General features: G+C 56.5%; 57 protein-coding genes, 2 tRNA genes and 1 pseudogene (2 of these 60 only partly in view). 32 read left to right on the forward strand and 28 right to left on the reverse strand.

Annotated elements, in window-relative coordinates; translation table 11 throughout:
• Together GC165_14690 and GC165_14695 are read right to left on the reverse strand one after the other, a co-directional pair.
• Window positions 1-187 carry the 5' portion of a sigma-70 family RNA polymerase sigma factor gene (locus tag GC165_14690; protein MBI1334117.1) on the reverse strand. 392 nt of this gene lie to the left of the window's left edge, so 187 of the gene's 579 nt are visible here — the first part of the coding sequence; the start codon lies at window positions 185-187; the stop codon falls past the left edge of the window.
• Window positions 188-190: 3 nt separating this feature from the next.
• Window positions 191-697 (reverse strand): hypothetical protein, encoded by a 507-nt coding sequence (locus tag GC165_14695; GenBank protein MBI1334118.1) that lies wholly within the window; start codon window positions 695-697, stop codon window positions 191-193.
• Window positions 698-775: 78 nt separating this feature from the next.
• On the opposite strand from GC165_14695, the gene proC reads away from it, so the two are divergent.
• Entirely contained in the window at window positions 776-1573 is a 798-nt protein-coding gene (gene proC, locus GC165_14700) for a pyrroline-5-carboxylate reductase (GenBank protein MBI1334119.1), read from the forward strand.
• Here the strand turns inward: proC and GC165_14705 are convergent.
• Genes GC165_14705 through GC165_14720 form a run of 4 tightly spaced genes read right to left on the reverse strand, consistent with a single transcriptional unit; the run spans window position 1570 to window position 4734 of the window.
• Entirely contained in the window at window positions 1570-2562 is a 993-nt protein-coding gene (locus GC165_14705) for an esterase family protein (protein MBI1334120.1), read from the reverse strand. The genes proC and GC165_14705 overlap by 4 nt on opposite strands.
• A 32-nt stretch (window positions 2563-2594) precedes the next feature.
• Complete coding sequence (locus GC165_14710) at window positions 2595-3722, reverse strand: beta-propeller fold lactonase family protein (GenBank protein MBI1334121.1); 1128 nt, start codon at window positions 3720-3722, stop codon at window positions 2595-2597.
• Window positions 3723-3765: 43 nt separating this feature from the next.
• Entirely contained in the window at window positions 3766-4407 is a 642-nt protein-coding gene (locus GC165_14715) for a vancomycin high temperature exclusion protein (GenBank protein ID MBI1334122.1), read from the reverse strand.
• Between the two features lie 45 nt (window positions 4408-4452).
• Window positions 4453-4734 carry a DUF3303 domain-containing protein gene (locus tag GC165_14720; protein ID MBI1334123.1) on the reverse strand — a complete coding sequence of 94 codons (282 nt, stop codon included), beginning with the start codon at window positions 4732-4734 and terminating at the stop codon, window positions 4453-4455.
• A gap of 48 nt (window positions 4735-4782) precedes the next feature.
• Between GC165_14720 and GC165_14725 the strand changes: the two genes are divergently transcribed.
• Window positions 4783-5745, forward strand: coding sequence for a hypothetical protein (locus tag GC165_14725; GenBank protein ID MBI1334124.1), 963 nt, complete (start codon window positions 4783-4785; stop codon window positions 5743-5745).
• 11 nt (window positions 5746-5756) lie between these two features.
• On the opposite strand, the gene GC165_14730 is transcribed toward GC165_14725, so the two are convergent.
• Both GC165_14730 and GC165_14735 read right to left on the reverse strand, forming a co-directional pair.
• Entirely contained in the window at window positions 5757-6188 is a 432-nt protein-coding gene (locus tag GC165_14730) for a hypothetical protein (protein ID MBI1334125.1), read from the reverse strand.
• Window positions 6189-6405: 217 nt separating this feature from the next.
• Window positions 6406-6867, reverse strand: coding sequence for a hypothetical protein (locus GC165_14735; GenBank protein ID MBI1334126.1), 462 nt, complete (start codon window positions 6865-6867; stop codon window positions 6406-6408).
• Window positions 6868-7328: 461 nt separating this feature from the next.
• On the opposite strand from GC165_14735, the gene GC165_14740 reads away from it, so the two are divergent.
• Genes GC165_14740 through GC165_14760 form a run of 5 tightly spaced genes read left to right on the forward strand, consistent with a single transcriptional unit; the run spans window position 7329 to window position 10314 of the window.
• On the forward strand, window positions 7329-8057 hold the full coding sequence (locus GC165_14740) for a DUF899 domain-containing protein (protein MBI1334127.1): 729 nt from the start codon (window positions 7329-7331) through the stop codon (window positions 8055-8057).
• Between the two features lie 2 nt (window positions 8058-8059).
• Window positions 8060-8401, forward strand: coding sequence for a metalloregulator ArsR/SmtB family transcription factor (locus tag GC165_14745; GenBank protein MBI1334128.1), 342 nt, complete (start codon window positions 8060-8062; stop codon window positions 8399-8401).
• A gap of 18 nt (window positions 8402-8419) precedes the next feature.
• Window positions 8420-9361, forward strand: a complete 942-nt coding sequence (locus tag GC165_14750) for a hypothetical protein (GenBank protein MBI1334129.1) — start codon at window positions 8420-8422, stop codon at window positions 9359-9361.
• Between the two features lie 20 nt (window positions 9362-9381).
• On the forward strand, window positions 9382-9810 hold the full coding sequence (locus GC165_14755; protein ID MBI1334130.1) for a DoxX family membrane protein: 429 nt from the start codon (window positions 9382-9384) through the stop codon (window positions 9808-9810).
• Between the two features lie 9 nt (window positions 9811-9819).
• Window positions 9820-10314 (forward strand): DUF664 domain-containing protein, encoded by a 495-nt coding sequence (locus GC165_14760; protein MBI1334131.1) that lies wholly within the window; start codon window positions 9820-9822, stop codon window positions 10312-10314.
• A gap of 46 nt (window positions 10315-10360) precedes the next feature.
• Here GC165_14760 and GC165_14765 read toward each other — a convergent pair whose 3' ends face one another.
• Window positions 10361-11317: a PEP-CTERM sorting domain-containing protein gene (locus GC165_14765; GenBank protein MBI1334132.1), complete on the reverse strand. Its 957-nt coding sequence runs from the start codon at window positions 11315-11317 to the stop codon at window positions 10361-10363.
• A gap of 115 nt (window positions 11318-11432) precedes the next feature.
• Between GC165_14765 and GC165_14770 the strand changes: the two genes are divergently transcribed.
• The 3 genes and pseudogenes from GC165_14770 to GC165_14780 all read left to right on the forward strand — a co-directional run bounded on the left by GC165_14770 (window position 11433) and on the right by GC165_14780 (window position 13175).
• On the forward strand, window positions 11433-11783 hold the full coding sequence (locus GC165_14770) for a metalloregulator ArsR/SmtB family transcription factor (GenBank protein MBI1334133.1): 351 nt from the start codon (window positions 11433-11435) through the stop codon (window positions 11781-11783).
• Window positions 11767-12225 (forward strand): annotated as a pseudogene (locus GC165_14775) (ATPase). Before GC165_14770 ends, GC165_14775 begins: the two are co-directional and overlap by 17 nt.
• Before the next feature lie 482 nt (window positions 12226-12707).
• Window positions 12708-13175: a VOC family protein gene (locus GC165_14780; GenBank protein ID MBI1334134.1), complete on the forward strand. Its 468-nt coding sequence runs from the start codon at window positions 12708-12710 to the stop codon at window positions 13173-13175.
• Here the strand turns inward: GC165_14780 and GC165_14785 are convergent.
• Window positions 13172-13675, reverse strand: a complete 504-nt coding sequence (locus GC165_14785; protein ID MBI1334135.1) for a hypothetical protein — start codon at window positions 13673-13675, stop codon at window positions 13172-13174. The genes GC165_14780 and GC165_14785 overlap by 4 nt on opposite strands.
• A 127-nt stretch (window positions 13676-13802) precedes the next feature.
• Between GC165_14785 and GC165_14790 the strand changes: the two genes are divergently transcribed.
• From GC165_14790 to GC165_14805, 4 genes are all read left to right on the forward strand, one after another.
• The gene (locus tag GC165_14790) at window positions 13803-15848 is read left to right on the forward strand and encodes a TonB-dependent receptor plug domain-containing protein (protein MBI1334136.1); all 2046 of its coding nucleotides are present in this window, start codon (window positions 13803-13805) and stop codon (window positions 15846-15848) included.
• A 4-nt stretch (window positions 15849-15852) separates the two neighbouring features.
• A complete protein-coding gene (locus GC165_14795; protein MBI1334137.1) occupies window positions 15853-16392 on the forward strand; it encodes a DUF4154 domain-containing protein in 540 nt (179 codons plus the stop codon).
• 8 nt (window positions 16393-16400) lie between these two features.
• Window positions 16401-18659, forward strand: coding sequence for a response regulator (locus GC165_14800; GenBank protein ID MBI1334138.1), 2259 nt, complete (start codon window positions 16401-16403; stop codon window positions 18657-18659).
• Window positions 18660-18741: 82 nt separating this feature from the next.
• Window positions 18742-20865, forward strand: coding sequence for a hypothetical protein (locus GC165_14805; GenBank protein MBI1334139.1), 2124 nt, complete (start codon window positions 18742-18744; stop codon window positions 20863-20865).
• A 216-nt stretch (window positions 20866-21081) separates the two neighbouring features.
• Here the strand turns inward: GC165_14805 and GC165_14810 are convergent, their stop codons facing one another.
• The gene (locus GC165_14810; GenBank protein MBI1334140.1) at window positions 21082-21774 is read right to left on the reverse strand and encodes a hypothetical protein; all 693 of its coding nucleotides are present in this window, start codon (window positions 21772-21774) and stop codon (window positions 21082-21084) included.
• A 711-nt stretch (window positions 21775-22485) separates the two neighbouring features.
• On the opposite strand from GC165_14810, the gene GC165_14815 reads away from it, so the two are divergent.
• Together GC165_14815 and GC165_14820 are read left to right on the forward strand one after the other, a co-directional pair.
• On the forward strand, window positions 22486-24165 hold the full coding sequence (locus GC165_14815; protein ID MBI1334141.1) for a DUF2961 domain-containing protein: 1680 nt from the start codon (window positions 22486-22488) through the stop codon (window positions 24163-24165).
• Window positions 24166-24192: 27 nt separating this feature from the next.
• Window positions 24193-25041, forward strand: a complete 849-nt coding sequence (locus GC165_14820) for a mechanosensitive ion channel (GenBank protein MBI1334142.1) — start codon at window positions 24193-24195, stop codon at window positions 25039-25041.
• On the opposite strand, the gene GC165_14825 is transcribed toward GC165_14820, so the two are convergent.
• Both GC165_14825 and GC165_14830 read right to left on the reverse strand, forming a co-directional pair.
• Window positions 25019-25582, reverse strand: a complete 564-nt coding sequence (locus GC165_14825; protein ID MBI1334143.1) for an AAA family ATPase — start codon at window positions 25580-25582, stop codon at window positions 25019-25021. The two genes, GC165_14820 and GC165_14825, sit on opposite strands and share 23 nt — an antisense overlap.
• 21 nt (window positions 25583-25603) lie before the next feature.
• Complete coding sequence (locus GC165_14830; protein ID MBI1334144.1) at window positions 25604-26647, reverse strand: hypothetical protein; 1044 nt, start codon at window positions 26645-26647, stop codon at window positions 25604-25606.
• Window positions 26648-26945: 298 nt separating this feature from the next.
• On the opposite strand from GC165_14830, the gene GC165_14835 reads away from it, so the two are divergent.
• From GC165_14835 to GC165_14845, 3 genes are all read left to right on the forward strand, one after another.
• Window positions 26946-27929, forward strand: coding sequence for a LacI family DNA-binding transcriptional regulator (locus GC165_14835; protein MBI1334145.1), 984 nt, complete (start codon window positions 26946-26948; stop codon window positions 27927-27929).
• A gap of 125 nt (window positions 27930-28054) precedes the next feature.
• Window positions 28055-28858 (forward strand): prepilin-type N-terminal cleavage/methylation domain-containing protein, encoded by an 804-nt coding sequence (locus GC165_14840; protein ID MBI1334146.1) that lies wholly within the window; start codon window positions 28055-28057, stop codon window positions 28856-28858.
• Window positions 28840-29079 carry a hypothetical protein gene (locus tag GC165_14845; GenBank protein ID MBI1334147.1) on the forward strand — a complete coding sequence of 80 codons (240 nt, stop codon included), beginning with the start codon at window positions 28840-28842 and terminating at the stop codon, window positions 29077-29079. Before GC165_14840 ends, GC165_14845 begins: the two co-directional genes overlap by 19 nt.
• Window positions 29080-29118: 39 nt before the next feature.
• On the opposite strand, the gene katG is transcribed toward GC165_14845, so the two are convergent.
• Together katG and GC165_14855 are read right to left on the reverse strand one after the other, a co-directional pair.
• Complete coding sequence (katG, locus tag GC165_14850; GenBank protein MBI1334148.1) at window positions 29119-31305, reverse strand: catalase/peroxidase HPI; 2187 nt, start codon at window positions 31303-31305, stop codon at window positions 29119-29121.
• A complete protein-coding gene (locus GC165_14855; protein MBI1334149.1) occupies window positions 31295-31747 on the reverse strand; it encodes a transcriptional repressor in 453 nt (150 codons plus the stop codon). Before GC165_14855 ends, katG begins: the two co-directional genes overlap by 11 nt.
• On the opposite strand from GC165_14855, the gene GC165_14860 reads away from it, so the two are divergent.
• The 5 genes from GC165_14860 to GC165_14880 are packed head-to-tail and all read left to right on the forward strand — an operon-like array spanning window position 31649 to window position 35861.
• Entirely contained in the window at window positions 31649-32845 is a 1197-nt protein-coding gene (locus GC165_14860; protein ID MBI1334150.1) for a hypothetical protein, read from the forward strand. The genes GC165_14855 and GC165_14860 overlap by 99 nt on opposite strands.
• Window positions 32838-33320 carry a hypothetical protein gene (locus tag GC165_14865; GenBank protein ID MBI1334151.1) on the forward strand — a complete coding sequence of 161 codons (483 nt, stop codon included), beginning with the start codon at window positions 32838-32840 and terminating at the stop codon, window positions 33318-33320. The genes GC165_14860 and GC165_14865 overlap by 8 nt, the downstream gene beginning before the upstream one ends.
• 39 nt (window positions 33321-33359) lie before the next feature.
• Complete coding sequence (gene uvsE / locus GC165_14870; GenBank protein ID MBI1334152.1) at window positions 33360-34274, forward strand: UV DNA damage repair endonuclease UvsE; 915 nt, start codon at window positions 33360-33362, stop codon at window positions 34272-34274.
• A gap of 56 nt (window positions 34275-34330) precedes the next feature.
• Window positions 34331-35164, forward strand: a complete 834-nt coding sequence (locus GC165_14875; protein MBI1334153.1) for a prolyl oligopeptidase family serine peptidase — start codon at window positions 34331-34333, stop codon at window positions 35162-35164.
• Window positions 35165-35189: 25 nt separating this feature from the next.
• Window positions 35190-35861: a peptidase E gene (locus GC165_14880; protein MBI1334154.1), complete on the forward strand. Its 672-nt coding sequence runs from the start codon at window positions 35190-35192 to the stop codon at window positions 35859-35861.
• A gap of 248 nt (window positions 35862-36109) precedes the next feature.
• On the opposite strand, the gene GC165_14885 is transcribed toward GC165_14880, so the two are convergent.
• A tRNA-Glu gene (locus GC165_14885) sits at window positions 36110-36185 on the reverse strand.
• A gap of 47 nt (window positions 36186-36232) precedes the next feature.
• Complete coding sequence (locus GC165_14890) at window positions 36233-37906, reverse strand: SH3 domain-containing protein (GenBank protein ID MBI1334155.1); 1674 nt, start codon at window positions 37904-37906, stop codon at window positions 36233-36235.
• 107 nt (window positions 37907-38013) lie between these two features.
• Between GC165_14890 and GC165_14895 the strand changes: the two genes are divergently transcribed.
• The 3 genes from GC165_14895 to GC165_14905 are packed head-to-tail and all read left to right on the forward strand — an operon-like array spanning window position 38014 to window position 41844.
• Entirely contained in the window at window positions 38014-38868 is an 855-nt protein-coding gene (locus tag GC165_14895; GenBank protein MBI1334156.1) for a glycosyltransferase, read from the forward strand.
• Complete coding sequence (locus tag GC165_14900; protein ID MBI1334157.1) at window positions 38849-39748, forward strand: glycosyltransferase; 900 nt, start codon at window positions 38849-38851, stop codon at window positions 39746-39748. Before GC165_14895 ends, GC165_14900 begins: the two co-directional genes overlap by 20 nt.
• The gene (locus GC165_14905; GenBank protein MBI1334158.1) at window positions 39745-41844 is read left to right on the forward strand and encodes a tetratricopeptide repeat protein; all 2100 of its coding nucleotides are present in this window, start codon (window positions 39745-39747) and stop codon (window positions 41842-41844) included. Before GC165_14900 ends, GC165_14905 begins: the two co-directional genes overlap by 4 nt.
• Here the strand turns inward: GC165_14905 and mrdA are convergent.
• The 7 genes from mrdA to GC165_14940 all read right to left on the reverse strand — a co-directional run bounded on the left by mrdA (window position 41781) and on the right by GC165_14940 (window position 49781).
• Window positions 41781-43589 carry a penicillin-binding protein 2 gene (mrdA, locus tag GC165_14910; protein MBI1334159.1) on the reverse strand — a complete coding sequence of 603 codons (1809 nt, stop codon included), beginning with the start codon at window positions 43587-43589 and terminating at the stop codon, window positions 41781-41783. The genes GC165_14905 and mrdA overlap by 64 nt on opposite strands.
• Complete coding sequence (locus GC165_14915; protein ID MBI1334160.1) at window positions 43586-45970, reverse strand: hypothetical protein; 2385 nt, start codon at window positions 45968-45970, stop codon at window positions 43586-43588. Before GC165_14915 ends, mrdA begins: the two co-directional genes overlap by 4 nt.
• 40 nt (window positions 45971-46010) lie before the next feature.
• Window positions 46011-46967, reverse strand: coding sequence for a hypothetical protein (locus GC165_14920; GenBank protein MBI1334161.1), 957 nt, complete (start codon window positions 46965-46967; stop codon window positions 46011-46013).
• Window positions 46964-47389 (reverse strand): hypothetical protein, encoded by a 426-nt coding sequence (locus GC165_14925; protein ID MBI1334162.1) that lies wholly within the window; start codon window positions 47387-47389, stop codon window positions 46964-46966. The genes GC165_14920 and GC165_14925 overlap by 4 nt, the downstream gene beginning before the upstream one ends.
• Window positions 47386-48000, reverse strand: a complete 615-nt coding sequence (locus GC165_14930) for a sigma-70 family RNA polymerase sigma factor (protein ID MBI1334163.1) — start codon at window positions 47998-48000, stop codon at window positions 47386-47388. Before GC165_14930 ends, GC165_14925 begins: the two co-directional genes overlap by 4 nt.
• Window positions 48001-48089: 89 nt before the next feature.
• On the reverse strand, window positions 48090-48590 hold the full coding sequence (locus tag GC165_14935) for a hypothetical protein (GenBank protein ID MBI1334164.1): 501 nt from the start codon (window positions 48588-48590) through the stop codon (window positions 48090-48092).
• A 54-nt stretch (window positions 48591-48644) separates the two neighbouring features.
• Window positions 48645-49781 (reverse strand): M20/M25/M40 family metallo-hydrolase, encoded by a 1137-nt coding sequence (locus GC165_14940; protein ID MBI1334165.1) that lies wholly within the window; start codon window positions 49779-49781, stop codon window positions 48645-48647.
• Window positions 49782-49842: 61 nt separating this feature from the next.
• Between GC165_14940 and GC165_14945 the strand changes: the two genes are divergently transcribed.
• From GC165_14945 to GC165_14955, 3 genes are all read left to right on the forward strand, one after another.
• Window positions 49843-50169, forward strand: a complete 327-nt coding sequence (locus GC165_14945; protein ID MBI1334166.1) for a 2Fe-2S iron-sulfur cluster binding domain-containing protein — start codon at window positions 49843-49845, stop codon at window positions 50167-50169.
• Window positions 50170-50298: 129 nt separating this feature from the next.
• On the forward strand, window positions 50299-50898 hold the full coding sequence (locus tag GC165_14950) for a hypothetical protein (protein ID MBI1334167.1): 600 nt from the start codon (window positions 50299-50301) through the stop codon (window positions 50896-50898).
• Window positions 50899-51101: 203 nt separating this feature from the next.
• Window positions 51102-51377 (forward strand): hypothetical protein, encoded by a 276-nt coding sequence (locus tag GC165_14955; protein MBI1334168.1) that lies wholly within the window; start codon window positions 51102-51104, stop codon window positions 51375-51377.
• Here the strand turns inward: GC165_14955 and GC165_14960 are convergent.
• A complete protein-coding gene (locus GC165_14960; GenBank protein ID MBI1334169.1) occupies window positions 51352-52557 on the reverse strand; it encodes a hypothetical protein in 1206 nt (401 codons plus the stop codon). The two genes, GC165_14955 and GC165_14960, sit on opposite strands and share 26 nt — an antisense overlap.
• A 164-nt stretch (window positions 52558-52721) precedes the next feature.
• Between GC165_14960 and GC165_14965 the strand changes: the two genes are divergently transcribed.
• A tRNA-Pro gene (locus GC165_14965) sits at window positions 52722-52797 on the forward strand.
• A 4-nt stretch (window positions 52798-52801) separates the two neighbouring features.
• Here GC165_14965 and GC165_14970 read toward each other — a convergent pair.
• The 3 genes from GC165_14970 to GC165_14980 are packed head-to-tail and all read right to left on the reverse strand — an operon-like array spanning window position 52802 to window position 55117.
• Window positions 52802-54205, reverse strand: a complete 1404-nt coding sequence (locus tag GC165_14970) for a HAMP domain-containing protein (GenBank protein MBI1334170.1) — start codon at window positions 54203-54205, stop codon at window positions 52802-52804.
• Window positions 54066-54749: a response regulator gene (locus GC165_14975; GenBank protein ID MBI1334171.1), complete on the reverse strand. Its 684-nt coding sequence runs from the start codon at window positions 54747-54749 to the stop codon at window positions 54066-54068. Before GC165_14975 ends, GC165_14970 begins: the two co-directional genes overlap by 140 nt.
• A gap of 11 nt (window positions 54750-54760) precedes the next feature.
• Complete coding sequence (locus tag GC165_14980) at window positions 54761-55117, reverse strand: hypothetical protein (protein ID MBI1334172.1); 357 nt, start codon at window positions 55115-55117, stop codon at window positions 54761-54763.
• A 177-nt stretch (window positions 55118-55294) separates the two neighbouring features.
• Here GC165_14980 and GC165_14985 point away from each other — a divergent pair, with 177 nt between their 5' ends.
• A protein-coding gene (locus tag GC165_14985; protein ID MBI1334173.1) for a hypothetical protein crosses the window boundary here: on the forward strand, window positions 55295-56249 show its 5' portion. 245 nt of this gene lie beyond the right edge of the window; only the first 955 of its 1200 coding nucleotides appear in the window; its start codon is at window positions 55295-55297; the stop codon falls past the right edge of the window.

The following is a 56249-nucleotide window of genomic DNA, read 5'->3' on the forward strand; positions in this document are numbered from 1 at the left end:
CGGCTTCCTCGACGGGGCGGATGCGCCTCGAAACGAATGCAAAGACAAGGTCTTGATACTGTCGCCGGGCATCGACAAACGATGTGGCGGACGTCTTGGGCGGAAGTTCGACGGCTTCGAGTTTAGATTGGGTCAACGAAATCTCCTTGGCAACTGCATTCACGAAGGAGTTCGCGCCAAGGCGCAAAACCTATCGCTGATTTGCTTTCGGTTTGGCCATCATCGTTGCCCCATCCCAGTGCTCGTCAGCCTTACCGTCCTTGATTCGCCACATGTCAAACCAAGTCGTGGTGTAGGTTTTGCCCGGCTCGTTGGGGTTGGGAAGTTCCTGAACGGTCGCAACGGCGACTAGGTCGCCTTCGGCGAGGACGGCAACGACCTTCGTTCGCCACTCGCTCGGCTTCGGAATCGGCTTACTGGGCATTGCCGAAAAGAATTTGACGACTGTATCGCGGCCGTTGGCCACGTTCGGGTTGTGCTGGATGTAGCCTTCGGTCAGGTACTTCGGCGCTTCGTCCCAATGCCCAGCCTCCAAGAGGTCGCGGATGATGTGAAGCACCACCTGCTTATTGGCGTTCAGCTTCTTGTTGGGACTCGCAAAGAGCTTTTCCGGGTCCTTGACTCCGGTCACCGGCGTCTGCGCCGGGGCGGCAACCGTTCCGAGCAGGGCGAGAGAGGCGATGGACCAGAGTTTCATGGCTCAATGTACCTGCCTTACGGAGTTTTTCACCGGCTTCGTTCCAAGGTCAGTAGACTATTGGGACCGGATCGACAAATGGATATTGGAATCATCGGAATTGGTAAGGTTGGCGAGGCGATCGCCGTGGGTCTGCGAGACGCCGAAAGCCAGGATTGGAACCTCGTTGGAGCCACGACGGCCACCGCCAAAAGCGCCCAAACGGCGTCGGAAAGAATCGGCATTCCAGTAACAACCGACAGCCGCGCCCTGGCAACATCGGCCAAAGTTCTCTTACTTTGCGTGAAGCCCTATCAGGCCCAAAAGGCGTTGGAAGCAATCGCCCAAGATCTAACAGCCGAGCACCTGGTTATCTCGGTGGCGGCGGGCGTCACCGTGGCTCAACTCACCGAATGGTCGGGCGGAAAACCCCACATCGTTCGGGCCATGCCGAATACCCCGGCGCTAATTGGGCAAGGCATGACCGTCATCGCCAGCGGACCAGAAGAAGCCCAAATCGCAAAAGCGATCAAGATTTTCGAATGCGTCGGCAAAACGGCGACGGTAGCCGAGCACCTGATGGACGGGGTCACCGGATTGAGCGGGTGCGGTCCCGCCTACATCTACGTGATGATCGAGGCGCTGAGCGAGGCGGGGGTCAGCGTGGGCTTGCCCCGCGATGTTTCGACCTTGTTGGCCGCACAAACGATGCTCGGATCGGCCCAGATGGTTCTCGAACGCGGTCGCCATCCGGCCATGCTCAAGGACGAAGTCACAACCCCTGCAGGATGCACCATCGACGGCCTTATCGCCCTCGAAGAGGGCAAGATGCGAGCGACGCTGATCCGCGCCGTTCGCGCGGCGACCGACCGAAGCAAGACCCTCGGCTCAAGCTAGCGCGGTCCGTATCCCTGCCACACCCATTCCAGCGCCTGCGGAAGGGTTTGGCGCAGGACGCGTCCGTCAGTATGACCAGCGTCCTTGGCGAAAACAAACTGATAGTGATATCGCTTCGCCTTGAGGATTCCCGCCATCCGCCGGTTAGCCAACACCCAGTTGTGGTAAGTCTCCTCGGGATCGTTGGCGCGAAGGTCCTTCTCGCTGACTTCCATCCAAATGCGAAGCGGCTTCGGTTTGGATTTGGGGATGAAATTCTCGTGGTACTCCCAAGCTCCGTGGGGCGATTCGGCATTGAATGGCGACTGTTGGTTAACGTAGGTGCCGGAGTAGGTCAGCACTCGATGATAGAGGTCGGGATGGTACCAAGCCATCGAAAAAGCGCACGCACCGCCGGAACTGCCGCCCATCGTCATTCGCCCATTCGGATCCTTGGTAAAGGTGACGCCGCCGGTTTCCTGGGTGACGCGCGGCAAGACCTCTTTCTCGACGAACTCGGCGTATTGACCTGAGACCGTGTCGTATTCCAGTCCACGCTCGCTGCCTTGGGCGTCGCCGCCGCCCGAATCGATCAGGATTGCCACCATCGCGGGCAGGCGGTGGTCGGCGATCATGTTATCAAGGATCGTCGGGACGATGCCACGCCCCATGCTGTCTTGTGAGATGAAGAATGGGGCCGGCTTCTTCATGTCGAGCTGTTGGGGAACGTAGACGGTGACATGGCGATGGTACGGCACGACCTGACCCGGTGCGTTTTTAGCGATGCCGGCGTAGATTTTGCTATCGGTCGACTCCATGACGAACGAGATCACGCGGCCCTTTGGCACGTTGTCTCGCGGCGTTAGCTCGGGCGCGTCCATGTAGGATGGACCGATGAAGTAGTCGCCCTCGCCCGCCTTGGGCGGATAGGGTTTCAACGTCGTCAAATCGGTCGTAGGCGGAGCCTGTTGGAACCCGAGGGCCAAAGCGGCCATCATCGTCGATACCATCACTTCCCCACGCTACCCCGATTGGGTCGCGATTAGCGAGCTAAAATGACCATCCGACCCGCGCCCGACGTATCAACCGTCGCGGTAGAAAGCGGGGCGAGGGTGCCGTCGGCACCGATGGAGAACTGCGAAACCGTTCCGTCGTTGGTGTTTGCGACGTAAAGGTATCGGCCACCGGGTTCGATGGCGATAGACGCCGGGGCATTACCCGCTGCGACCGAAGCCGGGCTCAGAGGGCTCAAGGTTCCATCCGTCGCCACGGAGTACTGGCCAACCGGGCTTCCCGCGAATCCGCCGTTGAACGACCCGACGTAGCCAAATTTGCCGTTAGGCGAGAGAGCAAACGTATCGTTACCTGCCGCCGGTCCAGCAACGGTCGCCGGAGACAGCGGAGTCAACGAACCATCGGCGTTGATCGCAAATTGGGCGATGCCATCAATCGAAGCCGGAACGTACAAGAACTTCCCGTCCGCCGAAACCGTGGGGCGAGACGGAGAGTTGACCGTGTAGGTCGGGGTCGAAAGCGGGGTCAGGATTCCGTCGGTACCGATCGAGTAGGCACTGACAGCGTTAGAACCATAGCCTGTAGCGTACAGGAACTTTCCGTCAGGCGTGAGGACCATGCCGTCGCCATCAGTCGCGGTCGCAACCGAGCCGGAGGCCACCGCTGTCAGCGCGCCGCCGGTCCCGACCGAGTAGGACTCGATCACGCCGCCGTTTCTGCTTTGGGCAAAGACAAACTTATCGTCGGGGCTCACGGCTACCGAAGTCATGTCGGTCGCGGTAGTGGCCACATTGGCGGTGGTGAGGGCAGTGAGTTGGCCCGAAGCGGGAATCGAATATTGGTAGATCGCTTGACCATTGGCCACGACGTAGCCATAGTTACCGCTCCTGGCAATGGCGACATCCGAAGCCCCGTTCAAGTCAAAGCTGGCGGTGGTGAGCGGCGTTAGCGTGCCGTTGGACGTCACCGCGTACTGAACGATTTTGGTGCCGGTCGCCATGTAGACAATTTCGGCGGAGAAGTTGCCGCCGACCAGAGATCCGCCACAGCTCGACAACAGGGCCATGCCACCGATGGCGGAGGCAAAAAGGAGAGGTTTCAAGAATTTCCTATCGATCGAAACGTTCAGCATGGGCGTCCTACACCGTTCGGCCATCTTGCGCCGATGTCATCGGAGTATACATGGACAGACGAACCGGCTACGGAATCGCTTCGCGCTTGCCGAGGAATTTTGGGCCGACATGCAGAACTTCGTCGATGACGGCTTGTCCGCGGGCGAAGACTTCGCGGGCCCTTGAGGACGCCGTGAGGTGACCATCTTCAACATGGGATGGAAAGCCGTCGGCTTTAAGGCCTGCTTCTTTCGCACAGAAAAGGGCGCGTGGCATGTGAAAGTCGTCGGTTACAACCGATGCCTTGTTCAGGCCGAAGACCTTGTGAGCCCGCACCATGCTATCGAGGGTACGGAACCCCGCGTAGTCCTTGATGATGTCCTTCTGGGGAATTTGTCTTTGTATGAGAGCCGCTTCCATCGCAGTTGGCTCATCATAGTCAACTCGGTTGTTGTCGCCGCTCACTAATAAGTAGTCAACCTTTCCCGCCCAGTAAAGCTCGGCGGCGCGGTCTGCACGGGACTCAAAACATGGATTGGGATCTTTACCCAAAGTGGGAGAGCACCCAAGCACAATGGCGACGTGGTGACGCGGCAGATATCGGATGTGATTGTAAGTTCGATCCGCCGCCGAGTGCAGAATCGCCCCGTTGGCCAGGGCAAAGAAGCCGCCGACAAACGTGAGTGCGGATAGGACAACGATGGTGCGACGGCGCCTGCGATTCTTCATGTCTTCTCACATCGACATGATTCCGCTTCGGTAAGTTGCCGGTTTCTAGAGCTCAGGTGAAATTCGCTCGACGGCTTCCTTCGAAGTGATGATCGGGTAGACCTCGAACTCCACCAAATCGCACCAGTTGGCAATCCATTGTTCGAGGAGAGACCGATCGTCGCACTCCATGATCTGGAAGCACTTTTCAAGGCGTTCATCGACCCAACTGCTCACATAGATTAATCCCTCGGGCGCGAGTCTGCCTTGCCCGTTGAAGCGTCGGTAAACCGGCTTGGCATCGCCGTTTCGGAAGGTCTCGACGACCATGTACTGCTGATTTGGCATCTTGCTCAAGAATACTGAACTGGGCAAGTGGCGGTTAAAATACTTAGATTGCCACCCATGCGAATGTCCAACTCGGAGCTATACCAAGCGCTGACCAATCGAATCAATCTCGACGATATCGGGATGATGAAGTTCCGTCATTTACCACCCGTGCATATCGGGACTGGGCACAAGCCATATGCGAGAACGGTAGGGGTCGCCTTTGGCGTCGTCCTCGCCGTAGCGCTCATCAAGCTCTTTGGCCGCAGCCTTCTTCACATACCAATCATCGCCGTTGTTGCCATGGTGTGGGTTCCTTCGGCTTGGGTAACTTCTCAAGTCTCCGGAATCCTATCTCGGCGGGCCATGCGCGAACAAGCTCAGAACGATGCGAAGGAACTGAGCGCAAGACCTGGGGAGCGGCATGTTGGCGTCTCGTACTGTACCCACACGTGGTACTTTCGAAGCGATTCGAGTTGGGATCGAGGCTTCGTTCGAATCGAGGACGCATGTCTGGTCTACCGAGGCTACGGACCAGGGTTCATTTTGCCTCTATCATCCGTTGATCGGGTGGAAATTCAGCGCAGGGAGACCTCTTCCCAAAACAATCCACGCGTCTATGTGCACTGGTCGCATCCGTCGTCCGGGCCTAACGTTATCTGCCTCGAGGTCCGGGATATTCAGGACCAAGCCGACTGTCAGCGGAAGTGTACAGACCTACAAACCTGGATTCAGCAAGCCCGAAATCGCAAGGAGAACCCTTCTCAGCCACCGATGTTTCCGTTCGAATCCTCCTCGCTTTCCTTGCCGGAAGACTCCATCGCCAATCTCTTGGAAAGGACGGACTTGCAGTTGGGAACGGTTGCCATGTTCGGTTGTTTGGTGATTGGATGCATTGCGTCCGTTGTAATACCGGCCAGTCAGCATGTTCTCGTTGGAGCGTTTGCGATCGGGACCGTTTATGGGGCGTTTTTAGGTCCAATTTTTGTGGTTCGGATGCGGCTGAGAGCAAGAGGAGTTCCGAACGTCTAGGCGTCGGTTAGCTATTGCCGACTCAAAACGATGTTCAACCCTTCGGACTTCGTCGCGGGGCGAACCTTGCCGTTCTCTTTGACCGAGAATTCGCCATCTCGAAGGTTCTGCCAAACGACGGTGGCGGAAATGAGAGGTAGCAAGGCAAGCATTGCGCAAAGGTCACCAAAGAGCTTTCGAGCGCCACCCGGTTTCCTGATGGCACGAAAGAAGGCAATCCAGGTCCAGAGGGTGAAGGCGGTGATACCGATCATCATTGTGCCGACGATCCATTCGTGGGGATCAAAGACGAAGGTGCGGAGGGCAGCCACCATCACGAATTTGGTCCAAAATGGCACGGTCAGGACGAGGACGAAGTAGGCGATGACGCTTGGCGATTTGATGACCTTCGCGAATTGGTGAAGAAGGTTCGGCGAACTTTGGCGAACGATCGAATCAGCCATGATTAACTTCATTATACGAGCGCCGCTCGGAGATAAATTCACGCCAATTCCAATTTGTGGGATCATCACTACGGCGAACGGCCCTTTGGGATCGGCTTCGGACGCCGAAATCGCGGAGCCTCGCCTGGAATTCGGCGGTGTTTCGGAACGTTTGGTCTTCGTATTGCTTGATCCGACAGCATTGCGCGCACACGGCGCGCAGGTTAATCGGACGGTTTCAGCCACTACCGGAGTGGTCGATGGTTGTCGCCTTCGCTCCGCACTCCTCGCACTTTCCTCCTTCGCGCTCGATGACCTTGAGGATGACGCGGTTGGGGACCAACACTTCGCGTCGCGGATAGCCGCCACCCAAGACGTACCACAGCTTTTGGCCGAGGGCGGCTTGGCGGTCATGATTGTGGATCGAGCCTTCTTCGACTCCGCTTCGAAACTGGCGAACGAAGGCCGAAGCCTCGCGACAGGCGTCCGAACAATAGGGGCTACGCGTCGAAGCAACGGGAATGCCGCAATTTGGGCACGAATCGGGTGACACCTCGATTGGCTCGGAGGGTGGGGCATCTACGATCCAAAGCAACGATAGGACCGCTCGGGTCCTGATTTCGATGTCGCCAGATGAGTCGTCGAGGCATGAGGCGGGCGGCAGAGTTGGTTGGAACTGCGCTAACGCCTCGGCAAACATGACTTCCCTATTCTATCGTCCTATAAAACCTTGATGGTGTCACCTTAGTGGACTTTCCCCTCCCGTCTCCTGACACAAGTCAGGAGACACCCTCCCCCGTTTTCGCTATGCGACAAACCGGAGAGGGAATCTTTCGCGGCTACGCTCCAATTCTGGCCGCCATCTTCGCCCGTCAGGAACGGAGTCATTCTTGCCATCCCACCTTGTCCTAGGCCGTGGAAAGAATTTTTCGAAAACTTCTTGACAGCCGACGAATCTTGGCGTATTATACCAATCAGTTAATTAACCAAATGGTGAAATAACTGACTGGAGAATGAAATGTGCCCCGCCTGTTACTCGGCTCTAATCCTGCTCGTCGCTGGTGTCGCTACGACCGGCGTCGGCGGGACCGCGACCTTCGCGGTCGCCAAGCAGATGCGTCAGGAACGCAAACAAAAACGAATTCAAACGGAGAAAGATAAATGACAACCGACACCATCGCCCATCCCCCTATCGCCTCGAAAGAAGAGTGGCTGGAAGCCCGCCGCAAGCTGCTGGTCAAGGAAAAAGACCTGACCCGGCAAAAGGATCGCCTGGCTGCGGAACGCCGCCGCATGCCCATGGTGAAGATCGACAAGAACTACGAATTCGAGGGGCCGGAAGGAAAGGTCACCCTCGAGGATCTGTTTGCCGGTCAGCGCCAACTCATCGTCTACCACTTCATGTACGGACCCGATTGGGAGAAGGGCTGTCCTGGCTGCACGGGATTCGTCAATGAGATCGGCGACCTTTCGACCCTGCACAAGCGAAACACCAACTTTGTCTTGATTTCGAGGGCTCCTCTCGCCAAATTGGAAGCCTACAAAAACGAGAAAGGTTGGACCATCCCTTGGTATTCCTCGTTAGGATCGGAATTCAATTACGACTTCCAAGTGACCCATGACCCCGAGGTCGCCCCGCCAGACTATAACTTTGTGGGTACCGAAGTCTTCCTTGCTAATCGCCCAGCCGAAATGCCGTTTGGAGAGGCACCAGGACTGAGTGTCTTCTTCCGAACCGATGACGGCGTTTACCATACGTACTCGACCTATGCACGCGGAGTCGAATGCCTAACTGACACCTACGCCATGCTCGACGTCACGCCATATGGCCGCCAGGAGGATTGGGAAGATTCGCCCGAAGGCTGGCCGCAAAACCCTACCTACGGATAATCATGCCCGCCGATCAACTCAGTCTGACCTTTTCGGCTCTGGCCGACCCCACGAGGCGCGCGATTCTCTCGCGCCTCGCCCGGGGCGAGACGACCGTCTCCGAGTTGGCGAAGCCGTTCGATATGACCCTCCCCGCGATTTCTAAGCACCTTAAGGTTTTGGAGCGGGCGGGCCTGATCGAACGTGGACGGTCGGCTCAGCTCCGTCCGAGCCGAATTAACGCAAAGCCATTGGAAGACGTGTCGGACTGGGTTGAGCGGTATCGAATCCTTTGGGAAGAACGATTTGATCGGCTCGACGCCTACATCCAGGACATTCAACGTACACAGGGAAACCACCGCTAAACATCTAAGCTATCTATCATGAGCAACGCCACTATTTCGACCATCGATCCAGAGAGCTTGGATCTCCTTATGTCCCGGACATTCGACGCTCCGCGCGACCTCGTGTGGCAAGCGTGGACGGACCCCAACATGCTGATGCGCTGGATCTGTCCGCACGGCTTTTCGGTCATGTATGCAAAGATCGACCTTCAGGTTGGAGGCGGTTGGAGCACGGCCATGCGGCATTCGGACGGTGACGAATACTTCATGGAAGGGACCTACCGCGAAATCGATCCGCCTAGAAGGCTGGTGATGACCCACAAGTGGATGGGCGAGAACCGACCGGAGACCGATCCACTCAAGGATGGACTGATCACGGTCGACTTGGTGGAAATCGGCGGCAAGACGCTGATGACGTTCCGACACGCCGGTCTGCCATCCATCGAATCTCGAGAAGACCACCGAGGCGGATGGAACGGCGCCTTCGACCATCTCAACGAATTGGTGCGAACCCAGACTCCCGAAGTGGCGGATCGCAGCATTCTGCTGTCGCGCACGGTTCGAGCGCCGAAGGAGGTCGTATTTGCGGCGTTCACCGAACCCGAACAGGTTGGAAAGTGGTGGGGACCGAACGGCTTTACCACCACGATCCACGAGATGGACGTTCGACCCGGCGGCGTGTGGCGGTTTATGATGCACGGCCCGGATGGAACCGACTATCCGAATCGGATCACCTACATCGAGGTCGATCGACCCAATCGGTTGGTTTACGACCACACCGACGACCAGGAAGAACCACACATCCACTTCCGAGCAACGGTCGAATTTCAGGAGGACGATAAGGGAGAGACGACGGTCACACTCCACACGGTCTTCGGTTCGCCGGAGGCACTAGCCGAGGTGATGAAGTTCGGCGCGGTCGAGGGTGGACGCCAGACTTTGGGCCGACTTTCGGAGTTTGTCGACTCGCTGAATTCGTAGAACCGAACAAGGAGAATCCTATGAGCAATTCACCCGTAATCGTTCAATGGAAGGCGGCGGCCCCTTATCTGCTGAGCCTTCTGCGCATCTTCACCGGTCTAATCTTGGCTGTGTCGGGAACCATCATCCTCTTTGGTTTTCCGGCGGCGCCACCTGGACCGGGTGGTCCGATGCCGCCCCAAATGGTCGTCGGCGGCTGGCTGGAATTCATCGGCGGTCTGCTTCTGATGGTTGGTTTCCTGACCCGCCCAGTGGCATTCCTTCTCTCGGGAATGATGGCGGTTGCGTTCTTCCAGTTTCACTTCAAAGGCGAATGGCCAGCCGGCATTGTGCCAAACCTCAATAACGGCATCCCGGCGGCGGTTCTTTGCTTCGTTTACCTGTTCTACTCGTCCGCCGGTGCGGGCAGGTGGAGCATCGACTCCGCCCGTGACAAGGGCGAATCCTAACTCACTCATATGACAACTGACGCGCAAACCATCGAATCGACAAAAAACGAGTTCGTCCGGGCCAAGAACGGCCTGCTGAACATCTTCGCCCACACCCCAGATGACCGAGTCAACTGGTCGCCCGCCAAGACGGCCCGCACGCCGGTCCACTTGATGGTCCATGCTGCGTCGGCGGTTCGAAACCTGCATCATACGATGATGGGAACTCCGTTCCCAGTGCCGACTCCAGACGAAGCAGAGAAATACTTCCGTGATGAGGAGAGCCACTTTTCCACGCGTGAGCAAGCGCTGGAGAAGTTTACGACGGCCTGCGAGGACTTTGAGAAATGGATGGACGGCCTAGACGCCGGTCAGCTTGATACGGAAGTTAAGATGCCGTTCAATTTCGGCCAGATGGCGATTCGCAACGTCATGGGCTTCCCGGCCATGCACACGCAATGGCATCAAGCTCAGCTTGAGTACCTGCAGACAATCTACGGCGACATGGACTGGCACATGGGCTAACCGTAACGCCTCTCGGCCCTGGGGTCGAGAGGCGTTTTTTTTGCATTTACTGCTTGCGGCGACGAAGGAGCGCCACAGCGCCGAGCCCGAGAACCAAGAGGCTAGCGGGTTCGGGTACAGGAGCCGAGAGCTCGCTAAAGAACCGTCCGCTACCTGTATAGACCTGAGTCGAACCGCCGGTAGTTACGTTGAACACAAATGCTCCACTACTGTTGGAATAGAGAATATTGCCGTTGCCCAACTGGTAGACGCCGCGGTTGCCGGTGCCTGGTCCGATCGATCCAAGCGACGAACCGTCGGCAGAGTTCAGAATAGCGATACCGCCGCTCGAAAAACACGAGGCCAGCACGTTTCCATTGGCATCGTAATTCATCTGCTCGACGAAGTTTGTGTCGGTGCCATCGTGGAAGGTGCCCAGCGAGCTTCCACCCAACGAATATTTGTGAATATCGTCGCTCGAGTTGTTGGAACCGACCAGCATGCCGCCTTGATACGAAAGAATCGAGAAAGGCCCGGAGGCTTCTGGCGTCGCGAAACTACCAAGGAATCCACCGGAGGTGTCGTATTCCACGATCGCCGGACCTGGTGCATTGTTGGAGGTGCCTGCGTTGCAGACGTAGACCGTGTTGCCGATCAGCGATAGGCCACGAACGTTATCGAGTCCTCCAGAAATCTGCCCCAATGACGTCCCCGTCATGCTCCATCGAGAGACGCGATCACCGACCTGCTCCGAAACCCAGATTTCGTTTCCAACTTGAATTGCTTGAATCGGTGTGCCCCCAGCCAAACCGAATAGATTGGAATTGATCACGCTTCCATCGAATGGATCGAAAGAAACGAGCCGGTTGTTCCCGCTATCCGGCATGATGAGTGTGGTTTGCGCAAAGGCTCCAGCGGTAACGCCAAGAGCCAGAAAGAATAGTGCCGCTTTCTTCATGGTTGATAACCCCATGCTTCCTTGCAGGCTGAATGAGAAGTCCTTCCCTCCCCAAAAGTCTAACATGATTGCGATTTCTGGGTTGGGCGAGCAGCTGATTCGTCATTCCTCGACAAAAGTTCTTGACATCATTCAGAAAGAGGATATAATACCAACAGGTTATATAACCAAAAGGAAATATATGACGACGGATACGCTGAGCGATATCTTTGGGGCTTTGGCTGACCCCACACGGCGAGCGATCCTTGAGGAACTGACTCAAGGGCCGAGGCCGATGGGGGTGATTGCAAGACAGTTTTCGATCAGCGGCCCGGCGGTGACCAAACACCTCAAAGTTCTCGAACGAGCCGGCCTGGTGCGGTCCAACCGGAAGGCCCAATCTCGGCTACGAAGCCTGGATGCGACACGGTTGGAAGAAGCGCAGCAGTATATTGAGAACTATCGCCAGTATTGGGAGCAGAGCTTTTACCGACTCGATTCCTTTCTTTTTGGACTTCAGACCAAGGAAATCAACGATGACAACAACCATTGATCCGACTCGCGAACTCGTGGTGACACGAGAGTTCGGCGCTCCCCGAGATTTGGTCCTCAAAATGTGGTCCGATCCGGCCATGATCACCCATTGGTGGGGGCCGTTTGGCTTTACCACGACTACTCACGAGATGGATTTTCGGCCCGGCGGCGTGTGGCGGTTCACCATGCATGGTCCAGACGGAACGGACTATCCAAACTTCATCCGATACGTGAAGACAGGGCCGGACCAGATCGAGTACGACCACGGCTGCGACAGCAGGTCGGTGGACTTCCATGTAGTCGTCACGCTAGAGGAGAAGGTGGGCGGTAAAACATCCATGGAGTTCCGTATGGTCTTCCCGTCGGTCGAGGAGAGAACCAGAATCGTAGAAACCTACGGCGCGGACAAGGGACTTTTCCAAACCGTTACTCGCCTAGATACCCTTTTGGCCGACAAGCAGGCGGAGGACGAGCCTTTCAAGATGGCGCTGTCGCTTCCCTCTCCAACCGAAATCCGCACGGTGAGATCGCTTCGTGCCCCGAAGGAGTTGGTTTTCGAAGCCTTTACGAATCCCGACTACATCCGCCGCTGGCAAGGTCCGCGGGACATCGTCTGCACCGAGTGCACCTTCGATGCACGGGTTGGTGGCCGCTGGACGATGACTCACGAACGAGCCGGAGAGAAGTACCGCTTCAGCGGTGAGATTCTGGAAATCTCCCGCCCCGATCGATTGGTCGGAACCTTTCAATACGAGGACTACGATCCGTTGACCAATACGACCACATTTGAGGAGAAGGACGGCATCACGCGGGTCACGACGATCAGTTCGTTTACGACGACCGAGAACCGCGACGGCATGCTCTATTCGGGCATGGAGCACGGAATGGTCGAGGGATACGAGCGCTTGCAGGAGATTTTCGATACCGAAGGAGCAAACAACTAATGTCAGAAAAGATCACGCCATTTCTGTGGTTCGACGGCAATGCCGAAGACGCCGCGAACTTCTACGTTTCCGTCTTCAGGGACGCCAAGATCAAGCATGTCTCCCGCATGGGCGGCGATGGGGACGTCATGGTCGCCGGATTCGAAATTCTCGGCCAGGACTTCATCGCCCTTAACGGCCGACCGAAGAGCATCGCCTTTACCGAGGCGACCTCCTTTATGATCCATTGTGCCGACCAAGCCGAAGTGGACCACTACTGGTCTCACTTGACCGCGGACGGCGGCGAGGAGTCGATGTGCGGATGGCTGAAGGATAAGTTCGGCGTTTCGTGGCAGGTGACGCCGAATCGGCTGATGGAGCTGATGAGCGATCCCGATCCATCGAAAGCGGGACGCGTTATGAACGCGATGATGGGAATGCGAAAGATCGTCATCGCCGACCTAGAGAAGGCGGCGGAGGGAGGCTAAGCCTCCCAGTCGTAAGGGTTGTCGCCTCTCATCCACAGATAGGAGACCAATTGCCCGGCGTGATAGGACTCGTGCCGGGCAATAAATCGAAAGAGATCTTCTATCGTGACCACGTCGAGATCGAGGTATTCGGCAAATCCAGCCGAGACCTCAACCGGAGTCTGTAGTCCTTCGTCGCCGACGTTTCGCAAAAGCGTCAGAGTCGCCTGACGGACTTCGTCAGTTTTCTGCCGCAAGCAATCGACGGTTTTCGTCGCCCAAAACGGAGCATCGACGACGTCGTTCTCAGGCCTTGGCAAAGCTTGAATTAGATACTGGAGCGACGTTTCGGTTCCCAAGATTTCAACGAATTGGCCCTTCACCGTGCGCATGCCATCGGCCGGAGCCCATTCGAGCATCTCGTCAGAAAGCCGAGGGAATACCTCGGCGAGGTCCGTCCTCACCGACGAAAGGCTAGCCTGAATTGACCGAATAGTAGTCACTCGTCTAGTATGGACTATTCATTATGGCTTTTGCGATTCAGGACCTCAGGTTACGCAAGAGATTGTCCCGTAAGCCGGGTACTGAACCTACAGAAAGCTGTTACTTTTGACGATAAGGTACTTGGTAGGTACCCCCTTCCGGACCATGATCTCCCTTCGTACTCAGATTCTAGCCTGCATGTTAGCCTTTGGCGCGCAATCCTTTGGACAAGAAGCGACGCAGGTCCTTCACGATACGGAAGCGAAAGACTCCACGCAGGGCCAACAGGGCGACCTTGGGGCCATGGGCCTAGAGGACCTCATGAACGTCAAGGTTGGCGGCGGAACGATGCCGATCCGTGACCTCAAGGACGTCACGGCTTCGATGTACGTTTTGACGGCTGCCGACATCAAAAAATCGGGGGCGACCAACGTTCCCGACATGCTTCGCTTGGTTCCGGGCGTATCGGTCGCGCAGGTTGACAACAACAAGTGGATGGTGGCGATCCGCGGGTTTTCTTCGCGGTTTAACAATAAGCTTCAAGTGCTGATCGACGGTCGAAGCATTTACTCGCCCGCGTTCTCCGGTGTGTATTGGGATCAGATCGGCCTGACGCCGGACGAGATCGAGCGGATCGAAGTGATTCGTGGCTCCGACGGTTCGCTTTGGGGTTCCAACGCGGTCAACGGCATCATCAACATCGTGACCAAGAATTCGTCTGACACACAGGGCGGTCTTTTGCAGGAGCAAGTGACGACCCACATGGCCGGCGACCATTACTTCCGGCTTGGATCCACGACTAAGAACGGCAACACTTTCCGGTTTACGGCCCGATCTGAGAGGTTCGGCCAGTCGGAGGCTCAAAACTACCCATCACCAGATGCCTCCGAGAGCAATTGGCTTCACTTCCGGTCGGATTCGAAGCTATCGGCACGCGATTCCCTGACGGTGACGAGTTCCTACTTCAACGGCAAAGAGGGGCAATCGACCCTGGTGCCGACCCTCGACAATCCGATGCAAATTGTGGATTCCCGATTCCCGGTTTCGGAGTTCAATACATCGGCCTCGTTGGTGACTCAGCATTCCGACCGCCAGGTATCCGAGGTGAAGGCGAACTACAACCGAGATGTCCGTCTGGCTCCCGAGTTTGGGATGGACATCGCGACCCTCGATCTTGGCTACAACCATTCCACCAAGCTGGATGAAAAGAGTTCGATTTTCTACGGAACCGCCTTCCGACAGGTTGACGGGCACGTAACGGGGAGCACCGACATTTGGCCGACGCGACCCTACTTCAATCCGTCGACTTTTTCGGCGTACGGACAGTACGAGAAAGACCTCGGGCCGCGAACCCAGTTCACCTTTGGTTCAACTATCGAGCACAATGCGTACAGCGGCTGGGAAGTGCAACCGAGCGCCCGCCTACTTTGCCGCAAGGACCCGACTGAGTCTTATTGGTTCTCGATCTCGCGGGCGGTGCGGACACCTTCGCCAGCAGACACCAATGCCAGCTTTCTTTTCGGTATTAGTCAGGACCCGGATTCCGGTTTGCCGGTTCGAATCATTGGCATCACTGACGATCAATTCAAGTCGGAAGCCGTGGTCAGCTTGGAAACTGGCTGGCGCAAGCAAGAGTCGGACAAGCTCAATCTCGATATCACCGCGTTTTACAACGACTACACGAACCTGCGAAGCATCGAATTCGTTGACAACCAGGTGGTGATGGATGCCACGCCTCATATTGATTCCAACTACATTTTCCGCAACAGCGTGAGCGCCCACACGTACGGGGCCGAAGCGTCCATCGGGTATCGGGCCAACGACCTTTGGAATCTCACGGGCAATCTCTCGTACATTGGGGACCACTTCTCGCTGCGGAACGGAGCGATTCAGCCTTTTCCGCTGGCGGGGGTGGATGGCAGTGGGAGCGTGCCCAAGTGGATGGCCAACATTCGATCCTCCTGGATTCTGAACGACACCTCCGATTTCGACCTCTCGGCCTACTACACATCGGCTAACCCCGTTTTCAACCTTCCTGCCTACACTCGGGTGGACGCTCGCTATTCGGCGAAACTGCCGAACAACTGGCACCTGACTTTGATGGGTCAGAACCTATTGGGACCGAGCCACCTGGAAGGAACGACTTCCTTTAGCGAGGTACCGATGCGAGTTCGGCGAACTCTCTCGCTGCAGATTGGATATCGGTTCTAAAACAATGATGTTTCACCTTTCTTCCGCGATCCATACTCCGAGCCTGCTAAGGCTCGCCGTCGGAGCGTCGATTCTGACCGGACTAACGGCAGCATCGGCGGCTGCGCAGGAGAACGAATACTCGGTGAAGGCAGCATTTTTGATCAACTTCCTGAAGTTTATCGACTGGCCGGGAGGATCAGGCCCCTATGTCATCGAGGTTGCGGGCAAGAATCCCTTTGGATCGACCCTCGACAAAATGGTCGAGAACCGCACGATTAATGGCAGAAAGGTTGTGGTGCAGTATGGGCATAGCTCGGGTCTCACCCCTTCGATCTTGTTTGTTCCGGCATCCGAGTCCGAGCATTTTGGCGACTACCTGCAATATCAGTCGAAGCCGATCGTGGTCGTAGGGGAATCGGCCGGATTTGCTTCTAAGTACGGCGTCATCAACTTTGTGCGCGACCACGACCGAGTCGCATTTGAAATCAACGCCCGCCGAGCCAAGAGTTCCGGCGTCAAAGTCAGTTCTCGCCTACTCCAGTTGGCGAAGATCGTCGATTAGGGATTATTTTGAGAAAGCTATCGATCCGCCTTCAGATTATCGCCATTGTGGTTGCCGCCACGATGCTTGCGATTTTTGGGTCGATGGTTCTGTTTTCGACGTACGACATCTCCCAGCTCCAGCACAAGATCACGCGGGATGCGATGATCGAAGCGAGAATCATTGGACAGAACAGTTCAGCCGCAGCTTCGTTCGGCGATGCCAAAGCAGCGACCGAAGTACTGAATTCCTTGCGGGCCAAGCCCGAAGTGGAATCGGCGACACTATTTGATGGGCAAGGCAAGATGCTGGCTCAGTACCAGAAGGATTCGTCCAAGGAACCGGTTAAGAAACCGGCGGCGCTTGGCAACCTGAGTCAAATCGTCGGAACACATCTGTTTACATCCACGTCCATCTCAGCCGGCCAGGAGAAGGTCGGCAGTCTAACCATCGTTTCTAGCCTTCAGGAGCTTTCGGAACGTACGAGTATGTACACCGAGATCGGTTTGGTTCTGACGCTGATCGCGCTCGCCATCGCCGTCTCGGTTGCCTCGGTTCTTCAACGATTTGTGACGGGTCCGATTAGGAGTCTCTCGCAGACCATGCGCCACGTGACGGCCAAGGCCGATTACGATGTTCAGCTTCCCCAAGAGTCGGCGACGGAGACGGGAACGTTAATCACCGCCTTTAACCGGATGATTTCCGATATCCATCGGCGCGATCTCGACCTCCGAGAGGCGAACCTTGAGCTTGAGCACAGCCAGACACAATTGGCTGAGTTTTTTGATCACGCACCCTTTGGGTTGAACCGAATTTCACCGGACGGCGACATTGTCGAGGCGAACGACGTTTGTCTCGAAATATTCGGCGTGTCCTACATCGATTGGATCGGCAAACCGTTTGAGTCCTATTTCAGCGATCCAGACCAGATTCGCGAGGCGTTGGCGGTCATTCGCTCGGGAGGTTCAATCGAGAACCTCGATCTCCAGTTGTCATCTGGCGAAGAAGAAGCAGAGAAAACCGTTCGCCTGAATGCAAACGGCAACTGGGAAGGCGAACGGTTGGTGAACATTCGATGTTTTGTGCAGGACATCACGGTCCTGAATCAAGTCGAAAAAGCGCGAGTCGAGAAGGAGAAAGCCGAGCGTGCGAACCAAGCCAAGAGCGAATTCCTGTCGCGGATGAGCCACGAACTGCGCACGCCGATGAACGCCATCCTCGGCTTTGGCCAGCTTTTGGAAATGCAACCGCTTTCGAAGCTGGAAGAGGAGTGGGTCGCGCAGATTTTGAAGGGCGGCCGGCACCTGCTCAGTCTCATCAACGACGTTCTGAACATCTCAAAGATTGAGTCGGGCATGATGTCAATCTCGACCGAACCGGTTGAGATTCTGCCGGTCGTGAACGATGCCATCCACATGGTGCATACGACCGCAGCGCAAAGGAATGTCACGTTCGAGGTCGATTCGGCGAAGCTGGAAGGACTGTATGCCCGAACGGACCTGCAGCGCATCTCTCAGGTTTTGATCAATGTGCTTTCGAACGCGGCCAAGTACAACGTGGAAGGCGGAAAGGTCACCGTGGACCTGGTTGAGGGGCCGGTTGGACGCCTGATCATCAGTGTGGCCGATACCGGAATCGGGGTTCCGGCCGATAAGGTTTCGCGTCTGTTCACACCATTCGACCGTCTGGACGCAGAGTTGACGGAGGTTGAAGGCACCGGCCTTGGACTATCGCACTCAAAGAGTCTGATGGACGCGATGGGCGGCTCACTGACCTACGACACCACGTACGAAGGCCCGGGTTCGCGCTTCCTGGTCGAGATGAAGGAGTGCGACAAGAACGATTTTCGACAGAGCGTTGCCCAGGATGTCTCAATTCTGGCTAACGACTCTTTCACTAGTGGTCTGCAACGGATCGTTTTGGTGGAGGACAATCTGTCAAGTACGCGGGTGATCGAGTTTGCGCTTTCGAACTTGGATAACGTCCAGCTTTCGGTAGCCTGTCGCGGAATGGAAGGGCTCGAAATGATTGAACGGGTGACTCCGTCGCTGGTCATCCTGGACAACAACCTGCCCGACATCGAAGGCTTCGAAATTGTCGGCCTGTTGCGTTCCAATCCCGAATTTGCCGAGTTGCCGATTGTGATTTTGACCGCCGATGCGACCGCATCGACCCGGCGACGATTCTCGAAATTACACGTTCAAGGCTTTCTCACCAAGCCGGTCGACCTCAAGGAACTGATGTCGATCATCGAGCGATGCACGGGCGAGTCCGAGCACGCGGCTTAGTCGCATTTATTGTCCAAATCCGATATGTCCGCCCGTTCACGGCGCTGGCGGAAGGTAAAACCAAAGGGACCGAGGGCATCCAATGTTGCTACCACTGACGGCATTTCTCATGGCGACGACGGCCAAACTCCCCATTCAGACCGGTTCCGGCTTCGACCAGGAACGGACGGTTTTCCAGACTTCGAGCACGTATTCGGACCGCATCAATTTGCGAGCCGACGTGGCGATCGTTTACGGATTTGACCCGGGGATGCCGGAGCGAGTGCGAGCGTGGCGAAGCCGCGGATACAAGGTCCATCTTATGACCGGCGTGGCTTGGGGTGAATACCAGGACTACTACTTTGGCCGGTGGGACGGCATCAACCACGAGGATGAAGCTCAAACCCGCAAAAACGGTGAGAAGGTCGGCCACGGAGCCGACGTCTACTACATGTCGCCGGGCAAGAACTATGGCAAGTATTTAGCCGATGGTGTGCGTCGGGCGCTGGAAGTTGGGGTCGAAGCGGTTCATTTGGAAGAGCCAGAGTTTTGGAACTTCGGCGGCTACGGCGAAGGATTCAAGCGAGAATGGAAGGAGTTCTACCACGAAGATTGGCAGGACCCAGAGAGCTCGCCCGACGCCCGCTGGCGCGCGGCAAAGCTGATGTACTACTTGTACCGACGTGCGCTACAGCAGGTTTTCGATTCGATTCAGGAGTACAACAAGGAGCATGGCACCCACGTTCGTTGCTACGTACCGACCCACAGCCTGATCAACTACGCGAGTTGGGGAATCGTGAGCCCAGAATCCAGCCTTGCCCGCCTGAACGGTTGCGATGGCTACATCGCCCAGGTTTGGACGGGTACTTCGCGAGAACCGAATGTGTACCAGGGCTTGAAAAAGGAGCGCACGTTTGAAACGGCGTTTCTGGAATACGGTTCCATGCAGAACTTGGTGCGGTCAACGGGACGAAACGTGTGGTATTTGGCCGACCCGATCGAGGACAACGCCAACCACGATTGGGGCGACTACCGCGCCAACTATCACTCCACGCTGATCGCTTCCCTACTCCAACCCGACGTTTGGAACTACGAAGTCATGCCATGGCCGGAGCGGATTTTCCACGGTCTATATCCTTCCATCGAGAATAAGCGAAAGCGGGTCCCGATTCCGGCCGCCTACGCCACCGAGCTACAAGTCGTCATTCATGCTCTGAAGGACATGAAACAGCCGTCAGTCGAATGGGATTGCGGAACGCAGGGCGTGGGGGTGATGGTCAGCGATTCGCTCATGTTCGAGCGAGGCGGCCCGACCAATAGCGATGCGGAAATGGGACATTTGTATGGTCTGGCGCTTCCCTTCTTGAAGCGCGGGATGCCGGTCCAGCCAATTCAGCTTGAAAACATCACCTTGCCGGGCTACCTCGACGGCATGAAACTGATCCTGATGACCTACGAGGGCATGAAGCCGCTTTCGCCGGACGTGCATGATGCGCTGGCCAAGTGGGTTCGAGGTGGCGGCACCCTGGTGTTTGTGGATAAGGACGCCGACCCGTTTGTTCGAGTTCGAGAGTGGTGGAATTCGGACGGCAAGCACTTCGCGACACCGCGCGAGGACCTTTTCGAGCGGCTGGGCGTCGGAGCTAATCCGACGAACGAAGTGAGTTCAGTCGGGAAAGGCCGCCTGGTGTACCTACGCAAGAGTCCTAGCTTAGACATTTCGAAGGTTGCCTCGGGAGCCGACTGGCTGACGAAGAAGGTTCACGTGGATGCACCAAACTTTCCTTGGAAGGAATCGGCGTCACTGGTTTTGCGGCGCGGGCCGTACATCGTCGCATCGGGAATGGACGAGACGAACTCGCCCCGCCAGACCCTGAAGGGTCAGTTCATCGACCTCTTCGACCCAGCGCTTGCCGTTCAGACAAGCATCGAACTGGGTCCGTCTTCTCGACATCTGTTGGTCGATCTGTCAAAGTACCGAAAGACGGTGGTGGCCGCATCGGGTCGGGTCGAGGAAATGGAGTCGGACGCTAAGCACTGGCGAGGAACCCTCGAAGGGATCGCGGAAACGCAAGCTGCGATGGCGTTCCGGTTTGCCAAAGCGCCGAGGAGCGTCTCGTTGGATGGACAGATGATCCAGTCGTTCAGCTACGATTCCTCAGCGAAGATACTGTTGGTCCGGTTCCAGAACAGTCCGGTTCCGCAGACGGTGGACGTGGAGTTTTAATCGCAGATCTGGATTGGCGCGGCCCCGAAGACCTCTGTTAGTGAATGGACGCCAGCCTAGCCTTTCGAGTCGATTCTCGGCTCCTCGGACTGGGCTCAGTTGAGACGGACCCTCGTCCTATAGTCTGCATTTGGACGGCGGTTGCGCCGATACCATCCACCCCGTCGCTTCGCGCCACCCCTCCAAGCTTTGGAGGGGAAATGTTTGGGCACGACTTTAGAGGTTCGGGTTGACGCCCCAGCCCAGGCATTCGCGAATCTTCTCGATTTGTCCGACGTGGTAGGCCATGTGGAGAAAGCGGCACAGCAGATCGCCGAATCCATAGGGGCTGGAGCGAATGTCGTCGATTGAATCGTTCTGAATGAGGACGACCAAAGCATCGACCGAATCCCAGAAACGCTTTTGAGCTAACTGCCAACTTGCTTCGTCCAAAGCTTCAGCCCGCGCTGGCCAAGCGCCTTCGCTTGGATGGGTCGATTGTTTGGTCTTGACCCGCTCGACGATGTCTTCGTTCCAGACGGCAGTGTGGAGAACAATATCCCAGACTCCCATGAGGTCGGGTCCGGGGCGCCAAGCCGCTTGCTCGGCCGTCAGACCATCGAGAGCTTCTTTCCAAGGGTAGACCCAGCCATCCTGGAACACCGAGTAGTCCAACCCCACTTTGAAGAGATCTTTCGCTTCTTGGTTCGACAGTCCCATGCCGCCATTATAGTCGGCGAAAAACAAAACAGCCCAGGTCCGTAGACCCGGGCTGCTGTCAAGTTCCCCAAAAAGATTACTTGCAGTGAATCTGGACGTTGCCGTGGCTGAACGTTTTGCTATAGCTGAAGAGCAGGGCACCGGAGTTCGGATCGTAGACGCTGAAGTCAACGCTGTCCGAGGTGCCGGGCTCGCCGTTATCGACCACATGGACGAAGAATCGATAGTTGCCGCTTCCGTTCAGTTTGCAGTAGCCCGTGAAGTAACCGTCGGTGCAGGTCGGAGCGTAGACCCAATCGAGCGACGTGCTCTTGAAATTCATCAAACCTTCGTGATCCTGGAACTCAAAGTTGCCCTTGATCGAACCGTTGCTGAGAACCTGGGCGACGAAGCCCATGGTGTCCTTACCGTTGGGATAGTCGTACCAGCCGCCACCGGTGATGTGACCTGCGGCGTCAGGGCGAATCGCGCTGACGAAGCCGATCGTCTGCTTGCTCAGTTCCGTACCGTTGAGATAGGTCTCGGCCTGGACCGTATAGGTCGAATCGACGGGCGGGAACCAGATGACCGAGAAGTTGCCGTCAGCATCCGGGTAGGCCGTCAGCGTCGCCACTTCCTCGTTGCCGGGCGTCGTGATATCGATCTCGACGAGGTCTGCGCCATTCGTCACAGTACCGTTGAACGTGACTTCGTCGGTTGCATAGACGGTCGCAGAAATTGGCTGAGGATCAGGAGTTCCACCGCCTCCGCCGACTACGCCGATACCGATGGCTGCGGCGGCATGGCTGGCCGCGGCGGCAAGAGTGAGAACTAAGATGCTGAGTGCCTTCATACTGGTGGTTTTCTTTCCCTTTTCTTCCCTTTGGCTTCCCAGATACTTTTGCCAGGATTTTTGGGAAAAGGGGGTTTTGGTCCCTGGAAATGTACGAGGTCGGCAGATTGAGTAACATGCCAGGAAAACCCATGCGACGACCGATGAGCAACAGTCCGATGGGCGCGCTCGCCGCCCCTCACTATGGGCGCAGTATGCGAGCCACCTCGACCTTCCGCGAAGGGGCGGACGGCAAGTACGATCGCAACGCTCCGCCGAAAAGTGACTTCGAAGAGCAAAGCAACCGCGACAACTTTCGCGTGCCGGGCGGCGAAACCCACGTTCTATTGGAAGCTGAGGGGCCAGGGTGCATCACCCATATGTGGATCACCTTCCTAGGCCCTGAGCCGCACCCGTGGGCGAAGGACGGTTCGGCCAACCACCAGGAACTGCTCCTGCGGATTTTCTATGACGGAGATGAGCGGCCCGGTGTCGAGGCTCCCTTGGGAGATTTCTTTGCCGGATGCTTTGGCAAGCGCAGCGAAGTCATCAGTCTGCCGGTCATCGTCGAGGGCGGCGACTCGTACAACTGTTTTTGGCACATGCCCTTTCAGAAGTCGTGTCGAATCGAGATCGTCAACGAAAGCGAAAAGCAGTTGAACCTGCTTTATTACAACGTCGATTGGATCAAGTACGACGAGCCACTGCCAGACGATACGCCTTACTTCTATGCCCAATATACGCAGGCGTACACCACCGGTGGAGGCGAGCCGTACACCCTATTGGAGACCGAAGGCAAAGGGCACTATGTTGGCACCGTTTTCTGCGTTCGAACGCGAAGCCCATACTGGTTTGGCGAGGGCGACGAGATGGTCACGATCGATGGCGAAGAGATTCCATCGGTTTGGGGCACGGGGACCGAGGACTACTTCCTGTGTGCTTGGGGCTTGGAAAAGACCTTGACGCCGTACTTCGGGGTTCCCTACTTCGACCAATGGGGCATCGTTGGGGGGCACACCAGCGCTTACCGGTGGCACGTCAACGATCCGTTCGTATTCTGCAAGTCGATCAAGGTTCAATTCGAGACCTTCGGGTGGATTTCGCCGGATGAGACGGAGCGGCAGCGGGCCAACAGTTGGAACCCCCGCGAGGACGACTACGCCAGCGTAGCGTTTTGGTACCAGACCGGCCGACCGACCTTTGCGGCTCGGGCTCCTCACGCCCGGGAGCGAAAGCTCCCTTCCATCGAACGCATCACCGTGCTTGCGGCGGGCCAAATGCTGGGTCAGGTAAACACCTTGGACCAAGAAGAGCTTCCGCGCCTGGAATACGATGGGCGAAAGACGGTTTCGCCAACTCGGCGCGAGGTTCAGCGATACCCCGAGCACTTCGAGTACTACCTGCTATATGCTCCCTGGCAACCGGATGACCCAATTGAGATCAAGTTTGAGATTGATGAGCAAGAGCCTCTGCGACTGCTGATCAATGTAGCCAAGGGTCCCGACCTCGGCATTTATGAAGTGGCCCTCGATGGCGTGCGGCTGGGCGAGGCGATGGACTTCTACGCTCCCGAGATCGAGGCGCGGGAGTATCACTTCCTCGATTTCTGGCCGGAACCGGGAATCTATACGCTCCGCCTCACGTGCATCGGCAAGAACCACCTTTCGAGCGGCGAGTCGCTCCTGCTGGAGTCGGTGCGCCTTCGCACCCGTCGCCCACGGGTACGGGAGTGGGCGTTCGAGAAGGAAAACGACTGGCGGACGAACCCGATCTACCACGCAGGAACCTAGAAAAACGGTTCTGGGTAGTCTGTTTCTGTGAACCTGACTGCCCTGAACGAGTTTCTCAATCATCCTCTGGTGAAGATCCAGGGACTCGACCTCAGCGTGGCCCTCCTCCTGCGCGTTGCCGCGCTGTTCGTCATTGTGCTCTTCATGAGCCGCGCTATTCGAACGATTACTTACAAGGCTCTGGCGCGGTTTCCTCACGTCGACAACTCGACGGCGAACTCGGTTTCGACCCTCGTTTACTACATGATCTTGGCATTAGGCGTGACTTGGGCATTGGGAACGCTCGGTCTGGATTCGACGAGTCTGGCCGTCTTCACCGGTGCGCTGGGACTGGGTGTTGGTCTTGGTTTTCAGGACATGGCCAAGAACTTCATTAGCGGAATCATCATGCTGATCAGCAAGACGATCAAGCCAGGCGACATCATTTCTCTGGACGATCTGACGGGACGGGTCGAAATGGTCGGCATGTACTCCAGTCAGATGAAGACGGTTCACGACGCGACGGTCATCATCCCCAATAGCGAAATCCTGAACAATAAGTTTATCAATTGGACGCACGACCGGTCGATTCGCATGCTGGAAATCCCGATTGGAGTTCACTACGATTCGGACCTCGACGTCGTACAGAAGATCCTGCATGACGCGGCTGCCGTCGTCGATCATATTCTTTCGGAACCTGGACCGAGGGTTTTGCTGGACACCTACGGCGACTCAAGCGTCAATTTTACGGTTCGGGTTTGGACCGACGAGGTGATGTACTATCGACGGGTTATCAGTGCGTACAACTTGGAAGTTTGGCGGCGGTTCAAGGATCAGAAGGTCTCGATTCCCTACCCTCAGCAGGACGTCTACATCAAAGAAATGCCAAGGGTTTGAACCGGACGACGCGGTCGGGTTGGCGGTATTGCCAGGCGACCAGCAGTTCCTGGGCCGTCTCTTCGAGGGGTCGAGTTGAATCGGCTTCGAAGTCGTAGCCGCAGAAGGTGTGGATGACCTCAAAGTCACGACGTGCATCGCCGATGGGTCGGTTGCCGCGCTCACGCTCGCGACGCTCTAACTCTTCGACCGGGCAATGAACGCCAACGAGGAAAACGTCATGGTGGCCGAGGAGGTCTTGGAGCCGTTGTCGCCACGGCTCGGTTTCGATGATGTGTTCGACGATGAGGTTATTTCCCGCCTCGATCAGGGAAGGCAGGCAACGGTGAAAGCCATCGAAGAAGGATTCCCGCATGCCTTTCCAAGGGAACTCGCCTGAGCGGATTCTCGCGCTCGGAAGCATGCCCGAGTCGATAAAGTGGTCGATGGAAAAATGCCAGAACGGCTCAGGCAAGATGGACTGGAGGTGGCGAGCCAGTGTCGACTTGCCGGAACTCGATGCTCCATTCAGAAAGATGACCTTGCCCGGTTCCGATGCCACGGCTTCGATTATGTCACGCGCCTACCCTTGCGATTTCTGAGTCAGGTCGGAGTAGGCGAGGGTCTTACTCCACTCGGGCTTTTCATAGGCAAGACGGTCCAAGACGACTCGGGTTCGAATGCGACCCGTTTCGCAGTCGATGTCGATCAACCTCGCGCCTCGTTGCCAGTCGCCGTACCCGCTGAATCCGGTGCATCGCCCGTAAACCAACTTGACTCCCTGGAGCTCGCCAACGTAGTCGTTGACGTGGTCGTGACCGCAGAAAACGGCTCGGACTCGGCCCGACTCGGCATAGGCTTTGAAGATTTCGCCTTGGTCTTGCTCGAAGCAGACATGTTCGCCCTGGCGACCCAGGGCGTGATGCTGAGCGAACACATCCCGATACTCGACCGTCGGAACATGTTGCATGACCAGAATTGGAGTCGCGTGTCCCCTGCTCCGGTCAGATTCAAGTTGGTTTTGGAACCATTCGGTTTGCGTAGGGGTCACCTTCATTCCGCCGTCGGCGGAACCGGTGTTGAATGCGATCAGACTCGCAAACGGCTTTGATCCTTCTATTCTCAGGTCGATCCGGTAACAATACTCTCGCCGTCCGGCTTGCTTGTGGTGCCCCACAACCGCGTCGCCAAGGCTCTTCGCGTACTCGTCCAGGCTTCGCTGACCAGACTCTCCGGTTGGATGGTCGTGGTTTCCAAAAATAAACGCCCACGGCACCGCAAGATCGTTCATGAACTCGATGGCCTCAAATCGGGGTTTCACCTTGTCGTTGTTGATGAAATCGCCGGTATGAAAGATGAGGTCAGGGCGATAGTCTTCGACGAGATCGCGAATGAGCGCTTTCGTCATCTCGTCGGTAGAGGCTTCCTCGATGGTCGGCGACCCGAAATGGGTGTCGGTCACCTGCATGATTCGCACGACTTTCCGCTTGGGGACGATCAACTCGAATCGGTCGGTATCGAGCCGAACCGTACTTGGAGAAGAGGAGGTTTTGGCCATAGAAAGACTGGGAAGGGCCATGCCGACTCCGGCCACAATACCCGAGCCAAGAAGATCACGTCGAGTCATTGCGAGGATGATCGCACGAGCGCATTAAGGCTTGGTTAGGGTCAGAGGCAAAGTTTGTTTTGCTTCAACACATCCGAAAGGGTGAACTCAACATTCTTTTGTTCGCCCGAGTGGATTGTTAATTTCGCGGCGACTACAGACTTATGGCTGGACTACTGGACAAAGGTGATTGCGTATGGTCAAAAGAGCTTGGGCTACCACCATGTCCCCAGAAACCTTGATTCGATGGGGAAAGTTCCACTCGTCGTCGCGTGTCCGGTATCCGTTCCGACACCCGAAGCGCCAAAATAAATGAGCGATGAGACCGACCATGGCCGACATCGCGCGGGAAACCGGCCTCACCCTCGGCACCGTCTCACGCGCGTTGAACAATTCTGTGAAGTACCCAATCGCGGCGGAAACTCGCGAACGGGTACTGGAGGCAGCCACTCGGCTAGGCTATCGACCCAATCAGTTGGGAAAGGCATTGGCGGAAGGCAAAAGCATGCTCATCATGCTTTTAACCCCAAACCCATTTGCACCTTACTACTCAGAATTAAATCGGCACCTTTCTCTCTTGGCGGTCAATCTAGGTTATAGCCTCCTTATTCCGAGTATCACCCCCGAGCAATCCCCACCATCAACTCAATCAATTGATTGGCTTTACGGGGTGGACGCGATTATCGTATGCGATTTGATCCCGGCGTGGGAGGGGTATATGAACGAAGCGGCCAGGTTAAAAATTCCAATGGTTGGCATGGGGGCTTTACGTCCGACTTTGCCCATCGACTTCGTATGGATCGACCTCTACAAGGCTTCCCGCGACGTTTTTGCCCACTTGGTCGAAGTCGGATGCAAGTCAATCGCCTTTCTAGGCACGCCTCTGCGAGACAATCGAAGGGTTGCGTATTTGGACGCTGTGGAAGCCTTCGGATTAGAACCCCGAATTATAGAAATGGGCGTCCAATCTCGATCGACCGCACGCGAGGCAGCGGCCATTGCTTACCGGGAGCGGCCGTTCGATGGCCTCATTTGCGAAAACGACATCGTTGCAACCGGGGCCCTACTGGGACTGGCCGATGCAGGAGCAAAAGTTCCGCAAGACGTCCGCCTGGCCGGATGCGATGGCCTCGAGGAGAGTCAATTTCAACTCGTTCCGATTACAACCCTCGTGCAGCCTTTGGAACAATGTTGTCAGTCTGCGTGGAACCTGCTGCAGGACTTAATGAATGGTGCCAAGCATGCCCCGCAGTTTGTAAAGCATGAGGCAACTTTAGAAGTCCGCACTTCGACATCCGGCTAATGCTTCTACCCTGCGTGGTACGAACTTCCCGATTTTCAACAATTCGGAAAGCGCTTTCCGAATTCGTGTTATAATGCCAGCAAGCGGCCAGAAAGAAAGCGCTTTCTGCCGCCTACAAGGTAGTTATGAAACATCGCGGTTTTACTCTGATCGAACTCTTAGTGGTCATTGCAATCATCGCCATTTTAGCGGCAATTCTCTTTCCTGTCTTCGCGCAAGCCAAACGAGCGGCTAAGGACGCGAGCGCCCTTTCCAACGTCAAGCAGATTGCGCTTGGCGGCTATATGTATTCGAGCGATAACGATGATATGGTCATCATGTGGGAGCAGCCAAATTCGCCCTGGCGGGCTTGGCCGATTCTGATCTATCCCTACACCAAGAACACCGATATCATTTGGGACCCGTCTCGACAACGAACCGTCAATGTCGGCCCTCAGCCGTGGGACTACTCACCCAATGTCGATTGGGGTTGGCAGATCCACATGGCGATCAACCGATACGGATACGCCAGTTCGAACGGTGCGCCCCGAAGCCAGACGGTCATCGAGACCTCGTCTGAGCGAATCGGTTGGACATATGGCGAGGTGCAGAACTCGGGCAACATCTTCTCCCAGCATTGGATGGACGCCCAGCGATGCGCTTGCCCGTCCGTTGCCAATACCCCGACCGACCGAGCGTCGGACTGGTACAACCAGTGTGCCCGAGCGGCCATCAAGTACCACGCCGACGGCATCATCGCCGCGTACGCGGACGGCCACGCCAAGAAGGTGAACTACAAGGCGATCACGCACAACCAGCCCACTTTCAGCGCATCGGCCCAGTGCGAAAGCGACTACTTCTATGGGCCGGACGGCGCGTGGAACACGGCTGACGACCCGGACAACAAGGAGACACGAACCTGGGGACGCTGGTGGACCGCAAACTACTGATCTGCTTGGTCGCGGGTTTGACCGTGGCCGGATGTGGAAGCGGTACTTCGACTCCCATCGCGCCAGACCAGCAGATGCCGGACACGAGTAAGATGTCGGCCGACGAAGTCCAAAAGCTTCACAGCGAAGGGAGCGCAACCGAAAAGGGTGCGCCTCCCGCCAATAATCCGATGACGACGGACCATGGCTACACGCCGGCCGATCGCCAGACAGGACGATAAGGAACTAGATTGGGTCCTCCCGTAATGGGAGGACCGTTTTTATTTGAGGTCGAAGCGGTCGAGGTTGGTGATCTTGGTCCAAGCGGCGACGAAGTCGCTCATGAACTTCTCGGTCGCGTCGGCGCTGGCATAAACCTCGGCGAGAGCCCTCAGAACTGAGTTCGAACCGAACACAAGATCGACCCGTGAGCCGGTCCACTTGAGTTCGTTGGTGTCGCGATCTCGCCCCTCGAAAGACGTCTTCGCTTCGCTTGTTGGCGTCCACTTGGTTCCCATGTCCAGCAGGTTAACGAAGAAGTCGTTCGTCAATTGACCCGGTCGGTCGGTGAACACACCTTCTTTGGAGCCACCCACGTTGATGTTGATCGCCCGGAGGCCACCGATCAGGACGGTCAGTTCAGGTGCGGTCAAGGTCAGAAGCTGGGCTTTGTCAATGAGCATTGCTTCGGCAGGAACGGCGTATTCCGTCTTCTGGCAGTTTCGGAATCCGTCGAACTTCGGTTCGAGGACAGCGAATGAATCCACGTCGGTTTGATCCTGGCTCGCATCGGTTCGTCCTGGCGTGAACGGTACGGTCACCGCATGACCAGCGGCCCTGGCCGCCTGCTCGACACCGGCGTTGCCGGCGAGAACGATGACGTCGGCCAGCGACACCTTCTTTGCACCTTTGGCATTGAACTCGGCTTGAATGCCTTCGAGAACCGAAAGAACCTTCGCGAGTTGAGTCGGCTGGTTGACTTCCCAATCCTTCTGAGGAGCCAAGCGAATTCGTGCACCATTTGCGCCGCCCCGCTTGTCTGATCCGCGGAAAGTCGAGGCCGAAGCCCAGGCGGTGCCGACCAATTCGGAAACCGAAAGGCCCAAGCCTAGAATCTTTGCTTTCAGTTCAGAGGCGTCGGCTTCGTCGATCAGCGGGTGACTGGCAGCAGGAATCGGGTCCTGCCAGATCAGTTCTTCCTTCGGCACTTCGGGGCCGAGGTAGCGCGACCGAGGTCCGAGGTCACGGTGGGTCAGCTTGAACCAAGCGCGAGCGAACGCATCGGCGTAGGCTTGCGGGTTTTCCAGGAATCGTCGCGAAATCTTCTCGTAAATCGGGTCGAAGCGGAGCGAGAGATCGGTCGTCAGCATGGTTGGCAGACGCTTCTTGGACGGATCATGAGCATCGGGGATGATCGCATCGGCCCCTTTGGCTTGCCACTGATTAGCACCTGCCGGGCTCTTGGTGAGTTCCCATTCGTACTTAAAGAGGATTTCGAAAAAGTCGTTGCTCCATCGGGTTGGGGTCGTGGTCCAGGTCACCTCAAGGCCACTGGTGATCGCGTCGCCAGCGCTTCCGGTTCCGTAAGAACTCGTCCATCCAAGACCTTGCTCTTCTAGGTCTGTGCCTTCTGGGTCGGCTCCAACATGGTCGACGGTGCCTGCGCCGTGGGTCTTGCCGAAGGTGTGTCCACCCGCGATGAGGGCGACCGTCTCTTCGTCATTCATTGCCATTCGGGCAAAAGTTTCTCGGATATCGACCGCCGCGGCGAGGGGGTCGGGGTTGCCATCGGGCCCTTCGGGATTAACGTAGATGAGGCCCATTTGAACGGCGGCCAGCGGGTTTTCGAGGTCGCGCTTACCCGAATATCGGCTGTTGGGGTTATCGGTCGGGGCAACCCAAGTAGTCTCTCGGCCCCAGTAGACGTCCTGGTCTGGCTCCCAAGTGTCCTCTCGTCCACCGCCAAAGCCAAACGTTCGGAATCCCATGCTCTCCAGAGCTACGTTTCCGGTGAGGACCAGGAGATCGGCCCACGAAATCTTTTGACCATACTTCTGCTTGATGGGCCAGAGCAGGCGGCGGGACTTGTCGATATTGACGTTGTCCGGCCAGCTATTGAGGGGAGCAAACCGTTGTTGCCCTCGCCCGGCACCACCTCGACCATCACCAATTCGATAGGTCCCCGCGCTATGCCAAGCCATGCGGATGAACTGCGGTCCGTAGTGGCCAAAGTCGGCGGGCCACCATTCCTGCGAATCCGTCATCAGCTTGCGCAAGTCGCTCTTGAGCGCTTCGTAGTCCAGCTTGGCGAACTCTTCGCGGTAGTCAAACGACTGATCCAGCGGATCGGACTTCGTCGAATGCTGGTTCAGCAGATCGACGCGCAACTGATTCGGCCACCAATCGCGGTTCTGAGTTCCGCCACCAGCGATGGTCGCGGAGAAGGGGCATTTGGATTCACTTGACATGGTTCTGTTCTTGGTTTGGCTTTGATTTTTGTTGGCACGAAGGGCAGATGCCCCAGTACACGACCTCGGCTTCGTCGACGACAAAGCCGTGGTCCTCGTTGGGCTGAAGACAGGGTGCCGCGCCCACGGCGCAGTCGATGTCGACCGTGACGAGGCACTGACGACAGATCAGATGGTGATGGTTGTCACCAACACGCGTTTCGTAAAGGGCGGGGCGACCGGCGGGCTCGATTCGGCGAATGATCCCGGCGGCAGAGAGCGCGTTGAGATTGTCGTAAACGGCCTGGCGCGAAAGGCTTCCCAGCCGTTTTCGAGCCGCCTCGACGATGAACTCCGCGTCTTGATGCTTGCCTTCGTGCTCGATGACTTCCAGCACGGCCAAGCGCGGCGCCGTCAGGCGGAGGTTGGCGGCTTTCAGGAGGTCTTCGATCTCGGCTCGCATTTGCTAAGATTACCCCATTATCTGTACTGTATCCAGATAATGACTTATGTCAGCAAGATTTCTTTACAATGGCGTCAGGCGGCGATGCGGAAATCACTCTTTGATCGAATGGGGCGCGAGGACGGGTGTCGTCGCCTAAGTCACGCTTTCTACTCACGTGTCGCCAATGAACCGATTCTCCGCCCGCTTTTTCCGGGCAAAAGCTTGCGATGTGCCACCGAAGAGTTTGCGGCCTTCCTCATTCAGTTCTTTGGTGGCGAGGACGAGCAAAGCCAATACCGATGGTGGCTCAGCCTGCGCCAATCACATGCACGCTTTCGGATTGAGGAATCTCAGCGGTTGGCTTGGCTCGGACTGATGGACCCGGCGTTAAGGGAGACCTTTTGTGCTGACGAAGACGTCGCAGCGCTGTTGGACTTCTTTAGAATGGCATCGCTTTATTTGATCGGCGAGGATGCTGGGCCGCCAGCCCATCCAGAGTTGGCCACCCTTTGGCAACGTCAACTGAGGCTGGAGAAGTTGATGAGCGACGTGGCGAACGGCGAAGATGCGGCGGCGATCCTCTCGGCCGACTCTTCTTTTAACCGACCCAGCGTAATGGTCGGAATCTTGGCAGCGATGCTGGAAGCGGATCGGCCAGTTCTGACCGAATATGTTGCCTCTTTGGTTCACAGCAACCCCGATCTGACTCGACACCAGTTCAATGGACGAAGTCTGCTTCACTTCGCCGCCGCAACGGCATGCCTCCCGGTCGCGCGAATTCTGCTACGGTTTGGAATCGACCCTAACGTGGCCGACTCTGGAGGACACACTCCCCTCTTCCGCGCGGCAGGTGGACGAGATTCGGGCGAAATCGTTCGAGAGTTAGTGGCGGCTGGAGCGGCAGTCAACCATTGCGGCGGTATAAGTCGGTCGACGCCACTGCACGAGGCGGCTCGGTTCGGCAACACTTCGGCGGCATTGGCCCTCATCGAACTTGGCGCGGATTTGAATGCCAAAGACAAGCGAGGACAAACGCCGCTCATGCGAGCAAAGAGCTTTCGACGTGCGAAGATCGTCGAGATGCTGTTCCTTGTGGCAGAATTGAAACATGAGTAGTTTGGTGGAGACCTGTAAACAAAGCGCGAAGAGCAACGTAGAGCGATTCATTTTGATCTTCTCGTTCGTGCCCGACGACAAGTTGAATTGGACGCCGACTCCGACCGCAAAATCAGCGCTTCGCGTTGCCGCGCACACGGCTCTCTATCTGGGCATCTTCGCCAAAATGATGCGAGACCGAAAGCTTCCCGGGTCCGAGAATCTGGATGGATGGCTGAACGAGAGGAATGCGGCCGAAATGGCGGTCACCCGACGAGAAGACATCGAGACGATCTTTCGCAGCGGTCTTGAGGAAGTCTACGCCGCCCTCGACGGACTCACGCAAGAGGATATCGAGTCCGAGTTGGATTCGGGCCTGGGATGGTCGATGCCGATGTCGTTTTTGATGAAGCTGCCGGGCTGGCACACGACGTTGCACATCGGACAGCTCGACTACCTTCAGACGTGTTGGGACGACCAGGTCGTCCACTTCTAGAGTTCTGGAGCAGATCACCCCTTTGGTGGACCTCAGCTGATGCCTGAACTTTCGTCCGTCTTACGATTGGGGCTCTGTTGTCAGTTTGCGGCTGAGCCGATCAAATTTCGCACGACGACGGCCACCGCCATGCTTCGCCTTTCGAAGGGGGAGCGCCTGGATCGCCTCGCTGGGCTATGCCAAGCCAACGCCGAGGCTCTCCAAGCGTCTCTGGAATTCTGTACGGCAAATGGAATTGGTGCTTTTCGAATCAACAGTCAGATTCTGCCAGTTAAGACGCACCCCGAGGCAGGATACGAGGTCGAGGAACTTCCTGATGCCGATAGCATTGTCGCGCTATTTCGCCAATGTGGCGAGTTCGCCCGGTTGAAGGACATTCGTCTCTCGTTCCATCCTGATCAATTCGTGGTGTTGAACTCGCCCAACCCACGAACAGTGGCTCATTCCCTTTCGGAGCTGGCCTATCAGGCTGAAGTAGCCGAATGGGTGGGAGCCGATACATTAAACGTGCATGGTGGCGGAGCGTATGGCTATAAGCGCTCGGCTTTGGCCAAACTCCAAACGTCGATCGAAAACCTACCCGAGTCTGTTCGGACGCGGCTGACGCTTGAGAACGACGATAAGGTTTACACGCCCGCCGACCTTCTGCCGGTTTGCCTCGCGACCGGGGTGCCCCTGGTTTACGACGTCCATCATCACCGATGCTTACCCGATGGATCGAGCATTACCGAGGCTACCGATCTGGCCCGGACGACTTGGAATCGGGAGCCGCTTTTCCATATTTCCAGTCCGTTGGACGGTTGGAATGGACCTAAGCCGGAACGCCACCACGACTACATTTCCATCGACGACTTCCCTTCCGAATGGTTGGGATGGCCGCTCACGGTGGAGATCGAAGCCAAGGCTAAAGAACTGGCCATAGCAAAACTCATGCGGGACCTTCACGAAAAATAAAAAAAGTTGGGCCATGTTGTCCTATTTCGCATCGCTCAAACGATTAATCTTCGATCATGATTCGAAAAACCTTTCTTTGCGCCCTTTTGCCGTGCCTGACCGCCCTCTCGCAAGCCCAGGCCCACATCAAAGATGTGGTCTACATGAAGGCGGGCGGCGCGGCATTCACGATGGACGTCCTAAAGCCGGCCAATCCGAACAAGGCGGCAGTGGTCTTTATGATCAGCGGCGGGTGGGTTTCTGACCATGCGATGCTTCAGAGCTTTGGACCCGGCCTTGAGAAGACCTTCGTTGACGCTGGCTTCACCGTTTTTGAGGTCGTTCATGGTGCCCAACCGAGGTACAAGGTTGCCGAGATTGTGGATCAGGTTCGAACGGCGGTCCGCTTCGTACATTCCCACGCCGAGGACTATGGCATCGATACGAACCGCGTTGGGATTTCCGGCATCAGCTCAGGCGGTCATCTCGCTTTGATGGTTGCGGGCTCGTCCGATTCCCCGGTTAGTGCCGTGGCCGCGATCGCTCCTCCGACCGACTTAGCCAACTGGGGCAAGCCGTCATTCCTCTTCACCGAAGAGCCTCAATTGGCGGTGTTCGTCCCGGCGGTAGGGCTGGACCCGAAGACCCCGAAGGATGCACAGATCGCTTTGGTCGAAAAACTGTCGCCGATCTCATTAGTAAGCGCAAGCTTCCCGCCAACGCTGATCGTTCATGGCGATGATGACAAAATCGTGCCGATTCAGCAGGCTAAGACGATGGATGCGGCGCTGGCTAAAGCGGGGGTCGATCACAAGTTGGAAGTTATTCCGGGCGGTGGGCACGACGACAAGACGTTTGGCCCCGGGTTGCTGAAAGCGCTTGAGTGGTTCAAAGAGAAGCTGTTGAAGTAGGTCAAGCTAAACCAGAGGGCAGATGATTAAGCTACTCCTTACCGACTCGGGCATCAAGAACCAGTCTATTCACGATGCGCTCGTCGGGATGCTTGGCAAACCAATTGAGGAGTGCAACGTCCTCTGCATCCCGACCGCTGGGTACGGTCATCCGCAAGGCAGTCCCCAGGGCGCGTATCGCTTTGTCAGTGGGCGCGAGGACCGTTGCCCAATGGTCGGGCTCGGTTGGAAGTCGGTTGGCATTCTGGAACTGACCGCGCTCCCTAGCCTCAACCGAGAGCGCTGGATGGGTTGGATTCAGGCTTCCGACGCACTACTGGTGAATGGGGGAGACGCGCTCTACTTGGCCCATTGGATGCGCGAGTCAGGGCTAGCTGACTTATTGCCAAGTTTGGACGAAAAGGTCTGGGTGGGTTTGAGCGCCGGAAGCATGGTAATGACGCCTCGCATCGGATCTGACTTCGTCGGCTGGGCACCCCCGAGCGGCGGCGATCAGGCGCTTGGGATTGTCGACTTCTCCATCTTCCCCCATGTTGGCGCGCAAGGATGCGACTGGAACACGTGGGAGAACGCTGAGAAATGGGCTGCAGAAGTCGGCATCAAGGCCTATGCAACCGACATTCAAACGGCGTTCAAGGTCGTCGATGGAGTGGTCGAGGTTATTTCAGAGGGGAGCTGGAAGCTGTTTAATAGCTGAACGCGGGGTGCTCGGGCATCTCACAGCTAGAGTTATCTCGGTATAGGTCTTGCTCGTTCGGACGCTCTCGATTCGCTACGCTCATGACCCTTCGGCGGGGTCTTCGACTTCGCTCCAGATACCGCTTCACCGCGCTCGCGGCGCTTCGCTAACGAACCCCAACTGCTACGCACTTGGCAAATTCTCACCAGCCCAATCTCTAAAATATCAAAGCCCCATGGCCAAACAGCAATGGGGCTTTGATATTTTGGTACTCCGGACGGGATTCGAACCCGCGACCTTCGCCGTGAAAGGGCGATGTCCTAACCGCTAGACGACCGGAGCAGACGAGATATTATGACCTAGAACGAGGGCAAAATGCCAGTACGGGCTTAGGAATTTGAATCCTTGACCTTCGGATCCGGGTTGGAATCGTCTCGCTGATTATCCTTCTCTTGATCCAGCTCGCCCGGCGTCGGAAGGTCGAGTTTCTTTGCTTCGCTCTGCGAAATGATGCGCTTTCCGAAGAGGAATCGGTTGCCGTAATAAGTTTCGTTCAGAGAGCTTTCCATAACCCGTCCACCGCCTGAAGAGGCATGAACGAACTTCTGGTTGCCGATGTAGATGCCGACGTGGCTGATGTAACCGCGGGTGTTGAAGAAGACGAGATCGCCGACTTTGAGGTCCCATCGGCCGACTTTCTTGCCGCGCTGAGCCTGCTCGCGAGCCGTTCTCGGCATGTTGATTCCGATCGACTTGAAGACCTGGAGGACGAAGCCACTACAATCGGTATAGCTTCGATTGGCGCTGCCGTAGTTGTAGCGCACTCGCGCATTCTCAAACTTCTTGGCCTCGTTGATCATGGCCTTGATTTTGTCGCCGTGGACAACATCGGTCTCCATGGATCGCTCGTGGCCGGGGAAGCTCACATAGTCGCCGCTCACCCAACCGACCGTGCCGCCCGAGAACTTGAGCTTGAACCAGTCCTTATGCTCTTCAATAATCTCAGCTTGACCGCCGCTTACCTTCGTGATCGTGGAGTTCGTGACCGACGGGCCTCGTCGGATATTGACACCGTCGCCGATCAGGCTCACCATCACCGGAGCCGGACCAGAATCAGGCGTCGCGTTGGCGGTCTTCGGATCAGGGTCGATGGACGTTCGCTCACCGGTGGCCGAGACTTCCACTGTGTTTTCAGGAAGGGGGCCGGTCGGCTTGGTATCGGCAGGCTTGGCCGCTTCGACCGGCTTCTTCACGTCTTCGGTCTTGTCCTTGGCTGGCTCTTTGCTCGCCACCACAGGTTCGGGCTTGGCCACAACCTTCGGTGCGTGCTTGCCGTCCTTGTAGTCAAAATTGTCCGGGAACGAGAGGAAGTCTTTTCGCACCCAACCGATAGTTCCACCCGAGAATTTGAGCTTGTACCAGTCATTCCAATGGTCCACGACCATTGCTTTGCCGCCGCTGACCTTGCCAGCCGAAGAGTTCGAGGTCGACGGGCCTTTTCGAATATTGACGCTGTCACCAACGACGCTCACGTAGCGGGTGAGGCCATCGGTGGATTCGGCTTTGGCGAGAACTGCCTGTGGGACCGGATCGAGCTTGATCGGAGTGACCTTGGCTTTGGAGGCGGTCGTCGTTTTGCTCGCGACCTTCAGGAATTCGTCCTTCACCCAACCGATGGTGCCGTGCTGAAATCGAAGTTTGTACCAATCGCCTTGATGGGCGAGGATGGCGACATCGCCGCCGGAAACTTTAGTGACGACCGAGGCGGACGAGTCGGGTCGCGACCGAACGTTTACGTTCGCGCCGGTAACAGTGCCACGGCCGATAGAGGGAGCGGGAGATTCGCTTTCGGTATACCGTCGGCCACGATCGTAGGTCTTGCTGGTGGCCTTGCGGTTGATCGTCGATTTGGAACTGGACGACTTGTGCGAGCTAGAAGATTTCTGCTTGCTTGAGTGGGAAGACTTTTTTTGGTGCGAACCCGAGGACTTTTTGTGCGGTGATGCAATTCCGGTTGAAATTAGCGTCACAGACAACGCGGCAACGAGTACGCTCTTTATCAAAGTCCCTCTCTCTCCCCTGCTGGATCGCCCGATTTCTCAAGCAATCCTCATTACTATACCCGAATCAACCTGGTAAACGTTCCAGCACCCGGTAAAATTATGGGGATTTGAAGCTGAGCGTTGTCATCGTCAATTGGAACACGGCTTCATTTCTCCGAGACTGTCTGACTTCCCTCTTCCAATCCCAGGTTGACGGCGGGTTCGAAGTCATCGTTGTCGACAACCGATCGAGCGACGACAGCGTGAAGGTGGTTCGCGACGAATTCCCCGAGGCTATCCTTCTAGCTGAAGACGACAACCACGGCTACGCCAAAGGAAATAACCTCGGCATCGCGAGGGCCACGGGCGAATACATCCTCACTCTCAACTCGGATACGGTACTCGAACCAGATGTCCTGGAGCGGTCCATTCAGAAGCTGGCAGGCATGCCGAAATACGGATGCTTGAGCGTGAAATTGATCGGTGCGGACGGCAAACCGCAACGCTCAGTTCGAGGCTTCCCCAGCGTTTCAGGCATCTTCGGAGACCTTTCGGGTCTAGGGAAGCTGTTCCGCAGTTTCGATTCCTACCGCCTGACCCGCTTCGACTACGAGATGTCGCAGGATGCGCCGCAACCAATGGGAACTTTCCTCTTGTTTCGGGGGTCGGTTCTGAAAGACATCCCCGGGCCGTTCGACGAGCAATTCCCGATCTTCTTCAACGAAGTTGATCTCCTTAAGCAGATGGAGGCCAGGGGCTGGAAATGTTGGTACGAAGCGTCGATCTCTATCCGGCACTTTGGCGGCGAAAGCACAAAACAGGTCAAAAAGAGCATGATTTGGGAATCGCATCGAAGCCTGATCCGGTACTTTTCCAAGAACCTGAGAGGTTTGGCGCGAATCTCGCTTCCCTTTCTCACCGTTGCCGTTTGGCTAGGCGCCCTGGTGCGCGCACGAGGTTTTCATGAAGGATTTCGACCTTAGTATTACGATTTGCAGTTGGAATACGGTCGAGGACCTTCGCATCTGTCTGGACAGCCTGCAGAAGATTCGCGACGAGGCGAGCTTCGAGGTGATCGTGGTGGACAACAACTCCGAAGACGGCTCGCCGGTGATGGTCGAGCAGGAGTTCCCGTGGGTGAACCTCCAAAAGATGACCCAAAACCTGGGCTTTGTGGGCGGGCAGAACTATGCGGCTGAGAACCGGCACGGGCGTCATGTTTTGCCGCTCAACTCGGACACCATCGTTCACCCCGGCGCGATCCGTGGGCTTCTCGACTACCTGGAATCGAACCCGGAGGTCGGCGTCGTGGCCCCGAAACTTCTCAATCCAGATGGCTCGCTTCAATACAGTTGTCGACGCTTCCCCAACCCGGTGGCGGCCCTCTTCCGCAACACGCTTTTGGGTCGTCTGTTTCCCAACAATCGATTTACGAAGGACTATCTGATGCAGGATTGGTCGCACGACGCGCCGCGCGAAGTCGACTGGGTCTCTGGTGCCGCCTTCCTCGCCCGCGATACGCTGGTGGCCGAGATCGGGCTGTTTGATCCCGAGTACGTGATGTTCTGCGAAGACGTCGACTTCTGCTTCCAGACATGGCGTCACGGCAAGAAAGTAATCTATCTGCCAGAATTTCAGATTACACACGCGATTGGGCGCAGTACCGACAAGGCGCCGAATCGCATGATAGGCAGGTTTCACCGCTCTATGTTCCGCTTTTACAGAAAGAACATCGTCCCCCAGCAGAGTCTGGTGGTTCGCCCGTTCTCGCTGGCGTTAGCGGCGACCGCGCTATCCGCTCGGGCTTCCCTCTTCATCCTTCGCAATAAGATCGACATTGTGAAAAGGAAGCTGAGCCGGTGAAGAAGTTTCCGCACTGGACCATATTAAGTGTGGCTTTCGGGGCGTTTCTTCTGCCCCTCCTAGGTGGAAAAATCAGTCTCGAAGCGGGACGAATCTCGCCCGAAACCAGCATGCTTCAGGCGATGTTGAACGGACAAGACGCGCCGTTCCTCACCCACTTCTTCCTCTCGCTATTCTTCTTCATTCCGCTGACGGTGACGCTATTCACCCATAAGATTTCCCACGTGGTGAACCTACGGATCACGTTCTGGCTCGCAATGTTCGGCGCGTGTCTTGGAGCTTCGATCCTGGTCACAAGTTTTCCCGCAGTGACGATCCTGTACGTGCTGGAATGGGCCATGATGTCGCTGGCGTTCTTCGCAGTGACGCTATGCTGTGGTCGCAAGCAGTCGATCATTCCAATCTTGAGCCTCGTTGCGGGGATCACTCTGGCCGCGATTTCCGGCATCTTAGAATATCGGGACGCACGGGTTTATGATCCTGGCTATCGAATTTTTGCCCTCCAGATCGGTCCCAACCAGGCCGGGGCCATGCTGGCAGCAGGCACGGTGCTAGCTCTCGTTCTTGCCTTGCGGTACGAACGGCTTCCGCGATTGGCCCTGATTCTGGCTGGCACCCTGCAGTGCTTCGCCTTGGTGCTCACACAATCGAAGGGCGCAATCCTCTGTCTGCCGTTGGGAATCATTGCTGTCCTCATCGGCCTGCTCGTGTTGAAGCCAACCAAACCCGGCACGGCGGTGGCAGTCCTGCTGATACCGCTGGTCCTGACTGGCGGAATGGCGATGGCGGCGCAGAAGGCCGCAACCGCCCAAAGCGGAACGACGGCAATTTCTCGCCTCGAGAACACCGGTGGGGAGGCGGCCCAGTCGGCTGGCTTCCGCAAGCTTCTTTGGGTATCGGCAATCGACCTGACGAAACAGCGTCCATATGGATGGGGATTGGGGAGCTTTTGGTACGAGTCGACTCGCCCCGGCCTCGTCACCCAAACGACGCTGGCCCACGAGACTTTTCTTCAACTCGCCAGCGAGGCCTCGCCGGTCGCGGCGTTCTCGTTGGTCGCCTTTCTCGGCGCCGTGGTCGTGTGGGGCATGCGCGGAATCCGAAAGGTTTCGCCAGATTCGCAGATTCTACTCGTCGGCATCTTTGGCGCGCTGGCCGTGTCGGTCGCCCACAATCTCGTCGACTCCGACATGTACATCTTCGGTCTTGGGTCGATGGTGTTTCTCTTCTGCGGCGCGTTTACCGCTTCTTCTGCCGATTCCCAGGCGCCAGAGTTCATTTTCACCCTGCCAAAAGTCGCCTACGGAATCGCGGCGGTGGTCCTGATTCCCCTTTGTTTGTCTGTCGGGATCGCCGAAACCTTCCGCTCCCGAGCCAGGGACGCCATGGACCACAGCGACCGCCAGGCAATGCTGGACAATGCCAACGCCGCACTTTCCATCACGTTTGCCGATGGCGAAGCCCTCTCCCTTCGAGCCTTGGCCAATCCTAACGAAGCCGATCTCGTGTCCGCGGCACAACTACACCCCTCGCCCAAGGCGTACCGAGCGCTAGCCGATTACTATCTGAATCAAGGCAAGGATCAAGATTGTTACCGAGCCCTCGACAAAGCCCTGGAGCGCGACCCTAACAATGCCAGCGCTCTGCTGAAGTACATGGAGGCCGCGCAGAAGTTCGGCAATATCGAACTTGCGACCAAAGAAGCCAACGCGCTCATCGCTACCGAGACCACGCCCTATTTCACGGTCCGAAGTCAGCCTGAATTCATCCCTACTCAGACCTACGACGCTCGGCTCTTCTTGGCCAAGCAGAGCAAGAGCCCAGCCGAGAAAGTCAAGCTCCTGGAATCGGCGGTGATGGGCTTTATCCAATACCGAGACACCACCGGGCCGGTCGTCGCGCGGAACCTGAAGGCGATGCCCAACGGCAACTTTGGTGGGGAGGATCGCGACACGCTCGAGACCCACTACCGCTTGGCAATCGAAGCCTGTAAAGAGTTGGAAACTCTCCAACCCACGGTTGGGCTCAATTATCAGTTCGACCCGCGGGGAGAAGCCGACAAGTTTGCGGCCGCATTGGAAGCGCTGAATAAGTAGTGCTTGACGATGCCGGCAGCGATAGGCGCGGCAAAGTCTCCGCCCTGTCCCGCCCCCTCGGCGATGACGCAGATGGCAATCTTCGGATTCTGTCGTGGGGCAAAGCCGACAAACCAGGAGTGGGTGACGCCTTCGATTTTGTGGCCAAACTCAGCGCTACCGGTCTTGCCGCCCCAATCGACGCCCTCGATCTGAGCCTTCCTGGCGGTTCCGTTTTCGACGACGTTATGAAGCGCGCCCTGAAGCATGTCCCAGAACCATTCGTCAGCCTTGACGGTATGCAGAATCTCCGGCTTGATGTAAGTCGTCTCGTTGGTGATCGCGTCTCGGATCGCATGGACCAAGTGGGGCCGGTACTGGACACCCCGGTTGGCAACCAGCGCAACCAGGTTGGCCATCTGGAGCGGTGTCGCTGTCACATAGCCTTGACCAATGCCCATCTGCGCTAGGTTTCCAACGCGGAAGGGACGCGGTGGATCGTAGCGATTTCGCCATTCGTCAGTCGGGATGGTTCCGCGAATCTCGCCGGGAATGTCGAGCCCGGTGGGTTCGCCAAAGCCGCAGTCGAGCGCGGTCTGAACCATTTCTTGAGCCCCGGCTTTGACCGCCATTGTGGCAAAGAAGGTGTTGCAGGACTTGGTAAGGGCCTGAGTGTAGCCGATGGTGCCGTGCACGCCTTCGCACCGCATCTTGCTCCGCGCCGAAAAGTGATACGCGCCATCGCAGTAGACACTCGTGTTTTCGTTCAGCACTCCGGCACGGTACGCGGCGATCGAAGTGAGAATCTTGAAAGTCGATCCGGGTGCGTACGCGCCGCCGATCGCACGAAAGACCATTGGCGTAGCCGGATTGTCCTGAAGAGCTTTATACTGCGCCGAGCTAATACCGTCGAGGAATGGGCTCACGTCGTAAGTCGGGTTCGAGACCAGGGCCAGGACCTCGCCGTTGCTGGGATCGATCGCGGCAACCGCGCCGCGGAAACCAAGGTTCGAAAGCGTCTGCTGGGCGTACTGCTGAAGGGAGGCGTCGATGGTCAGGTGAAGCTGTTTGCCGGGAATAGCGGGTTCTTCGGTCTGGAAACGAGCCTTTTTGGTGCCTTCGGTCACATCCTTGCCGGGCGTGCCCATCAGCTCTTTCTCATATTGCCGTTCGACGCCCGCTTTGCCGACATAGTCGGCAGGGTCGATGCCTTCCTCCTGCAGCCGCTTTTCGTCTCGATCCGAAGGCGTCCAAACGTAACCCAGCAGGTGCGTGAAGTCCTTCGTGTCCTTATAGGTCCGCATCGGCTTTTCGTCGATCTCAACGCCAGGAAGGTCGGGAGCTTCGGCGATCTTGGTCGCGATTTGAATGCTGATTCCCGCTTTGATCGGGGCCGGTCGATTTCGCCACGCTTCTTCGGCGATATTGTCGTTAATCTCATCAACCGACATGTCGAGGAGCTTCGACAGCTTCTCAATCACCTCGGGGTGCTTCTTGGCCTCGAATGGCTTCACGGTAACAACCAGTTGGCCCTGTACTCCGGCGAGAATCTTTCCCCGACGATCATAGATCGTCCCTCTCGGCGCGAGCTTAGGAACGATGGATTTGCCGATCTTAGAGGCTTCGTCGACCAGATCGGGCGCTTGGACGATTTGGAGGTACCAAAGGCGGAAGCCGAGGGCGGCGAACAAGGGAAGGATGAGACAGGGGAACCAATACAGGCGGCGGTCGACTTCGGGGCGGCGAGGGGCGTGCAGGACGCTCACTTCATGCCACCGCCTTCATCCGGAGCGTGATGGATCGTGCATTTCTTGCGGGGTCGCTTGCTCTTGAGGAATCGACGATTGATCGTTTCCGGGCAGTAGCGCGTGGCCAACATGCCGGAGTCGGCACAAACCTCTACCTCGACATAGTCGCTATCGCTTGGCTTTTTGGTCTTCGAGTCGTCGGGAGGCTTCGGTCCGTTAGTACCGTTTGTCTTTGTCGGCGGGGCATCGCCGGTCCCCGGGTTCGAAGCGGGATCATTTTTCGGATCGGTCGGCACGGCATCGCCACCATCGGCAGGCGGACCATCGCCGGTGGCCGGTGCGCCGGGACCACCGTCGATCGTCACTCGATTCTGATCGTCGGGATTATCTGCAGGCGCGTTGTTGGCGTCAGTCGCGGCCGGAACCTCAGGCTTCGGCTTGTGCTTCATCTCATCGCTTTCGGCGTGCTTGCTGAAGTCGGGTTTGACATCGCTGCCATACTTCGCGATGGTTGGAATCATGGCCTGAGCCCAAATTGGCGCGGCTGTCGAACCACCGTATTGGTTCATCGGCCTTAGGAGCCACCGATGGTGCTTCCTGTCATACGTCTGATTCGCAACAACCGCGATTCCGATAACGCCTTTTGAGTAGCCACAGAACCAGAGGCTCTTGCCGTCGTTGGTGGTGCCGGTTTTGCCCCGAGCATCGGGACACTCACCCGCTTGGGTACCGGTGCCGCTCGTGACCACTCCCCGCATTAGCTTGTCCATGGTCGCGCAGATGCTCGGTCCGATGCGCGTCGTAACGTATTCCATCTTGCCCTGGTAGACGATATTGCCTTCGGGGCCAAGGATTTCCTTGATGCGATACGGTTTGACTCGCCGTCCGTCCAGAGCGAACACGGAGTAGGCTTCCAACATCTCGATCGGCTTCACCTCGGAAGCGCCCAGTGCGGAGGCGGGATAAGGTTGGATCTTCGAGTCAAAGCCAAAGTCTTCGGTGATCAGATCGGCCGCGCGCTTCGGTCCGATGTTAATCATCGTATGCACGGCGGGAACGTTGATGGAGTTGACGAAAGCGCTCCAAAGAGATACCGAGCCGCCATATCCACCGTGGTTTCGAGGATTGTAGTAGCGTCCGTTGCCCAACGGCCACTTCACCATCTCGTTGGATATCTCGGAGTCTTCATCGTTCAGAACGCCTTCCTTGAGAGCTTCCGAGTAAACAAACGACTTGAAGCTTGAGCCTGGCTGGAGAGGGCTCTGCGTTGTATAGCTGTACTGGTTCTTGCTGAAGTCCCGACCGCCAACGTCGGCAAGGATTCGGCCCTCGCTATCCATGCAGATAAACGCGCCGACGTTTGCCTCGTCGTTGTTGCGAATCTCACGTTCGGTCGACTTCTCCGCCGACTCTTGAAGGTCGGAGTCCAGTGTGGTGGTGATGGTGTATCCACCTTCGGAGATATTGATTCCAAGCTGGTCGAGATCACGCTTGACCGCGGCCACGAAGTATGGCGCCGCGTAAATCTTAGAGAACTTTTGGCGGGCGAAACCGCGAACTTTAGGCTTTTCGGCCTTAGCTTTGTCGTACTCGCCCTGGGTAATCCACCCTTGTTCGAGCATCGTGTTGAGCACGACCTTCTTGTTGAAGTCGGATATTTGATAGTTGCGAACCGGATTTTGGGAGCTTGGCAGGCGAATACATCGGGCGATCATCGCCGCCTCGGCAAGATCGAGGTCTTTTGCTTCTTTGCCAAAGTAGATTTCCGCGGCGGCATTGAGGCCGTAGGCCTGCTCACCATAATAAATCTGGTTGATGTACAGCTCCAGAATCTGATCCTTGGTGTACTTCTTCTCCAAGTTGAAGGCGATCGAAATGTCCTGAATCTTTCGTCGGAAGGTCACTTGGCTCGCCGAGAAAAGCTTCTTCGCCAACTGCATGGTGATGGTGCTTCCACCGCCATCGACTTCACCCTTCGACGCCAGGTGAACGGTTGCACGGGCCAAGCCCATGTAATCCACGCCGTGATGCTCGTAGAACCGCTTATCTTCGGCCGCCAGGATCGCGTACTTGACGTACTCGGGAAGGTCAGATAGTGCGACCGGATCACGATAGATCGGACGAATTTCGTACAGCAGCTTGCCATGCGCACTGTAGATGCGCGAAGGCTTGGAGTTGTATTCCTTGATCTTTTCGTCGATATGCTCAACCAGCGGCTCGACTTCCTGGATGTTTTTGTACATGAACCAGGCGCTGCCCATCGCGCCGACGCAACCAGCGAAGACGAGGGTCAGGAACGTCCACTTGAGGAACTTCACCAAGGGAGAGCTTTGACGCTTCTTCTTCTTGGGTGCGGCTTTCTTCCGCTCGTTTACGACGGTTCGTTTCGCGGTAGCCACGAGTTAATTATAGACTGATCTTAAGGAAAGACCAGGATTGTCAGTCGGCCACTTGGGACGCGAGAGAGCGGAGGCGTTCTTCAGGTTGATCACCAATCAGTACGAGCGTTACTCCGTCCAACGTCCACACGTAGGAACTCAGTTCCCCGCGCTCCATTTTTTTGAGGTCGGCCGGGTTCAAAGTCGATCGGGTCATGAAGAGCGTCAGCCGAGAATCGTCGGTGCCAAAGTTCTGAACGATCACCTTCGAGCCCTTGATGACTCGCGAGTAAACACTTTCTAAGCGGTAGCCTGAGCTTTCGCGAAGGGTTAGCACCGGCATATCGGCGTCCTTGCCTTGCTTGCGAAGTTCGTCGATCGGTCGAACGACCGTCGCGCCACGTCGGCGGATTTCGAAAGTCCCGGGCTGAATTCTCGGGTTGAGGGTGAGAGAAACGAATTCGTACGAACCGGCGATGTTGCCCGTTTGATCGTATAGCACCCGTTTTGTAAGCATTCCCGAGCGGGGCTCGATGTAAATCTGAACGACAGGATTGTTATCCTTATCCGATAGCTGATACTTGGTGCAATGCAGGCCCGCAATCACGCCGCCATTGGACGAGTCGATGTGCAACTCGCCGCCTCGGGCGCTTCGGAAAGCCCCACGGAAGCCCTCAAACTGACGCTTACCGAACGACGGATAGACGCGAATTTCGTTCTTGTCGGGGAAGTAGTGCTTCCGTGAATTTTCGGTTTCGACGATGATTTGGCCGGCAAAGGGGGAAGCCTTGTCGAATTCGACCTTCAGGTTTGGCCCATCCTTCGTCACGAACTCTTTGTGTGTCTCGATGCGCCCGGCTTTGACGTAGGTGACTACGCGGGTGCCGCTGAACCGAAGCCCTCTTGCATGCTCAAATGCTTCTTTGAGTTCAGGCGGAAGACTCAGCCGCTGGTGCTGGACAGGCGCACCGACAGCCAGGGCCGTCAGCAAACCCGCAGATACGACGCTCAATCTCATAGCAGATCGTCTTGATAGCTATAGGCTTCGGTTCCCAATGCGGTCTCGCGCGCAGCGGCGCCGGTGCCGGAAACACTCGCCAAAACCATCGATTCCTCATGAGTTTTGACCAGTTCGGATGCGAACGCGGAAGAAGAATTGGCCACTGGGGTGGTCTTCGGCGAATTCGGTCGCACCATCAACGTAACAACGAGAGTTGCCGCCACTCCAAGCGACAGGGACGAACCCCAGGCATACACTCGGCGGGCTTTTTTCTTGGCCTTCGCCTGCTGCGCCATCGCCAGTTTGGCGTTGAGATCGCTTCTCCACGACAGGCTGAGTTCATCATCGTGGAGGGACTTTACCAACGAAGCAACTTTCTTCTGGTTGTCAGAATTCAGTCGCGACTCTTCGATCGATTCTTCCCTTTTAAACAAATTCATGGTTGAGTCTCCATCAAATCTTTCACCGCATTTTGGAGCTGCGTTCTGGCCAAGAAGAGTCTGCTCTTCACCGTCCCAATCGGAATTTTGAGAGTATCGGCGATTTCCTCATAAGACAGATCTTCTTTGTCGTGCAGAAGCAGCACGCTTCGCAGCTTTTCGCTCATGCCTTCGATGGCTTTATCGAGTCTTTGTCGAAATTCAGCGTCCTCCAGGAGCGCATCCGGTTGCCATCGGTTGTCCGGTACATCGATTTCTTCTTCGATGTCTGGACTGACCTGAAGCGATACCTGCTGCAGTCCTCTATTATGTTTTCGGGCGCGATCGACGCAAAGGTTATAAGCGATTCGGAAAAGCCACGTGCGAACAGAAGCTCGGGCATCGTACCGATCGAAGCTTTGGAAAGCCCGGATAAAGACCTCCTGGGTGATGTCCTCGGCGTCTTCACCGGTGGGAACCATTCTTCGAACGAAACCGAACACTCGATTCTGGTACGTATCGACTAGTTTTGCAAACGATTCGGCGCTACCCGGCTTTATGAATTCATTATCTTCCGAGCGTGTCTGCATCGTCCGCGCGCCTACTCTCCACGTTCCAACATTCGCGTTCATGCAAATGTTTCAAACGTTGGGGAGCGGAAATTGTTCAGTACTGCGTCGCAGGACCTAACAAACTGCTAGGTCCTGCGTGCCGCCCGGCGCTAGAACTTGACGCCGTAGTAGATGCCGTACGCGTTGACCGCCGACGATTCGCTGCCAAAGAACTTAACTTCGACGAACGATGCCGTTTGGCCCGAAGTGAGGTTGAGGCCGACGCTAGCCTGGTAGGCCGCTCGGGCGATGCTTTCCGTTCCGGTTGCGGTCGGCTGCTTGATGAAGCCGAGGCCACCGCCGACGCTCCAAAACGTGTTGCCGTTCTTGGACTGTCCAACGTAGTTCAGAAGGATCGGAATGTGGCGGTAGTTGCCACGGCCATAGTAGTCGAGCGAAAGTTCGAGGCTCGAATCATACATCTCCGAACTTCGAACGTCGCTGATCTTGCGCTGAAAACCGATGCCGTAAAATTCCTTTTCGTTGTTTCGGGTCGAGCCGATGACCGGATAATCGAAACCGATTCGGAAGGTAATAGGTGTCGGATTATCCTGTGCAACCGCCATTGCGCCGAGCATAACGATGGTAGAAACTGCTAACTGCTTCTTCATTACTTCCCCAGATATCACTCCTTTTTATGATAAGAGCTTCAAAATCATAGCACCTTATCCAGTCTTTCGGCTCGCTTTTGCGGACACTCGTAAAATTTCTAGGCTTAATTCAGCGGTTTTAACGAGATCGGCTCGGGAAATGAACTCATCATGGGTGTGAATCTTCTGCATTCCGGTCGCAACGACGATGCTCGGCACCCCCTTCGCATTGAAGATATTGGCGTCGCTTCCACCGAGGGTCGTTCGAAGTTCAGGATCAAGCCCTAGGTTCCGGCTCGCTTCTTGCGCCACCCGGACAACCATAGATTCGGGATCGATGTTATAAGCCGAATAGTGCCGCACATAGTTGAATTCGACTTCGGCACCCCACTTCGCGGCAGCATCGACGAACCGCTGTTTCATGTGCGCGATTTGGTCGTCGAGGGTCTGAAGATTCGTCGACCGCGCTTCCGCTTTGATCGTCACTTCGGCGCAGACCACATTTGCTCCGGTCCCGCCGTGGATGGTGCCAAGGTTGGCGGTGGTCTCCGGGTCGATGCGTCCAATGCGCATACCTTCAACCGCGTCGGCCACGACCTTGATTGCGTTGATTCCGTTCTCCGGGTCCTTTCCAGCGTGGGCAGGCTTCCCTTTTACCGTGATGTCGAGCTTATCATGGTTGGCAGTGCGAGTCACATAAGAGCCAACAGGGGGCCCCGTATCCAACACATAACCAAAATCGAGCCCAAGGTCCTCGATCTTGAGCGCGCCCGCACCCTTGAGGCCGATCTCCTCGGCCACCGTCAACAGAAGATAGATGTCGCCGTGCGGCTCGCTCGACTCACGCAAGGTCAGAACGGCTTCGATGGCCGGAGCCATGCCACCTTTGTCGTCAGCGCCCAGGATGGTGTCCGACGTAGACAAGAACACGCCATCGATCTCTTCGATGACAATACCCGCCGTCGGTTCGACCGTATCGAAATGCGCGGAAAGGTAGATCTTTGGCGCATCGGGCAGAGTCCCCGGAACCTTGACGATGATGTTGTTCGCGTTTCCGCCAATGGCATTGCCGGCTTCGTCCTCGACAAATTCGAGACCGTGCTCAGTCAGGTAAGTCTTCGTCCATTCGATAACGTCACGCTCTTGCAGAGCCGGGGCGTTAATCTTGCACAGGTTCAGAAATAGGTCGACCAGACGCTCTTCGTTGATCACGAGGCAAGTTTATCTCGTCGGCGTAGTTTCGCATGTCGCTGGGGCGGTAGGATTCTCGGTGATGGCGAAACACACGATCACGGTCGAAGGGTACGGCTCGTTCGAAGTTGAAGAAGGGACCAAGTTGGTCAAAGGCATTGAGAACTCGGGAGTCGATATCAGCCACCGTTGCGGCGGCAACGCTCGGTGCACGACGTGCCGTGTGCAATTCTTGTCCGACGAGCCTCCGATGGGCGAGAAAGAGCACGAATGCCTGGAAGAGGACGGTGTGCTGGGTGAGTTCCGCCTTTCGTGTCAGGTTCGAGTCGATAAGGATATGTCGGTCAAGGTTTTGATGCCCGTCAGCCAAGCGGATTGGGACAACCCAGGCGCAGACGTCGAAGACTAGTTTCCGTTTAAGTTGGAAGCCAAGCGATTCAATTTATCGTGGACACGCTCTTTACCCTGCGCCAAGGGCGCAGGGTAAAGAATTCTATGGCTAGAATCACGCCAGAACTGAATTGTGTAATCTCGACAGGTGGATTACGATGACTTCAACCATCGCTTGAAAAGGACTCTTTCGTCGGTAAATGAGATGAGCGACAGCACAAACGTCGTCGAAAAGATTAGCTTCGAGAGCAAAATACAAGGCTCGATGGAGTTTGGACGCCTAAGTTTTGGTACGCACTCGGACGACGAAATCCTTAATCGAATAATGATCGTCTTGCACAACCTCGCTACTCTCAAGGATCACACAAAAAATGCGCTCCGCGCCAAGGGGCATGATCCCCAAATCGTTGAGCCTGCAATTAACAATTCCACACATCTTAAAGTACTTGTAGACATTGTCAACCAAGAAAAACATGGTAGCCAGCTTCGAAATTCGCGCTCTGGCTCAAATCCGAGAATAGCCAATTATTCTCAAAGACTGCGCTTTTCTGTTCCCCCATCAACGGGTTCGGTTGCAGGGATTCATATAGATGCTTCATCTGGAAATCCGATAGTGGCAGGCAACTGCTCGATAATCATTTGGGCTGAAATTGTAGATGGAGGAGGCAAGCACCTTTTCTCACTCGACGAATTGGTCGAAAGTTGTTATGCTGAATTTGGCAGAATTGCAGGCCAATATTTGCAGTAGATGTCCGAAAGATTCGGCGGATACTTAGTCAAACTTGAGGTTAGTCCGCCGCTCGGCTGAGCCTGACACTATACGTTCTCATCTCAAGTCGACCGAGCGCAGACGTCGAAGACTAAACCCTCTCGTACATTCACTAGTTTGGCGTCGTGCTGACGTTGTTACCAGGGTCCTCCAAAGGTCAACCAAGGAATAGGCCCACTGTCATGGTTGATCAGAACGATTTTAGAGGCCAGCGCATTGCGCGTGCCGAGTTTGCCCGTCGCGGAGTGGATATTTCGCGAGCCGACCTTTACGTCATGCACGGTGTGATGTACATGCGGGGTGAGGTTAAGCCCATGCCGAAGTCCAACATTGCCGACATGAATGCCGAGATGGGAATCATTTCCAAGATTCTCCGACAGCGTCCCGAAATTCGAGACATCGTGCTCGAGGTGAAGACGCAGAACGCCGAGATTATCGAGACTGAAGCAGCCGCATAGCCTCGCCAACTAAGTAAAAGCTACCGCAAATGAGGATGTCCTCCGTATCCTCAACCTGACAGGCCGCATCAATTGCGGCCTTTACTGTGTGAAAATTGGTCGCTCGGAACCCCATAGCCTTCAGACTTTCATGAAGCTCCTTGGGGTTCATCGACCGGTGGAAGTCGATGGGCGTTACGTAGAACTCATTCACGAGCCCGCGTAGGTTTCCGTAAAAGTCTTCGGGTGAGTGCCCGGTCAGCATGCCGGTAATGCACACTTTTGGCCGGAAGTCAGCCTCCTTCAGCATGTGCGATAGCACCTTGGCTGAATCAGCATTGTGAGCCCCGTCGCAGAGGAATCGCTTGCCGCCGTACTCCATCAATTGGAACCGACCCGGTAGGTACGCGTGGGCAAATCCTTCTTGCAGCTTGCCCGGATCGCGGATTGCGCCTGCCATTTCAAGCGCGGCATAAGCGACCGCCGCGTTGTGCAGTTGAATCTCCCCAAATAGGCTCGGCTTAACCTCGACCGTACTCCCCGGCGTGCAGATACGGACACCGTTTTCGGTCGCCTCCCAGGTGACCTCACGCCCTACCTTCCATAGTGGCGCATTCATCTTCTTGGCGACCTCCTCGATCACAAGAAACGCCTCATCCGGCATCTCCCCCACCACCACCGGCTTTCCAAGCTTGATGATCCCTGCCTTTTCGTAAGCGATCTTGCCCAGGGTATCGCCCAGAATGTGGGTGTGGTCGAAGCTGATGCTGACGATAGCCGACGCCGCCGGTTCGATGATGTTGGTGGCATCTAAGCGGCCACCCAATCCGACCTCCAGCGCCACCCACTCGCACTGCTTTCGCTTCCAAAACTCAAACCCCAGTGCCGTTTTGAACTCAAACTCGGTCACGCCGCCAAAATCGGTCTCCGAAAGGCTCTCGCCAATCGGCATCAAGTCGGTGGCGATAGCGGCCAGATCTGCTTCCGAAATCATCTCCCGGTTGAATTGAACTCGTTCTCGTGGATCGACGACGTAGGGACTGTAAAACGAGCCTGTTCGATAGCCCTGTTCGATCAGGCAGCTTTGGACCATCGCCGTCACCGACCCTTTACCATTGGTCCCGGCGACATGAATGTATTTGGGCTCTTCACTATCGCCAAGCGAGCCAGTGAGGCCGACTCGACGGGCGAATTCAGCCATCCGATCTAGCCCGAGACGCCACCCGCGAGGAGCCAGCGACGCGATGTAATCTTGAGCTTGATGGTAGTCCAACGACCATTGATTATCCCTTTCCTGGGGCTCAATTCGCCAGAAACCTACGCAATATCTACCTAAAATCCGGGTATCTTTTACCGTTCACAAGTCGGGGCGTGGCGCAGTTGGTAGCGCGCGTGCTTTGGGAGCATGAGGTCGCAGGTTCGAATCCTGTCGCCCCGACCAAATCCTATTCTTCCATTTTCGGAAATACTGCCCAAACCAGGGTTCCTTCCGAAGGATTCTCAAACCCAACGCGACCACCTCGCGATTCAACAATTCGCTTCACGACGGCAAGACCGATGCCGACGCCTCCATCCTGGCGGTTACGGGCCTCATCGACTCGGTAGAACCTTTGAAACGCCTGAGTCTTTGCCTCGGTCGATAAACCCGGACCGAAGTCACGCACCGAAAGCCGAACCTCCGAGTCCATCGGCTCCACCCGCACATCGATCGGGCGATCCGTCGGTGAATAGCGAGCGGCGTTGTCGAGGAAATTGCGAACCACGATCGCCAATTCGTCTTCGGAAACCGAGGCTGATCCTGGCCGACCAGAAAACACGACCCGAGATGCGTCCCAATCTCGACTGATTCTCCAATCGTCGACAATTTGGGCGACAACCAGCTCCAACGCTAACGGCGGAACCGGATCGGAGTCGGCCCTGGCCGAAGCTAAAAGCGTCTCAACGATCGAGCCCAACCGCTCGACCTGGCCCAGCATCGACCGAAGCGCCTCCTCGTGCTGCTCGGGTGTTCGCGGATTCAAGAGCGTGGCTTCGATCCCGGTTCTCAAGACCGCGAGTGGGCTCCTTAATTCGTGAGCCGCATCCGATGCAAACTGCTCCTGCACCTTCGCCGCATGCCGGACCCGCCCAATCATTTGGTTGAGAGACTGAGCAAGATGGGCAAACTCCGCGTGGTCGGTCGTCTCCAGCAGCCTCTCGTCCGACCACGACGAAAGCCGATCGGCCGAAGAAACGAGTTCGGTGACGGGGCGAAGCACCAAGCCTCCGCCGTACCACGCCACGGCTCCGGCAAGAATCGTAATCGGAAGCCACAGACCGGCCAGGACCAGGGCCAACTGCTTCAACCCCGCCTCGGTTTCAAGCCAGGATGACGAGCCGACGACGGTGACATCTTTGTAGTCGATGCCCGCGTACAACTGGTGGCGAATTTTTTGGCTCCCATGCACGAGCAGGAGCGGTTTCACGGACGTGGAGGCAAGCACGGCACCATCGCGAGCGAATACCGTGAATTCCGAGCCGGGAAAATCCTCCTTCTCTTCGGACAAAGACGCGGGCCCGTTCCACTCGTGGGCAACACGCTCCACGCTCTTGCTAAGCTCGGTCAGTCGTCGATCCATTGTCTGACTTCGGACGATGGCAAACACGGCCAAAAAGACCAGTCCGAGTGCGATCGACACGGAGACCGTCAGCATTCCGGTCAGGCGCAGTCTATGGCTCAGGTTCGCGATCTGCAAGAATGTATCCTTTTCCACGCACAGTGTGAATGATCCTCGTTCCCCCGTAGGCTTCCGTCTTCTTGCGCACGTAGTTGACGTAAAGCTCAACGATGTTGTCGTCCCGGTAACCATCGTCGCCCCACACCTTTTGCAGGAGAATTCGCTTTGACAAGACCTCGTCTGGACAGCGAAGAAATGCCTCAAGCAACTGGAATTCGGTCGCCGAAAAATGCAGGTCTCGGTTGCCACGCGTGGCCTTTCGGGCCGAAGTATCGAGCCGAAAATCACCCCAGACGAGTTCGGTGGCCGTATCTCGCGACCGCCTGAGAGCCGCCTTGACTCTCGCCAATAACTCTTCCAGCTTGAACGGCTTGATCAGATAGTCGTCTCCACCCGCCTCGAGACCCCGCACCACGTCCTTCGTCTTATCCTTGGCGCTGAGGTAGATCACCGGAGTCTTGACACCCTGACGTCGCATTTCCTCGACCATCGCGAACCCGTTCATGGCGGGCATCATCACGTCCACCAACATCAAATCGACTTCGCGGCTAAGAGCCAGCCCCTCGGTTCCGTTTGTGGCGCTGGCGCACCGATAGCCGCTTTCCGACAGAACTTGCGTCAAGAGGTTCCCCATTTCCGGCTCGTCTTCCACTACTGCAATCAGTGCGCCCGCCATTCGTAGTTAGCTTACTTCGCCATGCGCGTAAGCACTTCCTTGAGTTCCTTGGCCTCATCAGCCGGGCTGGCCGCTTCAGAGTCGCCCACCTTTCCGGTAACCGGATCAACATCGACTTCGAGGAGCTTATGATTCTTGGCGACGATGACGCCGTACACCCAATGTCCCTCGTCGAATTCGAAAACGGCCATACCAGCCTTGCCGCCAAATTTGGCTTCCGCCGCCTGCATCGCTTGCACCGGCGTGATAGATGCGGCTGGCTTCACCTTCGGAGCTTGAGCTTCGGCTCGCTGACTGATCGTGACGAGCAGGTTTACGGCTCCGATTGCGGCGAGAAGGCCAACGAATACTTTGGTTTTGGGTCTCATAGTTCTTCCTGGACTCTTGAGTGAGGCCGATCCTATTCAACTCAATTTCTTTGACAAGCAGCCTTAGAAGGCTCACAGCTTTGATTAAGGCGCGCCGTAGCTTAGAGATTTCACAGCATTGCGGGAGTTTGGGTACGCGAAGATAGTAAGGTGAGTTCATCAGAGGGAGACCACTTCATGAGGAAGCACGCCAGGATTCTTTTCATCGGCTTCGGAATCTTCGGCTTTGGGTTGACTCAAGCCCAAAGCGCGACCGAACTCGTTCAATCGGCACTCAAGAACCGTGACAAGATCAGGGCGGCTCGGCTGCAGATTGCGGCCGCCAAGAACACGTCGAATAGCCTTGGCGCATTCCCAATGACTCGTCTGGAAGCTGGGAGCGGCACGCGACCCGACGTCGCCGGAGGCGAGGAACTAACCCTCTTCCAACCTTTCGACCTCTTCGGAAAGGCAAAAGCGGCCCGGCAGGGCGGCGACGCCGACATCAAAGTTGCGGAAGCTGACTTTCGCCAAGCCGAACTCTCGGTGCAAACGGAAGTCCTGACGGCTTACGCAAACCTGGGCAGCGCTCGTCAAAACCTTCAGAACTCAAAAGATCAGTTGGATATCGTTAAGGCAGTCGAAGCGGCGACGAAGAGCAGGGTGGAGGCTCGCGCCCTTCCCGAGATCCAATTGACGAGAGCGCAGTTGGAGGTGGAAAAAGCTAACCAGTCAGTCCTCGACCGCCAAGCCGATTTCGACGCAGCTTTGGTCAAACTCCGTCAGACAACCGGCATCTCCGATCCCCTCGAGACCGACGCCAACATCGAATTTATCTCCTCACCCGAGGTAGCAACCGGACCTGAAAAACGCCGCCCCGAGCTTCTGGCCCTGGGAGCGCAGATGGCTGGATTGCGAGCCGAGGAGAAACAGGCCAAGCTGAGCTTGGCACCGGACGTCGAGTTGCAGGGACGGCGAAGCCCTTGGGCCGATCCCGAAATGTACGGCGTTCGCCTGCAGTTCGTAGTCCCCTTGTGGGACCATGGAGCCTCGCGACAAAGGCAGCAAGCAGCGAAGCGGAAACAAGACGCGGCTGAACTTGAATATGCCGATCTTTTGAAGCAGGTTCAAGCCGAAATTGAGGCGTCCAAGC

Source organism: Armatimonadota bacterium, assembly GCA_016125185.1.
GTDB lineage: Bacteria > Armatimonadota > Fimbriimonadia > Fimbriimonadales > Fimbriimonadaceae > Fimbriimonas.

What these genes read in the sequence shown, in the direction of transcription:
- GC165_14695 (MBI1334118.1), bottom strand. Translation starts at nt 697, where the DNA reads ATGAAACTCTGGTCCATCGCCTCTCTCGCCCTGCTCGGAACGGTTGCC.
- proC (MBI1334119.1), top strand. Translation starts at nt 776, where the DNA reads ATGGATATTGGAATCATCGGAATTGGTAAGGTTGGCGAGGCGATCGCC.
- GC165_14705 (MBI1334120.1), bottom strand. Translation starts at nt 2,562, where the DNA reads ATGGTATCGACGATGATGGCCGCTTTGGCCCTCGGGTTCCAACAGGCT.
- GC165_14710 (MBI1334121.1), bottom strand. Translation starts at nt 3,722, where the DNA reads ATGGCCGAACGGTGTAGGACGCCCATGCTGAACGTTTCGATCGATAGG.
- GC165_14715 (MBI1334122.1), bottom strand. Translation starts at nt 4,407, where the DNA reads ATGAAGAATCGCAGGCGCCGTCGCACCATCGTTGTCCTATCCGCACTC.
- GC165_14720 (MBI1334123.1), bottom strand. Translation starts at nt 4,734, where the DNA reads ATGCCAAATCAGCAGTACATGGTCGTCGAGACCTTCCGAAACGGCGAT.
- GC165_14730 (MBI1334125.1), bottom strand. Translation starts at nt 6,188, where the DNA reads ATGGCTGATTCGATCGTTCGCCAAAGTTCGCCGAACCTTCTTCACCAA.
- GC165_14735 (MBI1334126.1), bottom strand. Translation starts at nt 6,867, where the DNA reads ATGTTTGCCGAGGCGTTAGCGCAGTTCCAACCAACTCTGCCGCCCGCC.
- GC165_14740 (MBI1334127.1), top strand. Translation starts at nt 7,329, where the DNA reads ATGACAACCGACACCATCGCCCATCCCCCTATCGCCTCGAAAGAAGAG.
- GC165_14745 (MBI1334128.1), top strand. Translation starts at nt 8,060, where the DNA reads ATGCCCGCCGATCAACTCAGTCTGACCTTTTCGGCTCTGGCCGACCCC.
- GC165_14750 (MBI1334129.1), top strand. Translation starts at nt 8,420, where the DNA reads ATGAGCAACGCCACTATTTCGACCATCGATCCAGAGAGCTTGGATCTC.
- GC165_14755 (MBI1334130.1), top strand. Translation starts at nt 9,382, where the DNA reads ATGAGCAATTCACCCGTAATCGTTCAATGGAAGGCGGCGGCCCCTTAT.
- GC165_14760 (MBI1334131.1), top strand. Translation starts at nt 9,820, where the DNA reads ATGACAACTGACGCGCAAACCATCGAATCGACAAAAAACGAGTTCGTC.
- GC165_14765 (MBI1334132.1), bottom strand. Translation starts at nt 11,317, where the DNA reads ATGTTAGACTTTTGGGGAGGGAAGGACTTCTCATTCAGCCTGCAAGGA.
- GC165_14770 (MBI1334133.1), top strand. Translation starts at nt 11,433, where the DNA reads ATGACGACGGATACGCTGAGCGATATCTTTGGGGCTTTGGCTGACCCC.
- GC165_14780 (MBI1334134.1), top strand. Translation starts at nt 12,708, where the DNA reads ATGTCAGAAAAGATCACGCCATTTCTGTGGTTCGACGGCAATGCCGAA.
- GC165_14790 (MBI1334136.1), top strand. Translation starts at nt 13,803, where the DNA reads ATGATCTCCCTTCGTACTCAGATTCTAGCCTGCATGTTAGCCTTTGGC.
- GC165_14795 (MBI1334137.1), top strand. Translation starts at nt 15,853, where the DNA reads ATGATGTTTCACCTTTCTTCCGCGATCCATACTCCGAGCCTGCTAAGG.
- GC165_14805 (MBI1334139.1), top strand. Translation starts at nt 18,742, where the DNA reads ATGTTGCTACCACTGACGGCATTTCTCATGGCGACGACGGCCAAACTC.
- GC165_14810 (MBI1334140.1), bottom strand. Translation starts at nt 21,774, where the DNA reads ATGTGGTCGATAACGGCGAGCCCGGCACCTCGGACAGCGTTGACTTCA.
- GC165_14815 (MBI1334141.1), top strand. Translation starts at nt 22,486, where the DNA reads ATGTACGAGGTCGGCAGATTGAGTAACATGCCAGGAAAACCCATGCGA.
- GC165_14830 (MBI1334144.1), bottom strand. Translation starts at nt 26,647, where the DNA reads ATGACTCGACGTGATCTTCTTGGCTCGGGTATTGTGGCCGGAGTCGGC.
- GC165_14835 (MBI1334145.1), top strand. Translation starts at nt 26,946, where the DNA reads ATGAGACCGACCATGGCCGACATCGCGCGGGAAACCGGCCTCACCCTC.
- GC165_14840 (MBI1334146.1), top strand. Translation starts at nt 28,055, where the DNA reads ATGAAACATCGCGGTTTTACTCTGATCGAACTCTTAGTGGTCATTGCA.
- katG (MBI1334148.1), bottom strand. Translation starts at nt 31,305, where the DNA reads ATGTCAAGTGAATCCAAATGCCCCTTCTCCGCGACCATCGCTGGTGGC.
- GC165_14860 (MBI1334150.1), top strand. Translation starts at nt 31,649, where the DNA reads ATGCTTGCCTTCGTGCTCGATGACTTCCAGCACGGCCAAGCGCGGCGC.
- GC165_14855 (MBI1334149.1), bottom strand. Translation starts at nt 31,747, where the DNA reads ATGCGAGCCGAGATCGAAGACCTCCTGAAAGCCGCCAACCTCCGCCTG.
- GC165_14865 (MBI1334151.1), top strand. Translation starts at nt 32,838, where the DNA reads ATGAGTAGTTTGGTGGAGACCTGTAAACAAAGCGCGAAGAGCAACGTA.
- uvsE (MBI1334152.1), top strand. Translation starts at nt 33,360, where the DNA reads ATGCCTGAACTTTCGTCCGTCTTACGATTGGGGCTCTGTTGTCAGTTT.
- GC165_14875 (MBI1334153.1), top strand. Translation starts at nt 34,331, where the DNA reads ATGATTCGAAAAACCTTTCTTTGCGCCCTTTTGCCGTGCCTGACCGCC.
- GC165_14900 (MBI1334157.1), top strand. Translation starts at nt 38,849, where the DNA reads ATGAAGGATTTCGACCTTAGTATTACGATTTGCAGTTGGAATACGGTC.
- GC165_14920 (MBI1334161.1), bottom strand. Translation starts at nt 46,967, where the DNA reads ATGAGATTGAGCGTCGTATCTGCGGGTTTGCTGACGGCCCTGGCTGTC.
- GC165_14925 (MBI1334162.1), bottom strand. Translation starts at nt 47,389, where the DNA reads ATGAATTTGTTTAAAAGGGAAGAATCGATCGAAGAGTCGCGACTGAAT.
- GC165_14930 (MBI1334163.1), bottom strand. Translation starts at nt 48,000, where the DNA reads ATGAACGCGAATGTTGGAACGTGGAGAGTAGGCGCGCGGACGATGCAG.
- GC165_14935 (MBI1334164.1), bottom strand. Translation starts at nt 48,590, where the DNA reads ATGAAGAAGCAGTTAGCAGTTTCTACCATCGTTATGCTCGGCGCAATG.
- GC165_14945 (MBI1334166.1), top strand. Translation starts at nt 49,843, where the DNA reads ATGGCGAAACACACGATCACGGTCGAAGGGTACGGCTCGTTCGAAGTT.
- GC165_14955 (MBI1334168.1), top strand. Translation starts at nt 51,102, where the DNA reads ATGGTTGATCAGAACGATTTTAGAGGCCAGCGCATTGCGCGTGCCGAG.
- GC165_14960 (MBI1334169.1), bottom strand. Translation starts at nt 52,557, where the DNA reads ATGGCTGAATTCGCCCGTCGAGTCGGCCTCACTGGCTCGCTTGGCGAT.
- GC165_14970 (MBI1334170.1), bottom strand. Translation starts at nt 54,205, where the DNA reads ATGGTTACCGGGACGACAACATCGTTGAGCTTTACGTCAACTACGTGC.
- GC165_14975 (MBI1334171.1), bottom strand. Translation starts at nt 54,749, where the DNA reads ATGGCGGGCGCACTGATTGCAGTAGTGGAAGACGAGCCGGAAATGGGG.
- GC165_14980 (MBI1334172.1), bottom strand. Translation starts at nt 55,117, where the DNA reads ATGAGACCCAAAACCAAAGTATTCGTTGGCCTTCTCGCCGCAATCGGA.